General features: G+C 61.1%; 34 protein-coding genes and 1 pseudogene. 19 read left to right on the forward strand and 16 right to left on the reverse strand.

What is annotated here, in order from left to right; all coding sequences use genetic code 11:
• Positions 1–1578, reverse strand: a 1578-nt coding sequence (locus AB7C87_RS23610) for an ABC transporter substrate-binding protein (RefSeq protein ID WP_369731990.1), incomplete at its 3' end; no start/stop codon positions are given.
• Between the two features lie 1172 nt (positions 1579–2750).
• Here AB7C87_RS23610 and AB7C87_RS23615 point away from each other — a divergent pair.
• The 5 genes from AB7C87_RS23615 (at position 2751) to AB7C87_RS23635 (ending at position 8610) form a co-directional block, all read left to right on the forward strand.
• Positions 2751–3974 carry an aminotransferase class V-fold PLP-dependent enzyme gene (locus tag AB7C87_RS23615; protein WP_369731991.1) on the forward strand — a complete coding sequence of 408 codons (1224 nt, stop codon included), beginning with the start codon at positions 2751–2753 and terminating at the stop codon, positions 3972–3974.
• A gap of 91 nt (positions 3975–4065) precedes the next feature.
• Positions 4066–4446, forward strand: coding sequence for a Rid family detoxifying hydrolase (locus AB7C87_RS23620; RefSeq protein WP_369731992.1), 381 nt, complete (start codon positions 4066–4068; stop codon positions 4444–4446).
• Positions 4443–5504, forward strand: a complete 1062-nt coding sequence (locus AB7C87_RS23625) for a glucose 1-dehydrogenase (RefSeq protein WP_369731993.1) — start codon at positions 4443–4445, stop codon at positions 5502–5504. The genes AB7C87_RS23620 and AB7C87_RS23625 overlap by 4 nt, the downstream gene beginning before the upstream one ends.
• A 217-nt stretch (positions 5505–5721) precedes the next feature.
• Positions 5722–6723: a hypothetical protein gene (locus AB7C87_RS23630; RefSeq protein ID WP_369731994.1), complete on the forward strand. Its 1002-nt coding sequence runs from the start codon at positions 5722–5724 to the stop codon at positions 6721–6723.
• 9 nt (positions 6724–6732) lie between these two features.
• On the forward strand, positions 6733–8610 hold the full coding sequence (locus AB7C87_RS23635; protein WP_369731995.1) for a glycoside hydrolase family 9 protein: 1878 nt from the start codon (positions 6733–6735) through the stop codon (positions 8608–8610).
• A 66-nt stretch (positions 8611–8676) separates the two neighbouring features.
• Here the strand turns inward: AB7C87_RS23635 and AB7C87_RS23640 are convergent, their stop codons facing one another.
• A complete protein-coding gene (locus tag AB7C87_RS23640) occupies positions 8677–9417 on the reverse strand; it encodes a glutamine amidotransferase (protein ID WP_369731996.1) in 741 nt (246 codons plus the stop codon).
• Between the two features lie 171 nt (positions 9418–9588).
• Here AB7C87_RS23640 and nagZ point away from each other — a divergent pair, with 171 nt between their 5' ends.
• Entirely contained in the window at positions 9589–11175 is a 1587-nt protein-coding gene (gene nagZ, locus AB7C87_RS23645) for a beta-N-acetylhexosaminidase (RefSeq protein WP_369731997.1), read from the forward strand.
• Positions 11176–11351: 176 nt separating this feature from the next.
• On the opposite strand, the gene AB7C87_RS23650 is transcribed toward nagZ, so the two are convergent.
• From AB7C87_RS23650 to AB7C87_RS23685, 8 genes are all read right to left on the reverse strand, one after another.
• Positions 11352–12722, reverse strand: coding sequence for a PKD domain-containing protein (locus AB7C87_RS23650; protein WP_369731998.1), 1371 nt, complete (start codon positions 12720–12722; stop codon positions 11352–11354).
• A gap of 325 nt (positions 12723–13047) precedes the next feature.
• Positions 13048–14679 carry a PKD domain-containing protein gene (locus AB7C87_RS23655; protein ID WP_369731999.1) on the reverse strand — a complete coding sequence of 544 codons (1632 nt, stop codon included), beginning with the start codon at positions 14677–14679 and terminating at the stop codon, positions 13048–13050.
• A gap of 362 nt (positions 14680–15041) precedes the next feature.
• Complete coding sequence (locus tag AB7C87_RS23660) at positions 15042–16787, reverse strand: glycosyl hydrolase family 18 protein (protein WP_369732000.1); 1746 nt, start codon at positions 16785–16787, stop codon at positions 15042–15044.
• A 9-nt stretch (positions 16788–16796) separates the two neighbouring features.
• Complete coding sequence (locus AB7C87_RS23665; RefSeq protein ID WP_369732001.1) at positions 16797–18605, reverse strand: glycosyl hydrolase family 18 protein; 1809 nt, start codon at positions 18603–18605, stop codon at positions 16797–16799.
• A 555-nt stretch (positions 18606–19160) separates the two neighbouring features.
• A complete protein-coding gene (locus AB7C87_RS23670) occupies positions 19161–20327 on the reverse strand; it encodes an ABC transporter ATP-binding protein (RefSeq protein ID WP_369732002.1) in 1167 nt (388 codons plus the stop codon).
• An 89-nt stretch (positions 20328–20416) separates the two neighbouring features.
• On the reverse strand, positions 20417–21343 hold the full coding sequence (locus AB7C87_RS23675) for a carbohydrate ABC transporter permease (protein ID WP_369732003.1): 927 nt from the start codon (positions 21341–21343) through the stop codon (positions 20417–20419).
• The gene (locus AB7C87_RS23680) at positions 21340–22326 is read right to left on the reverse strand and encodes a carbohydrate ABC transporter permease (protein WP_369732004.1); all 987 of its coding nucleotides are present in this window, start codon (positions 22324–22326) and stop codon (positions 21340–21342) included. The genes AB7C87_RS23675 and AB7C87_RS23680 overlap by 4 nt, the downstream gene beginning before the upstream one ends.
• A gap of 182 nt (positions 22327–22508) precedes the next feature.
• Positions 22509–23669 carry an extracellular solute-binding protein gene (locus tag AB7C87_RS23685; RefSeq protein ID WP_369732005.1) on the reverse strand — a complete coding sequence of 387 codons (1161 nt, stop codon included), beginning with the start codon at positions 23667–23669 and terminating at the stop codon, positions 22509–22511.
• Positions 23670–23925: 256 nt separating this feature from the next.
• Between AB7C87_RS23685 and dgoD the strand changes: the two genes are divergently transcribed.
• Positions 23926–25077: a galactonate dehydratase gene (dgoD, locus tag AB7C87_RS23690; protein ID WP_369732006.1), complete on the forward strand. Its 1152-nt coding sequence runs from the start codon at positions 23926–23928 to the stop codon at positions 25075–25077.
• A 1000-nt stretch (positions 25078–26077) separates the two neighbouring features.
• On the opposite strand, the gene AB7C87_RS23695 is transcribed toward dgoD, so the two are convergent.
• Together AB7C87_RS23695 and AB7C87_RS23700 are read right to left on the reverse strand one after the other, a co-directional pair.
• Positions 26078–26779: a PIG-L deacetylase family protein gene (locus AB7C87_RS23695; protein ID WP_369732007.1), complete on the reverse strand. Its 702-nt coding sequence runs from the start codon at positions 26777–26779 to the stop codon at positions 26078–26080.
• 54 nt (positions 26780–26833) lie between these two features.
• Positions 26834–27580 carry an IclR family transcriptional regulator gene (locus AB7C87_RS23700; protein ID WP_369732008.1) on the reverse strand — a complete coding sequence of 249 codons (747 nt, stop codon included), beginning with the start codon at positions 27578–27580 and terminating at the stop codon, positions 26834–26836.
• A gap of 1028 nt (positions 27581–28608) precedes the next feature.
• On the opposite strand from AB7C87_RS23700, the gene AB7C87_RS23705 reads away from it, so the two are divergent.
• The 11 genes from AB7C87_RS23705 (at position 28609) to AB7C87_RS23755 (ending at position 38190) form a co-directional block, all read left to right on the forward strand.
• Positions 28609–30144: an ABC transporter substrate-binding protein gene (locus AB7C87_RS23705; RefSeq protein WP_369732009.1), complete on the forward strand. Its 1536-nt coding sequence runs from the start codon at positions 28609–28611 to the stop codon at positions 30142–30144.
• A 2-nt stretch (positions 30145–30146) separates the two neighbouring features.
• A complete protein-coding gene (locus AB7C87_RS23710) occupies positions 30147–30410 on the forward strand; it encodes a hypothetical protein (protein ID WP_369732010.1) in 264 nt (87 codons plus the stop codon).
• 3 nt (positions 30411–30413) lie between these two features.
• Positions 30414–31355, forward strand: coding sequence for a nickel ABC transporter permease (gene nikB / locus AB7C87_RS23715; protein ID WP_369732011.1), 942 nt, complete (start codon positions 30414–30416; stop codon positions 31353–31355).
• A gap of 62 nt (positions 31356–31417) precedes the next feature.
• Complete coding sequence (gene nikC, locus AB7C87_RS23720) at positions 31418–32269, forward strand: nickel transporter permease (protein WP_369732023.1); 852 nt, start codon at positions 31418–31420, stop codon at positions 32267–32269.
• Positions 32262–34265 (forward strand): dipeptide ABC transporter ATP-binding protein, encoded by a 2004-nt coding sequence (locus AB7C87_RS23725; RefSeq protein WP_369732012.1) that lies wholly within the window; start codon positions 32262–32264, stop codon positions 34263–34265. The genes nikC and AB7C87_RS23725 overlap by 8 nt, the downstream gene beginning before the upstream one ends.
• Positions 34262–35053: an NAD(P)/FAD-dependent oxidoreductase gene (locus AB7C87_RS23730; protein ID WP_369732013.1), complete on the forward strand. Its 792-nt coding sequence runs from the start codon at positions 34262–34264 to the stop codon at positions 35051–35053. The genes AB7C87_RS23725 and AB7C87_RS23730 overlap by 4 nt, the downstream gene beginning before the upstream one ends.
• 107 nt (positions 35054–35160) lie before the next feature.
• The gene (locus AB7C87_RS23735) at positions 35161–35505 is read left to right on the forward strand and encodes an ArsR/SmtB family transcription factor (protein ID WP_369732014.1); all 345 of its coding nucleotides are present in this window, start codon (positions 35161–35163) and stop codon (positions 35503–35505) included.
• Positions 35498–36850 (forward strand): SRPBCC domain-containing protein, encoded by a 1353-nt coding sequence (locus tag AB7C87_RS23740; RefSeq protein WP_369732015.1) that lies wholly within the window; start codon positions 35498–35500, stop codon positions 36848–36850. The genes AB7C87_RS23735 and AB7C87_RS23740 overlap by 8 nt, the downstream gene beginning before the upstream one ends.
• Complete coding sequence (locus AB7C87_RS23745) at positions 36847–36972, forward strand: hypothetical protein (RefSeq protein ID WP_369732016.1); 126 nt, start codon at positions 36847–36849, stop codon at positions 36970–36972. Before AB7C87_RS23740 ends, AB7C87_RS23745 begins: the two co-directional genes overlap by 4 nt.
• Before the next feature lie 31 nt (positions 36973–37003).
• Entirely contained in the window at positions 37004–37498 is a 495-nt protein-coding gene (locus AB7C87_RS23750) for an SRPBCC family protein (RefSeq protein ID WP_369732017.1), read from the forward strand.
• The gene (locus AB7C87_RS23755) at positions 37495–38190 is read left to right on the forward strand and encodes a GyrI-like domain-containing protein (RefSeq protein WP_369732018.1); all 696 of its coding nucleotides are present in this window, start codon (positions 37495–37497) and stop codon (positions 38188–38190) included. The genes AB7C87_RS23750 and AB7C87_RS23755 overlap by 4 nt, the downstream gene beginning before the upstream one ends.
• Positions 38191–38383: 193 nt before the next feature.
• On the opposite strand, the pseudogene AB7C87_RS23760 reads toward AB7C87_RS23755, so the two are convergent.
• A pseudogene (locus tag AB7C87_RS23760) lies at positions 38384–39211 on the reverse strand (IS630 family transposase); the annotation flags it as partial.
• A gap of 216 nt (positions 39212–39427) precedes the next feature.
• Here AB7C87_RS23760 and AB7C87_RS23765 point away from each other — a divergent pair.
• Complete coding sequence (locus AB7C87_RS23765) at positions 39428–39835, forward strand: acyl-CoA thioesterase (protein ID WP_369732019.1); 408 nt, start codon at positions 39428–39430, stop codon at positions 39833–39835.
• A gap of 8 nt (positions 39836–39843) precedes the next feature.
• On the opposite strand, the gene AB7C87_RS23770 is transcribed toward AB7C87_RS23765, so the two are convergent.
• From AB7C87_RS23770 to AB7C87_RS23780, 3 genes are all read right to left on the reverse strand, one after another.
• Entirely contained in the window at positions 39844–40707 is an 864-nt protein-coding gene (locus tag AB7C87_RS23770) for a UbiA family prenyltransferase (protein WP_369732020.1), read from the reverse strand.
• Between the two features lie 32 nt (positions 40708–40739).
• The gene (locus AB7C87_RS23775) at positions 40740–41618 is read right to left on the reverse strand and encodes a fumarylacetoacetate hydrolase family protein (protein ID WP_369732021.1); all 879 of its coding nucleotides are present in this window, start codon (positions 41616–41618) and stop codon (positions 40740–40742) included.
• Between the two features lie 72 nt (positions 41619–41690).
• A partial coding sequence (locus AB7C87_RS23780) for a (Fe-S)-binding protein (protein ID WP_369732022.1) occupies positions 41691–42701 on the reverse strand: 1011 nt, incomplete at its 5' end.

Consider the following 42701-nt stretch of genomic DNA (forward strand, 5'->3'; position numbering starts at 1 on the left):
ATCGTCGTTGGTGTTTGCGATCGTCGACAGTTCCTCGCGCGGGTTGACGCTGATCTCGCCGCCGTTGCCGTCCGGAATCGTGATCACCTCGTCTTCGGGGTAATTGAAGAAGTTCGGTCGACCGTGTTCGTCGTTCTCGAACTTCCAACTGAACGAGTAGTACGGGTGATTCACCGCGGCGTCGCCACCGCCGATGTGGTTGTATGCCGCGACGCTGAAGTCGCCACTCGAGAGGGCCTGTTCCCAGACACCCTGGTCTTCGGACGCCAACTCGGCGTCGAAGCCGGCTTGCGAAAGCTGGTCGACCATCGTGCTGACAGGGGTGACCCAGTCGCTCCAGCCCGCGGGAACGACGATCGACGTGTCGATAGTGGAGCCATCACGTTCCCAGAGGTCGTCGTCGTTTCGTTCGTAGCCGGCGTCCTGAAGGAGCGCTTCGACCCGTTGGTGATCCTGATCGTAGCTCTTGTACTCCCCAGGATTGACCCAGTCGCTGGTCGACGGCACCGTCAGCCCGGCTTGTACGGGGAACTCCATTTTCGTGTCCGCCCCGGCCGCGGCGATTGCGGATTCGGTATCGACGGCGTAGCAGAACGCTTGCCGGACCGAACGCTCGCCGAAGTGGTCGTCGTCGTGATTGAACACGATTCCGAGCCCGAAGCCGCCGGGGATCTGGATTTGCTCGAGGGTGTCGGGGAACTGCTGGAGGGCGCCGGGCCCAGCGAACAGGCTGTGGACGCCGTCGAGTTCCCCGGCCGCGAACGACTGGTGGTAGGCTTCGTTCCCGGTTCGGTACTCCATCTGGTAGCCGTTCCAGTTGTAGTTATCTGCCAAATGGTGGTCGTCACGGATATCGAACCGGGCCCGCTGTTCGTCCGTTTCCGTCAGTTCGACCGGCCCGGACGGCGTCGGCTCTTGGACGTCGTGTCCGAAGATGTCTCCTTGAACGTCTTCGCCGTCGAGATACGCTTCGTGGACCTCCCCCCAGTCTGCGGGGGGATGGTCGAGGGAGCGGTCCAAGACGACGTGTCGGACGAGGTCCTGGTTGGTGTCTTCGTCGAAGTACAGTTCGATCGTGTGGTCGTCGACGGCTTCGAACTCGTCGACGAAGTCGTACAGTTTGTCCTCGAGCGGGTCCCCGAGCTCGAGTTGCATTATGAAGTCGTCGGCAGTGATGTCGTCTCCGTTCCCCCACGTGAACTCGTCGCTGAGGTGAAGCGTCATTTGACCAGGCTCTAACTCCCAGTCTTCGACGGCATGTGGATGGTACTCGTCTTGATCGAAGATGTACTGTGCCCACTCCGCGAACAGTCCGAACGAAATGTGGGTGTAACCGGCCCACTGGTTCGGGTTGTACTGGAAGTCCGAAATCTGGCTTATGGAGTTCGCTGTCAGAAAGTAGGTGTCGGCGTGATCTACCACCTCGTCGTCCGGGTCTGGCACAGACCCGTCGTCACCACCGTTTCCGTCACCGTTACTAGCGTCACCATCGATGCACCCTGCGAGGGCCGTTGCACCTGCCATCCCTGCGACGGCGAGCATATTCCGCCGAGATACGACGCTGTCATACCTTGACATACACACAACAGTGTCTGTTCAACCCATATAACTGTTGTGTCTTTTGTCGGCCACGACGCGGCGTCGGTACGAGCTGTGGGTTTTCATCGAGCGATGATGAGCTGTTGGCGCTACGTCTGCCGACGGAGTCACCCGGCACTCGGCTCTGTCGAGTTCTTGATCGTGGAAAAGCGGGAGGCCTGTCGCGTGATCGTTAGTAGATCGGTTCACGCGAGCCCCATCGTAAACGACGTGTCCACACGTGTTGTTTCTCAATCGCTCTCGAAACGGTGTACAAACAACCGCTTCTTCGACGTCGCTCTCCACGTATCGTCCAACTGGAACCGTTTGCACACCCGATCGCACTCTGGAGGCCGGTACTGATCGTGCTGGCCGCTTTGAGGGAAAGCATATCGAATTTCAACGACTAAAATACAAGCGACCCGTTCTGATTTCGGTAGGCGAAACACGTCCCGTTCCAACGGGAGGCGACTCCGCTCTTACCGCGTGTCGTGGTAAAAACTCGCAGTGAGTTGGCGATTTTATATGACGTACCGGACACTTTCGCCCTTCGATGTGTATCGGTGTACTGTCTCTGTGCTCCGTGGAAGTGTGACCAAATCACCATCATTTCTCTCTCCGAAACACATGCTTGCTCGCTCCCGAACTCGCTTCCCGTACCGTTTACAACTGTACTGGTGTAACACCGGGGCGCAGTTATCGTCCCTCTGTGGAGTCTCGCCTAGTTGTGGAAAAATGCCGGAGAATACGGTGGGGGATCGTGGCTACGGTCCGTGTATTTTCTCTCTCCGAAACACTCGGAATATCTGAGCGAACCGTGAGAACCGAACGTCGGGGATCGAGCGTGTGTTCCCGGTCGAAACGCCGGAATCAGCTTCATGGGAGGACGGATCGAGCCGGTTCGACCGCGGTCGGCTCGAGTGGGTGTACGATGACGTTCTGGTGTGAGATCGAGTTCGGTCCTCTCGCGTCGGCGGAGTCGGCGAGCACACGTCGTGTTGTCTGGTCCGCTGTTCCGATTTCCGGTACAATCGCGGACGGACCGTGGGTTTGCCGATGTGGATGTCCGGGAGAATTCCTCTCTCGTCACCGACGGTATTTCTCACAGAGAAACAGCGGCGAGGGCCGTGTTGGAACCTAACTTTTTTATTCATTATCTGCTGACTAGGCCCATGGGAAAGGTACTCGGAAGCGACTCCATCTATGACGAGCTAGACATTCCAACGGTTATCAACGCGACAGGGACCAAGACCCGAATCGGCGGAAGCCGAATCCGACCCGAAGCGGTCGAAGCGATGAACCGGGCCGCGGACTCGTTCGTTAGTATCTCCGATCTCCAGGCCACAGCAAGTGAGCATATTACAGAAATAACCGGTTCAGAGGCCGGATACGTCGCAAGCGGTGCTTCGGCGTGTCTCGTTCTCGGCGCGGCAGCTGCCCTCGCAGGCGACGACGTCTCTCGAATGAATTCACTCCCGAACACGGACGGGTTCCCGGACGAAATCATTATGCCTCGGACCCACCGCACCGGATACGATCACGCATTTCGAACGGCCGGGGCGACCATCGTTGACGTCGGGACCAACGATAAACATCTGGGGACCGGTTCGACGAACACCGAGCCCTGGGAAATCGAATCGGCGATCACCGAGGAGACGGCCGCGATCGGGTACGTCGAAAAGTCCTACACTGAGCCGCCCCTCGAGGTCGTCACCGAGATTGCCCACGAACACGACGTCCCAGTCATCGTCGACGCGGCGGCCGAACTACCGCCGAAGGAAAATTTCTCGAGGTTCGTCGATGCAGGGGCTGATCTCGTCGTGTTCAGCGGTGGTAAGGCGATTCGTGGTCCCCAGACGACGGGAATTTTGGCGGGGCGCCAGGATCTGATCGAGTCCGTTGCCCTCCAACATCTGGATATGCACGCCGCCAGCGAGGTCTGGGATCCGCCATCGAATCTCATCGATCCCAACCGTGTCAATCGCGTTCCGCGACAGGGGATCGGACGATCGATGAAAGTCGGAAAGGAGGAACTCGTCGGGCTCCTCGTTGCGCTGGATGAGTTCATCGCGGAGGATTATACGGAAAAGCGCCGGGAATGGCGTCAAACGGCCGAGTACATCGCCGACACGCTCGAGAACCTGGACGGTTTCGTGTCCGAGATCACACCCGGAAACGACGTCTCGGTCTCACCGGAGGTTACCGTTCGGATCGATCCGGCCGCCGCGGCGTTATCGGCGACCGAACTCACGGGCGCGCTCCGGTCGGAAACTCCACGCGTTTTCGTCGGAGCGGACAGGCTCGACGAAGACACTATCACGATCAACCCGATGTGTCTCGAGGGCGACGAGGTCGAGTACTTCCTCGATCGAATCCGGGCCCACGCGACGAGCTAAGAGCGGCGAATCCCCACTTACAGTCTCTCGAGAGCGGTTTTACGGTGAATCGAAACGTACTTGGCGGGTGCGTGAGATGAAATAACTGATTATGAAGGAGATATCTACGGATGATGCGCCGCCGAGCATCGGCCCGTTCTCGCAGGGAATCATCGATGGAGAGACCGTCTACGTCTCGGGACAGGGGCCTGTCGACCCCGATACGGGCGATCTCGTCGGGGACGATATTCGCGAGGAAACCCGCTATACGATGGAAAACGTCGGGGCCGTTCTTGAGGCGGCTGGAAGTTCCTACGACGATATCGTCAAGACTACCGTATATATTCAGAATATGTCGAATTACGACGCGATAAACGACGAGTATCAGGAGTTTCTGAGTGAGCCGTATCCAGCACGGAGCGCCGTTCAGGTCGAGGATCTTCCGGTCGACATCGGCGTCGAGATCGAGGTTATCGCACGGAGTACCCAATGAAGGCAATAGCCGTCACAGACGGAGACACTCGGCCTCAAATCATCGAAAAACCTGCGCCCGAGCCGGACGAGGGAGAAGCACTCGTCCGAACGCTTCGGGTCGGTATCGACGGAACCGACTTCGAAGTGATCGAGGGGAACCACGGCGGATTCCCCGACGGCGACGATCACCAGGTACTCGGCCACGAGACGGTCGGTGTCGTAGAGGACGCCAACGGGACCGAACTCGAGGACGGACAGCTCGTCGTACCGACGATCAGGCGGCCGGTCGGGGAATCGAACGCGTTTTTCGACCGCGACGAGCCCGATATGGCGCCGTCGGGAACGTACGTCGAACGCGGAATCGACGGTGCACACGGATTCATGGCGGAGTACTTCACCAGTCCGCCACGGTATCTGGTCCCGATCCAGGCGGAGTTCGCCGACGTCGGCGTGCTCGTCGAACCGATGAGCAATACCGCGAAGGCGCTCGATCACGCGTTCGCGTCCCGATCAGCGTTCGAGTGGGAGCCCGAGACGGCGCTCGTCCTCGGCAACGGCCCGCTCGGACTGTTGACGCTCGCGATGCTCGATTCGACCGTCGATCGAACCTACTGTCTCGGACGACGGGACCGTCCCGATCCGACGATCGATATTATCGAAAAACTCGACGCGACGTACGTCGATTCGAGAACGACGCCCGTGGCGGAGATTCAGGAGCAGTACGAACCGGTCGATCTCGCCTACGAGGCGACGGGGTACGCGAAACACGCCTACGAGACGGTCGACGTACTGGCACCCAACGGCGTCGGCGTCTTGCTGGGGATTCCCGGCGACTGGTCGTTCGAAATCGATGGCGGCCGACTCCACCGCGAGATCGTCCTCTCGAACAAGGCACTTCTCGGCAGCGTCAACTCGCACGTGACACACTTCGAAATGGCGAAAGAATCGCTGGCGAAACTACCCGAGTGGTTCCTCGAGGACGTCATCACCGACGTTTTCACCCCCGAGGAAGTCGACGACGCGTTCGAACGCGGTGACGACCGTATTAAAACCGTGATCGAGTTCGACACCCTGTAACGTCGCTCGCAAAACGGTCGTCGTGGTCGCTCAGTTTCACCCCGGTGACTTGGCTCGGATTGTGGATCGGTGAGACCGACGTTGTGGATGGCACACGCCTTCCCCGTTCCCGGACACGAATAGACGGACCAGCAAAGCCAGTACGTATTCTTCAGTTCCGGCGACGATAGTTCGCTGGCCCAAAGAATATAATAGATGGAATACCGTGTAGACGGTAATGCTCGAGAAAGGAACGAGTTACTTTAGTGTCAGAGATGTAAAACACGCCGAATCGGATCTGGACCGGTTTCGTGAGAGCGGGTTGAACGCCGTCTTGCATACCTTCAGCGAGCGAGACCGCCAGTACTACACCGACACGATGTCGGAGATCGTCGATGCGAGCCACGACCGGGATTTCACCGTCTACATGAACCCGTGGTCGGTCGGACAGGTTTTCGGCGGCGAGGCGCTCTCGGAGTTTATCGGCCACAACCCCGAGAGCTGTCAGGTGCTTTCAACCGGCGACAGGGTCCCCGCGGCGTGTTTTAACGACCCGGTTTTCAGGGAGTACATGTTCGAGTGGATCGACGACGCAACGGCGGTCGGTCCCGACGTCCTGTTCTGGGACGAACCCCACTGGTACATCCCTGAGTGGTTCGACCACGAGGTACCCGACGGTTCCTGGACCTGCCGGTGTGAGAGTTGCAAGCGCCGGTACGAGGCGGAGTACGGTGAACAGATGCCGGCGACTCGAACCGAGGAGATCGACGAGTTCCGGGAGGACTCGTTGCTCTCGTTTCTCGATGCCATGATGGAACGCACCGCCGAGAACGGCCTCGAAAACGCCGTTTGCCTGCTTCCGAGCGAGGACGCCGACCACGGCCTTTGTGACTGGGAGCAACTCGCGGCCAACGAACACCTCGACGTTCTCGTCACCGACCCCTACTGGGACGTCTTCGACGAGGAGAGCCCGGAGTTCATCGCGTACTTCACCGATACCGTCGTCTCGCTGGCCGAGCAATACGACCTCGAGAGTCAGATCTGGATTCAAGGGTTCCGTCTCGACGACGACCCCGAGACGGTAGCGGAGGTTCGACAGGCGACGCGGGCGGCAATCGACGGCGGCGTCGACAGCGTCTTCATGTGGGGATACGACGCGTGTCGATCGCTCTCCGACATCGCCTGTGCGGACCCCGACGCGGTGTGGGACGCCTACCTCGACGAACTACCCGCGGAGTAGCGATCCGCGATGAACGTGCTCGTCAACCACGCCGGTTACGGCCGCGACGACCGGAAACGGGCGATACTTCGGGGAACGTCCGGCGAAACGCCCGGTCGAGTCAGGGTGATCGACGCCGACACGGACGAGGTCACATTCGAGACCGAACCGAGTCGCGAGGGCCCCGTCGCCAACTGGGGCGACTGGGTGTTCTGGTCGGCCGAGTTCACGTCACTCGAGCGAGCGGGGGAGTACTACGTGACCGTCGGCGTGAGCGCCGACGCGACTAGAACGGACGCGAACGATGGCAGTGAAGCCACGAACGCCAGCGACGTCGGAACCGCTCCAGCCGAGGATCCGAACCGGTACGCGCGATCGCAGGTCTTTCGCATCGGTGACGACGTCGTCCTCGAAGAGGTGTTCTCGGACGTTCTCTACTACTTCAAGACCCAGCGCGCGTCCGGTCGGTTCGACCGGGCCGATCGAAGCGTTCCGTTCGTCGGCGATCGGGCTGACACCGTCGACGTCAGCGGCGGTTGGTACGACGCGTCGGGCGATACGAGCAAGTATCTGAGCCATCTCAGCTACGCCAACTACGTCAATCCCCAACAGACTCCGATCGTCGTCTGGGGCCTGCTCGACGCGGTCGATCAGCTGTCCGAAAGCGAGGAATCGCTCGGTTGGCGTTTCGAGGAGCGCCTGCTCGAGGAGAGCATCCACGGTGGTGACTTCCTCGTTCGAATGTGCGACGACGAGGGGTACTTCTATCACACCGTCTTCGACCAGTGGTCGAAAGCGACCGATCGGCGGGAAATCTGCGCCTACGAGGGCCAAGACGGGACGAAAACGACGGACTACGAGGCCGGTTACCGGCAGGGCGGCGGCGTCTCGATCGCGGCGCTCGCTCGTGCGAGCGGCATCGATTCGTCGTCGGAGATCGCCGAGGCGTCGGCGTTCGATCCCGATACGTACCGCTCGACTGCGGTCCGCGCGTTCGACCACCTCGAGGAACACAACGAGGCGTACCTCGACGACGGGGCCGAGAACGTCATCGACGACTACTGTGCGTTGCTCGCGGCGACGGAACTGTACGGTGTGACGAACGAGAAACGGTTTTCCGACGCCGCGATCGACCGCGTCCGGTCGCTACTCGAGCGACAGACCGCCGACGAGCGACACTCGGGCTGGTGGCGGGCCGACGACGGCGACCGGCCGTTCTTCCACGCCGCCGAGGAGGGACTCCCTGCGCTCGCGCTCTGTCGGTTTCTCGAAGTCGTCGACACAACGGCCTCGTCATCTCTCCGGAACGAGATTGCGGACGCGCTGGCGGCCTACTGGGCGTTCGAACTCGAGATCACGGATGCGGTGACCAACCCGTTTGGCTACGCTCGGGCGTACGTGAAGGCCGTCGACGAATCCGAACCACGATCGGCGTTTTTCTTCCCACACGAGAACGAGACGGGCTACTGGTGGCAAGGCGAGAACGCCCGCCTCGCCTCGCTCGCGGCGGCCGCCGTCCGATCGCTTTCCGTTCTCGAACGTGCGGAGTTCGTCGAATCCGGTGGCTCGCTCGGCTCACTCGAGTCGACAACGGACACGAACGATCGACTCCGAAGGTTCACACGGGCACAACTGGACTGGATCCTCGGGCTGAATCCATTCGACGTGTCGATGGTCGAGGGGACCGGGCGGAACCCTCCTCATTATCACGAGCAGTTCCGCAACGTTCCCGGCGGCGTCTGTAACGGGATCACCGCCGGCGTGACCGACGAAACGGAGATCGCCTTCCTCCCCGAGGGCATCGGCGACGACCACGCCCACCGGTGGCGCTGGGCGGAACAGTGGCTCCCACACGCCGCCTGGTTCGTCGTCGCCGTCGCCTCCTGGGCCTCGAGGCCGGGGGCGTGATTCCTGACGATCGGGTCGTGGCGGCGGATGTCGTCACCGGCGTGTCCCGACCACTCACCCGATGCGTTAGGCACTCGTGGCGTAGTCGAGGATCGCCGCCCAGAGTGTGGGGAGTCCCTCCCACTCGAGGAATTCCGGCGGTGCCCAGTGGGGTGCGCAGTCGGTGGTGAACGCGACCGTCCGACCGGCGCCGTACGTTCCGGCCACGAGGAGGGGATCGCCGTCGACAGTCGCCCAGACGTCGGCGTCGTCGTCGGCGACGACGCGGTTGTAGCCGAGTACCGGTGGCCATTCGTCCGGGAGATCTGCGTCCGGGCCTGGGACGCCCTGGTTCGTGGGTCGAACGCCTGCGGGTACCTCGATCCGATCGTCGCCGGGTCCGATCGACACCGGGAGGACGTCGGCGAGTGCGGTTCGGTCGTACCGTGCCTGCCCGTTGGCGCCAGCGAAGCTCATGTATCCGCCGATCATTCCGAGCGCGCCGCCCGCTTCGACGTAGGACGCGAGGAGTTCACACCGGTCGACGTCGGTCCTGCCCTGGCGTACCGCCGGCGTGAGTTGCAACGTATCCGCACCAATGTCACTCAATAGAACGAGGTCGTACCCCTCGAGTTCGTCTCGCGTCCGGGGAAACGTTCGGGTTGCCGCGTGACACGGCATGTACGTTACCGATCCGCCTGCGACCTCGAGCGCCGCGACGAGGTGGTCTGCCATCTCCTCGTACGTGCTATCGGTGAGGACGTCTTGGCCTTTGATTTCGAACGAGAGGGTCTGCCACGATTCGCCGGCAAGGAGTATCTCCGTCATATTGCGTTCGTGATTCACGTTGCAGATAGTATTGCGTATCGTTTCGGGCGAAGCACTGACGGATGGGCCGTCGTGACGGTGGGAGACAGTTCGGTCGCCGTTTCTCACGCTGGATGTGTGATTCGAGTGAACGCATAAAGTGATACTCCTGCAGACGTGAGGATACGCACGATGAGTGCGACACCATCGGTCGAATCACTGTCACTCGAGGAAAAGGTCGGTCAGCTCTTTCACGTCGGATTCGACGGGACCGAGCCGACGGCGGCCGTCGAGGAACTGATCCGGGAGTACCACGTCGGCGGCGTAATTTACTTTTCGCGGAACATCGCGTCGCCGGAACAGACGCGGACGCTTTCGCAGTCGATCCAGCGGATGGCCGCCGACAGCGGTTCCGGACTCCCGCTTTTCGTTTCGGTCGACCAGGAAGGCGGCACGGTCAGGCGACTCCCCTTTCATACGCCGGTCCCCGGACAGATGGCGATCGGTGCCACCGACGATCCGAACGCGGCGGCGACCGTGGGGGGCGTCACGGCACGACAGCTCCGAAGCGTCGGTATCAATTGGAACCTCGCGCCGGTGCTCGACGTCAACAACAATCCCGACAATCCCGTCGTCGGCGTCCGCTCGTACGGGGAGGAGGCCGAACGCGTCGGCGAGTTCGGTGCCCGGTACGTCGACGCGCTTCAATCCGTCGGGGTCCTCGCCTGCGGGAAGCACTTCCCGGGACACGGCGACACGACGACCGACTCTCACGCCGATATGCCGGTCGTCGACGCCGACGAGGAGCGAGTCCGTCGGGTCGAACTGACGCCGTTCGAGCGGGCGATCGACGCCGGAATCGACGCGATCATGACCGCTCACGTCGCGTTCCCGGCGCTTACGGGCTCCGACACGACGCCCGCCACGATCTCTCGAGACGTGCTGACGGGCTGTCTCCGCGACCAACTCGGGTTCGAGGGGCTGATCGTCACCGACTGCATGGAGATGAACGCGATCAGCGACTCGGTCGGCACCCCAGGAGGTGCCGTCGAAGCGGTACGTGCCGGCGCCGACGCCGTCCTCGTCTCCCACACGCCGGAAACACAACGGGCGGCGATCGACGCCGTCGTCGAGGCCGCCGAAGACGGCGATCTTCCCGATTCGCGGATCGACGACGCCGTCGAGCGAATTCTGTCACTCAAACGCTCTCGGACGCTCAGCTCCCTCGAGGTCGACGAGCCGACCGATTCAGACGCGCTCGAGCCGGATACGAGCGCGAATCGTGACGCGATCCGCGAGATTGCCACCGACGCGGTCACGCTGGTTACCGACGACGCGGGTCTTCTTCCGTTGGCGACCGACGAACCGCTGTCGGTCGTCGCCGCGTCGTCTTCTGTCGGATCGCCGGCCGAAGACAACCGACCGTACACCGACGCGCTGTTCGAGGCCCTCGAAACGCAGGGGTACGCGACGGAGCTGACCCAGTTTACCGACGCCTCGTCGCTGGACCCCTCGTCGATCGTTCACGAGCGCGTGTTGTGTTGTACCGCGGGCGCCGCTCGCGATCCGGAGCAGGCGGCCGCCGTCGAGTCGCTCGTCGACGCCGGCCTCGAGCCGGTCGTCGTGGCAGTCCGCGATCCGTACGACTACCACGCGTTGCCCTTCGTCGAGACGTTCCTGACGACGTACGATCCGACGCTCCCGAATTTCGAAGCGCTGGCGGCAGTGCTGGCTGGGGATCGGACACCACGAGGCCGCGTGTTGCCCAGCCTCCGGTAGCTGCCCGGCTGTCAGCAGGGACGACTTCGATGCTTCCAGATTTCTCGGGGGCGTCTCGGTCGGAGATGTCTCTGCCCGCCCGGCGCCGACCAGACAGATTATCGCTGGGATAATTCGAGGTTGGGGCGACCGCGCGGCCGTCGACCGGTTCGAAGCGAGAGAGAGCGCCCCGGCGTTCACTGACTCTCGCTCGCCTCGAACTCGTAGAAGATCTCCGAGAACTCTCCACCGTCGTCCTCACCGAGTACCCACGGGGCGATACTGTACATCCCCTTCTCGGCGGCGTAATCGACGAGGTCGCTCGCGACGTCGGTGTCGATCTCGCCCAGGTACGGCGTCACGCCGACCATCCCCCACAGCTCGTCTTCGGATCTGTCGGGGTAGACCTCGCTCAGGAAGTCGACGGTTCCCTCGAGCGAGGAGGTGATCGTCTCGAAGTTCTCGGGTGTGCCGTCGAAGTGCATCGTCATCGGCTGGACGTAGTCGAGTTCGAGGCCCTTTTCGACGGCGTCCGCGATGAAGACCTTTCCGGGAGAGTGACCGGAATCGACGATTCCGTCGGGGGTTGCCGCCACGGTAAAGCCGACGGTAACCTCCGGGCGTTCGTCTTTCAACATCGCCAGCGCCTCGTTGCGAATCTCGTGGAGGTCGTCGCGACGCCCGGCGTCGTCCGCGTTTTCGTCGTCGATGTCGATGTGCGTCGCGTCGAACTGATCGAGGAGGTCCGCATAGGCGTCTTTGAGCTCCTCGGGATCGTCGGCGTCTCGAGCGATGACGGGGCTGTCCCAGCCGCCGATAGAGAGGCCGACCTCGATGCCCTCGTCCTGTAGCGTCTGGATCTCGTCGGCGTAGGTGTCGAGTGGCTCCTGTTCGCACGATCCGTCGTTACAGTTCGCCAGCCAGCCGGGGGATATCTCGTCGTCACGGGTGGCGTCGCCGATGAACGACATGATGACGCGGTCGGTGTCGCGTTCCAGGGCGTGTTCGACGATGTCGTACCAGGTTCCCTGATACGGCGAATAGATTCCCTCGGGCGCCGGCGGTTCGATGTCGCCGACGTAGACGGTTCGCTCCGCGTCGTCTTCTTCCCCGTCGACGTCCGTGACGGTGAGCGAGACGTCGTACTCTCCGTCGACGTCGTAGGTGTGTTCGACGACGGTCCCGCTCGCGGTCGTCCCGTCGCCGAACGCCCACTCGACGCTCTCGAGGTCGCCCTCCGAACTCGAGGCGTCGAACGTCACTTCCTGGCCCGGATCCGGAGACGCGGGGTCGACGTCGATCTCCGCGCTCGGTCCGGGGTCGTACACCTCGAGTTGCTCCCAAGGGCCCCACTCGTTGGTTCCGGGTTCGTCGCCCTGGGTCCACCACTGGGTCTCCCAGACGGAGCCCTCGTGGACCACCCGATCGCCGTCGGTGTATACGGTATCGGCGTCCCACGCCGGGTACTCCTGTGCCGTGGCGCTTCCAGCAGTGGCGATGCCGACGCCAGCCAGAAGTACTGAGAGTGTCGATGCGTCACGTAGTACGTCTCGTCGTGTTCGTTTCATGGTTTTCGTGTTTCGAATCGACGAACTCCGCGATTGGCGTAACTCCCCCGGGCAAATCGCACTCGGAGTTCCGTCGGTTGGCTGTCCCTGGGAGTGATAACCAGTAACATTCGAAGAGTTATAATATTTCCTGAAATAGTCAAATAATTAAAATGATAGGGATGCCGGTACACTGATCGAAGATACCTCGACTACTGCCGTCGTCGGACCATCGGCCGGGTTCAGTGGTCATAGTCTGTGGGTCCGGCACCCATTACCGCCGTTCTCTGCCGACGAAAGCAACTCTCGAGCGCCTCTCCGATAGCACGCGTTCGCCCGTGGAATGCTAGTTTCCGAAGCGGTTTTTCATATCGAGCGTTTCGACCAGCTCCACGTTCGACTCGATGTCGGACATCTCCTCGCGGAACTCGACGTGACAGGTATCGAGCATCACCTCGAGCAGGTGGTCGTACGGCCAGTCGTACTGGCTGGGACCCGTGACGTTCCCGTAGGTACACGAGAACTGCTGGTTGGGATAGAGCGTCCGGTAGAGGTACGGGTTGTTGTGCATCGCCAGCCGGATGCCGTAGGCCGACAGCGGGGCGTCAGTTCCCTCGAAGACACCCGGTTTGTCGTCGTCCGGCAGTGCGACCTCGATAACGTCGCGTTGTGGATGGCCCACGGAGTAGTTCTTGCGCTGGGCGTTGTCGTAGGAGAACTGATCCAGTCCGGTCGCGCCTTTCGACGGGCCGACCCACCAGATGATCGTCCCACAGAGCAACAGCGGCACGTCCGTGGTGTTTTCGAAGATCAGCGACGTGTCGAACTGCCATCCCTCGCCGTGGAGCTCCGCGGTCGCCGAAAGCGGTGCGTTCGCGGTGAAGCCGTCACCGAGGAACTCGCCCGTGAGCGGGTGGATCTTGTCGACGGTGGCGTCGACGATCGGATTGTCGGTGTTGGTGTGCTGGCCGTCGCTGACGCTGTCGCTCCAGTCCGAGCGCTCGTGGCCCTGGTCGTGGACGAGATCGAACTCCTCGCCTCTCGCCCACTCGCCCTGGACGAACACCGACGGATCGTTCGTCGCCGAGACCGGACCCGACTGGGCTGTGAGGCCACCGTCCCGTCCGCTCCCGTCGTTGAACGGGATCTCTTCTGTTTCCTCGGCCAGTCCAGCCAGCCACGCCATGATTCGTGCGGTGTTCTCTCGGGACACCCCATCGTCGTCGAACCGCTGGACCAATTCGAGTCCCCGATCACCGAGCGCGCCGAGTTTCATCGAGCCGTCACCGGCGTTGTTCTCGATCTCGTCGACGTCGGCGCCGAACTCGGTGGCATCCGGGTGCAGTTCGTTCTCGAGCAACCCAGGAACGCCGCCTTCTGACTCTCTCGGGAAGAAGACCCGGTCGTACTCCGGGTAGAACTCCTCGAGAGTCGTGTCGGCGGTGACGTCGCCATCGGACTCGTCCTCCTCGAGGACGGTAACGGCCATCGAATCGATGTCGGTCTCGCCGTCGGCGTCGCTGACGATGAGTTCGACTTCGTACTCTCCTTCGTCCGTGTAGGAGTGGACAACGACCTCGCCGGAGGCTTCGGTGCCATCGCCGAGATCCCACTCGTAGGCGTCGATCCTTCCTTCGGAGACCGAGGCGTCGAACTCGACGTCGTCGCCGGGGGCCGGACTGACGTTGCTGACGTCGAAGGCCGCGGTCGGTCCGTCGGGTGGCTCCGGATCGGGCTCGGTCTCTTCGACCTCCTCCCAGGGTCCCCAGTCGCTGTCGCCTGGTTCGTCGCCCTGGGTCCACCAGTTGGCTTCCCAGACGGAGCCGTCGTAAACGACCCGATCGCCCGAGTCGTACACGTCGTCGGGATCCCAGTCGGGGTACTCCTGTGCAGTAACGATCCCGGCGACGCCGAGGCCAGCCAGGCAGACGGACAGCTTCGATGCATCCTGCAGTACCGTTCGTCGTGTTCGTTTCATGGTTGTCGTGTCTCGCTTTCGGTGGTGTTCTCCTCCGGTATGTCGATCGCGTGCTCGAATACGACACCGCTTGACTGACGGTGCCGTTTTACCCGAATCGCGGCCGAGGATTTGGTACCGTCGGCTTGAACGGAAGCCGGGTTCGGACGGAACCCGACGGGAGACCGATTGGAACTCCCGCCCGAGCACAACTATATTTTATACACCATATTATAAAATAATTATGAACGGCGAGTGTTACGAACGGCGAGCGCAGTGATCGGGACGCTTTGCCGGTAGTCTCGGACGGTCTGCTGTCAATCATTACCGGAGAACCCTCGATCCAACTGCGATTCTCCGGTAGACCGTTACAGCAGTCCGTCTCAGACGTTCTGGAGGATCGTATCCAACAGCGTCTCGTTCCAGTCCTGGGCGAGCTCCCAGAACATCACGCCCTGCATGCCACGCTCTTTGGCGAACTCGACTTTCGCCTCGATTGCGGCCTCGTCGTCGTAGCTGATGAAGATCCCTTCGTCCTCGTTGACGAGGTAAGGTACCTCGCCCATCTCGTGGCGGTCGACCTCCCAGGCGTCGTCGTCGCGCAGATTCTCCTCGATGTCGCCGAAATCGAACGCGCCTGTCGCGTCCTCTCCGTCCTCGAGGAGGTCGTGCCAGGTCCCTTCCGGCAGGCCGCTGTAGTTCCCGCCGAGTTGGGGTGGGCTCTGCCACTCGCCGACGGCGAAGCCGCGACCGTAAAACGGCATCCCGAGGACGAGTTCGTCGTACTCCGCCGGGTCGGCCGCCGGATACTCCCACTGTCCGGGCCAGTAGCCGTCGTCGCCGTGATCGCCGGCCCACAGCTCGTCGACGGCGTACTCGACCCAGTACTGTTCGCCGTCCGGGTAAACGTCGCGGTCGTCCGTCGGATGCGTATCGGGACCGTAAAGCGGCGCGTTCAGCCCGATCGTGTCCATCCACTCGCCGGTGAAGTCGTAGGCCATGACGTACACCGAGTCACAGACCTCGCCGACCTGATCGTGGCGAATCCCGCCGGCGTTCCAGTCGGAGCCGCCGTTTGCCACCGACAGGTAGTAGTACTGACCGTCCTCGGCGGCCGCGTCGTCGAGCGCCTCGCGGAGTTCCTCGAGCAAGAGGACGTGGGTCTCGTAATCGTCGTCGTTACCACACTGACACTCTCCTTGCTCGGGTCCGGGGTGTTCCCAGTCGATGTCGACGCCGTCGAAGTTGTATTCGCGCATCAACTCGACGCAGTTCTCCGCGAACGTCTCGCGCAGATCCGGGTCGGAAGCGATGATGTGGAAGTTCTCCGATAGCGTCCAGCCGCCGACCGAGAGGTGGAACCGACAGTCGACGTCGTCGGCCAGTTGGGCGAACTCCTCTAGGTTTTCCTCGTGGCTCTGGCGGTCGATGTCGAACTCCGTCTCGTCGTCTTCGGGTGGGAAGACGTTCCCCTGCTCGTCGAGGGCGATGAACGCGTACAGGACGTCGGTTACCTTCTCGAAGGGAATGTCACTCGGGTAGTAGTCTTGCTCCTCGTTGGCCTTCCAGCCGGGGTAGTAGCCGACGACTTTGAAGTCGTCGCCCGGTCCCTCGATCTCGTCGAGGACTTCCAGAACCACCGACGCCGTGTCGGTTTCGCCGTCGGCGTCGGTGACGGTCAACTCGACCGTGTACTCGCCGGTATCCTCGTAACTGTGGGTGACAACTTCGCCGCTCGCTTCGGTGCCGTCGCCGAGTTCCCATTCGTAGGACTCGATCTCGCCGTCGGAGCCCGAGCCGTCTAATTCGACTTCCTCACCAACTTCGACGCGGGTTGCACTCGAGTCGACGTTCGCTTCCAGCGTCGGTGGCTCGGGGTCCGGATCGTCGTCTTCTTCGATCTCCTCCCAGGGACCCCACTCGCTGGTTCCGGGCTCGTCGCCCTGGGTCCACCAGTTGGCCTCCCAGACGGAGCCGTCGTGGACGACCCGGTCGCCCGAGTCGTACACCTCGTCGGGATCCCAGTCGGGATACTCCTGTGCGGTTGCCACCGAGCTTGCGGCGAGCCAGCCGAGCAGGATCGGTGCCTTCGATGCGTCACTCAGTATGTCGCGTCGTGATCGTTTCATTGGTTTTGCTCACTCGTTGAGGTTGTTCCAGAGCGTTCCGATGAGATCGCCCTCGTAGGTGTCTCCGCCGATCGCCCACAGCATCGTCCCACCGTAGGGTGACTGCTGGAGCCACTGCATCTTCGCGGCCATCGACTCCTCGGATTCGTAGCTGATCATCTCACCGCTGCTTTCGTTCCAGGCCCAGGCGGCGACCGCGTCCTCGTCGAAGTGGACCGCCCAGTCGGAGCTATCCAGGTCGACGGAGTTGCTTCCGTCGCGGCCGTCGCCCTCGAGGTCGTACCACTCGAAGACACCGCCAAGCTGGGAGCCGGGACTGCCGGGAGCTGACGGGTAGGAGCCGTCCATGCTGGCGTCGGCTCCTTCACCCTCGTACTCCTGGAAGAGGCCGTCGTTTTCACCGGTTCCGAACTCTCCCTCTGGCGGCTGAACGTCGTCCCAGCTCCGGCCGTAGAACGGGACGGCCATGTTGAGCTGGTCGGGGTCCCAGCCCTGTTCTTCCCAGTACTCGAGTGCGTACTCGGCGTTCCAGCTGTCGGCTTCGTCGAACGGATCGTCCGGGCTCGACCGCAGCGGGGCGTGATGACGGGTCGTCTCGGACCACACTCCGGCGTAATCGAACGTCATCACCAGAATGAAATCCAGCAGGTCCGAGAGCTTCTCGTGCTCGAGTCCGTCGTTGCCGTCCTCGACGCCTTCGACGACGTCTGGATTGGCCGAGACGGCCGCGGTAAGCTCGTAGGGCTCGTCGCGACCGATCTCCTGGGCGTGGTCGTCCAGGCGCTCGCGCACCGTCTCGCAAAGCAGGGTAAAGCGCTCCTGGTCTCCCTCCCGGACATTGTTGCCACCGCTCGGGCAGACGCTGGCGGGTTCATCGGCGTCGTCAGCGGTACAGCCGCCACCGCCGGGGAACTCCCAGTCGATGTCGATACCGTCTAAGTTGCCTCGCTCGATCCACTCGATACAGTCCTCGGCGAAGCGCTCTCTGTTCTCCTGGGTCAGTGCCGCATCGGAGAAGTACCGCGAGTCGCCCCAGCCGCCGATCGACAGGACGAACTTGGTGTCGTCGCGTTCGGCGGCGAATTCGGCGAAGGTGCCGCCCTCGACACCTTGCCAGTCTTCCTCGGCCCAGAACGCCTGTTGGCCGTGGGAGTCGCCAACGAGGTTGACCGACCCGTCGGATTCGGGACGGGCGAACGCGTACTGGACGTGGGTGACCTGGTCGTACGGGATGTCCGCCGGCACGAAGTCGCGGTCGTACTGCGCCCACTGGCGGTAGTACGCGACGACGCGCTTTTCGTCCGACGACGGGCGACCCGCCGTAATCCTGATCGAATCGGTATCGGTCTCACCGTCAGCGTTTTCGACGGTCAGCGTCACGTCGTATTGGCCCTCCTCGAACGTGTGCGTGACGACCTCGCCGCTCGCTTCGGTGCCATCGCCAAACTCCCACTCGTAGGATTCGATCTCGCCATCGGAGTCGGCGGCGTCGAACTCGATTTCGTCGCCGGGATCCGGGAACTGGTCGCTGACCGTAAACCGGGCGGTCGGTCCGTCTTCGTCCTCGTCATCGTCGTCGTGCTCTTCGATCTCTTCCCAGGGGCCCCACTCGCTGGCTCCGGGCTCGTCGCCTTGGGTCCACCACTGGGCTTCCCAGACGTAGCCGTCGTGGACGACGCGATCACCGTCGGTGTAGACGGCGTCGGGGTCCCACGCTGGATACTCCTGTGCCGCGGCTACTCCGCTTGCCCCAACCGCGGCCAGCAGTGCGGACAGTCTCGTTGCGTTACTCAAAACGTTTCGACGTGTTCGTTTCATGGTTGTCAACCCTCAATTCCAGTTTTTCGAACCGGAAAGTCACGATCGATCGTGACTGTAATCATCTCTATACTCTCTATATAAAATACTAACGGATATTTTAGGTGGATTTATTCAGACGCTGTATAGTGATTGGACCGCAAACAGTCTGTCGAGGGTCGATTTGTCGCGAAGAGAACTCACCGAGTACTCTCGCTCATCGGTACGATCCGCTCGATCCACCTCTCAGACGGCTTGCTGTAACGTTTTACCGGTGATTGCTCGAACAGGGCTAGCGATCATCGGTACCAAAGCACAACGTTCTGTCTCGTACGGACTGCAGTACGTCAGTCCCGTCGAAACCACGATCCACAAGGGGTTTCGCCGATACACAGGTACAGCAATCCGCATCTGACCAGAACCGGCGGTCGGCCGTCCGGCGAGTCCACAACTCGAGAGATCGATAAATCCGCAACTCGAGAAGTCGTCTGCAGTGAAGCCGTCTCGGGGCCCCACCGCTATCGGGTTGTCTACGGCGTCGGCTCGACGAACGCACCTCGTGGCGGTGTCGAGAACTTACGCCATTTCGGCGTGGCCGCTGGGTCCAGGGATCCGTGCCGGATCGATCGGTTCGTCGCTGTGTTTGATCGCCTCCCCGGTTTCGGCATCGAACAGGTGCATCTTTGCCGCCGGGACGTGGACGTGCATCCTGTCGCCGCCGCTAACGCCGAGGCGCTCGTTGGAGGTAAGCGTTAGTGACTCCCCGCCTACGTCGAGATAGACGTTCGTTACGTCACCCATCGGCTCGGTGACGGTAACTTCAGCCTCGATCAGGTGATCGGGTTCGGCGTGGGTCTCCGGGGAGCCGACGAGCGAGACGTGTTCCGGTCGAATGCCAAGCGTCAGCTTCGATCCGCCGACGTCGTCGACGGCTGATTCCGGAATTGGGAGCGAAAACGCCGAGTTCGAAAGGACCTCCTTCTCCAGGTCGACGTCGACCTCGAGGAAATTCATGGGCGGCGATCCCAGGAATCCCGCGACGAACCTGTTGGCGGGCCGGTGGTAACACTCGAGGGGGGTTCCGACCTGCTGTAACTGACCACCGTTGAGGACGACGATCCGATCGCCCATCGTCATCGCTTCGGTCTGGTCGTGTGTGACGTACACCGTCGTCACGTCCAGTTCGCTCTGTAACTGTTGGAGTTCGGTCCGCATCTGTGCTCGAAGTTTGGCGTCGAGGTTCGACAGCGGCTCGTCCATCAGGAAGACCTCCGGATCTCGGACGATCGCTCGACCGAGCGCGACCCGCTGTTGTTGTCCGCCCGAGAGCGCCTTCGGTTTGTCCGCCAGCAACGCTTCGATGCCCATCATCTCCGCGGTTTCTTCGACCCGTTCCTCGATCTCGTCTGTCGGGAGATCCGTCGACATCTTCAAACCAAACGACATGTTCTCCCGGGCGGTCATGTGCGGGTACAGCGCGTAGTTCTGAAACACCATCGCGATGTCCCGCTCTTTCGGTTTCTGATCCGTTACGTCCTCGTCGTCGAAGCGAAGCGCACCGTCGGTCACCGTCTCGAGGCCGGCGATACACCGGAGCGTCGTCGACTTTCCACACCCCGACGGACCGACGAAGACGACGAATTCCCCATCTTCGATCTCGAGGTTGAGTTCGTCGACCGCCAGGATCGAACCGCCTGGAGAGTCGTACTCCTTCGTCAAAGCGTCTATGACAACACGTGCCATTTGCCGTCATCTGGTCTTTGCAGGTATTTATAACTATCTAATGTGGGCCATACGATCGAGGCGAACCGGAAGAAAACGTCGAGTCGAAACTACTGTTTGACGCTCCCCTCGGTCAGCCCTTCGACGATCGGTTTCTGGAAGAGGACGAACAGGAGGAGAATCGGTGCCGTCGCCACGGTCGACGCCGCCATCATCTCGCCCCAGTACGCCGTCGTCTGGGTCTCGAAGCTCTGGATGCCGATCGCGAACGGGGTCACGGCACGGTCCGCGAGAATCGATGCGAACAGCACCTCGTTGAACGCGACGAGGAAGACGAACATCCCGGTCGCCGCGATCCCCGGTGCGGCCATTGGAAGAATAATTCGGACGAGCGCCTGAATGCGCGAACAGCCGTCTACCCTCGCCGCCTCCTCGACCGAATCGGGAATCGTGTCGAAAAAGCCCCTGAGCATCCAGATGGCGACCGGAACGGTGAACGTCGTGTAGACGAAGATGATTCCGTGGTAGGTGTGGACCATCGGGAGTCCGACGTTGGTCTGGACCCAGATGAAAAGCAGGTACATCGGGAGCAAAATGAGGATTCCCGGTATCATCTGGGTCCCGAGCAGGGCACCGCCGATGGCACCCTTTCCGGGGAACCGGTACTTCGAGAAGGCGTATCCGCCCAGACAGCCGACGACGAGAGCGAATACGGTCGTCGTCGTGGCGATGACGAGGCTGTTGATGAAGTAATCCAATACCGGGAACCGACCCCACATCGTGACGTAGTTCTCGTAGTGAAGAACATCCAACAGGAGTGTCGGATCCCGAACGATAGCTGGAATCTCCGCGAGTTCGACCGGAAGCAGTTGGGGGTCCGCGGCCGTGATCTCCGTTCGGGTTCGGAAACTCGAGATGACCATCCAGTAGATGGGGAACAGGGCGTACAACAACAGACTACCGAGTACACCCTTCACGAGCAGTCCAAACAGCCGATCTTTCGCCGCCGCCGAGAGTCGTAGTTCTTCGGGAATCATCCGTCGTCCTCCGTGAAGTCGTCGTCAAACAGATACTTGTAGTAGATCATCGCCATCGTCATCGCGATGAGAAAGAGAATCACGCTCATCGCGGCCCCCCGTCCGAACTGGTAGTTCGAGAAGGCGAAATCGTAGATGAACAGGATCCCAACCTGGCCAGCCTGTGGCGGCTGTGCACCCAACAGGACGAACGGTGCGGTGAAGTTGATCATCGTCCACAACATTACGAGCAACACGACGACCGCTGAAACCGGCTTCAGCTGTGGAAAGGTGACGTATCGGAACTTCTGCCATCGGCTGGCCCCGTCGATCGCCGCCGCTTCGTACAACTGTTGGGGAATGCTCTGGAGGCCGGCGTACAACATGATCATGACCAGTGGAAACTGCGTCCAGGAGTGAGTGAGTATCAGCGTCCAAATGGTGTTGTCACCGATTAGCCAGTAGATTGGCTCGTTGATGAGTCCAATCGAGAGCAGAATGTTGTTGATAATTCCGCTTTGCTGTTGGAACATCATCCGCCAGATGAGCAACGTGACGACGACCGGCGCGACCCACGGGAGCAACAACAGGGTACGAGCCACGAACCGTCCTTTGAATTGCTGATTGAGTATCAGCGCCGCCGTCAACCCGAGGACGTACGTCACCACGAGCGATCCGACCGCGAAGATGACCGTCTGACGGATCGAGAACCAGAACCGCCCACCGATGACGGTCCGCGGATCGAGCACGTAGAGGTAGTTCTCGAGCCCGACGAACGGCGCCGTGTGCCACTGCTGGGCGTGACTCGAGTCGACGCCCATCACACTGATCAGCGTTCCCCAGATAATCGGGAGAAAGTGGATAATACACATCATCGCAAGCCCCGGTGCGAGGAGCTTGTATGCGAAGCGTTGCTCGTCGGATAGCCGATTGTAAAACGGGAGATAGTCCCCGAGTTGTAACTCGGCTAGGTGTCTTCGGAATTGTCTCGTCGTGCTCGCCATAACAGTTATCTTGGTTGAGTTGGACTAATGCTTTTCGCTCTCGGGAAAGCGATCGAGATGTGAGTGCGCGTAACTGCTGTCGTCCGGGAAATGGCGTCGTCGGCTGATCGTCGGCGACCCGAATTCAGCCCGCCCTCACACCCTCACAGTTCGATCCCGTCGGGATGATACGTTCGTTTCGATTACAACGTCTGATGTGCGACCTCGGCGGCGTCGTTGAGCGCGTCTTCGACGTCGCCGTCCTCGAGGTCGCCGGTAACGGCGTTTTGGATTACCTCCGCGACGACACTGTTGAGTTCGCCTTCGATCTCTCCCCAGCCGAGCACCTGCGGGTACGTCTGTGCGACTGGGAAGACTTCGTCGTTGAACGCCTGGTAGAGGTCGTGATCGAAGTATTCGGTATCGAACCCGTCGGGATTGGTCGGGAGGAACCCGACCGTACTCGCGATCTCGGCGTTGGGCCCGGCTCCCAACAGGTAATCGATCCACTGTGCGGCCGCTTCGGGTTCGTCGGTCCACGGGTGGATGCCGAGGAGTTCCATGCCAAAGAACGTGCCGCCGTCGCCGTCTGGGCCGACTGGCGGGGCGGAGATCGAGAGATCGTCGAGCGAGTGTCCGTCTTCTTCTTCGTACGCGCCGACCGTTCCGAGAGCGTCGACCGTACTGGCCATCTGTCCACCCGCAAACGCGCCGTTGATATCGGCCGCGCCCCACTCGACGGTCTCCGATGGAAGCACGTCGTACTCTCGATACAGATCGGCGTAGAACTCGAGTGCCTGGATCCCCTCCTCGTTGTGGAACGCGGGTTCGGAGAGGTCGTCGCTGAGCAACTGTCCGCCGCTTTGCCAGAGGAACATCGCGAAGTTCCGCATGGGCTCGAAGTCAGACCCCATCAGCGCGAAGAAGTTGTTGTCGTCGTCGTACGTTTGCGCCTGATCGACGAGGTCGTCCCAGTCGTCGGGGTGTCCGGCGACGTCACCGTTATCGACTGCTTCGTCGATCTGTTGCCACGCACGCGGGCCCCAAAACCACGGGATACCAACGAGATCCCCCTGGAACGTTGCAACGTCCATCGCCCCCTCCTCGAACATGCTGGTGTCCGGAACGTGATCGACGACCTCGTCGGACTCGAGGTCCATCCATCCGCCCGCATCAGCTTGCTCCGGAATCCACGTCGACGCGATCTCTTGGACGTCCGGGCCCGTCTGGCTCGTTATATTGCTCAACAGCCGCTCCTGGGCCTCACCCCACCCGACGAACTCGAACTCGACGTGAATTCCCGTTTCCTCTTCGAAGATCTCGGCGTGTTCTTCGAAGTATTCTTCGGCACCGGGAGCGTCCATATACTGCGTTTGGATCGTGGTCCCGTCACCGTTCCCATCACTGATACACCCTGCAAGACTGAACGCGCTTACCGCACCAGTCGTTGTAAGCACTTTCCGGCGAGTATGCTCTCTCATAGCGAAACCTCGACCACGTATTGTGACACATTATACATAACTGTTTCCAAAAACTCTTCCACGGTTCGATGGTATCAACACGATCGATCGCCGTCACCACCGGGTGAATATATACCAACCGATCACGAACAGATCTGTTATGCAAATCACCGATTACGAACTGTTCGAAGTCCCGCCGCGCTGGCTGTTTCTGAAGATCGAGACCGATGCTGGCATCGCTGGGTGGGGTGAGCCGATCGTCGAAGGCCGGGCCCAAACCGTTCGAACGGCAGTCGAAGAGGTAATGAATGGATATCTCGTCGGAAAAGATCCGCACAACATCGAAGATCACTGGCAGGCGATGTACCGGGGCTGTTTCTACAGGGGAGGGCCGGTCTTGATGAGTGCGATCGCTGGCATCGACCAGGCCCTCTGGGACATTAAAGGAAAAAGCTTCGACGTCCCGATTTACACGCTACTCGGCGGACAGACCCGGGAGCGGATTCGCGTCTATCAGTGGATCGGCGGCGACCGAATTTCGGAGATCGGAACGGAAGCGAAGCAACTCTCGGACGCGGGGTACACCGCACTCAAAATGGATGCATCGAATCAGATGCGTCACCTCGAACCGCCAGGTGCCGTCGACGAGATCACCGAGCGCGTCGCACACGTTCGCGACGTCATCGGCGACCAAATGGATATCGTCGTCGACTTTCGCGGACGAATTTCGAAGTCGCTTGCAAAACGAGTCATCGCTTCCCTCGAGGAGTTCGATCCGTTGTTCGTCGAAGAGCCGCTTCTCCCGGAGAACCTGGAGTATCTCCCGGATCTCGAATCGCGAACTAACGTTCCGTTAGCGACAGGTGAGCGGCTTTACTCCAGGTGGGATTTCAAACCGCTGTTCCAGCGGGGAGGCGTCGACGTGATTCAACCGGACGTCTCCCACGCGGGTGGTATTTCCGAGCTCGTTAGGCTTGCCGCGATGGCAGAGGCCCACGACGTTGCCGTTGCGCCAAACTGTCCGCTTGGACCGATCGCACTCGCCGCGTCGTTGCAGGTGAGTACGTACATCCCGAATCTGTTGGTCCAAGACCACGGATTCGACATCTACCCAGCGCCGAAAAGTGCAGCAAATCACTACTTGCACGACTCCTCTGTCTTCGAGTTCGTCGACGGCTATCTCACTCCCCTAAACGGTCCGGGTCTGGGTCTCGAGATCGACGAATCAGCGGTGCGTGAACGATCGCGCCAAGACCTCGATTGGTCGAATCCGATCTGGCGCCACGAGGACGGAAGCATCGCCGAATGGTAGCTTCTGCCGACGGCTCTCTGCTCGCTGGAGAACGCTCCCCTCATTCGATCCGTCGGGGACCGCGGTGTACGCTCGATCGTCGTCACTCCCCGTCACAACACCCTCGCTCGTAGCTCAGCGGCCGGCACGACACCTGTTGTCGACTCGAGTGCAAGCGGGGTGTATCGTTTCAACGACTGCGATAGCGGAACCGACTGCGCGACCGGTCCCGGCGCGTGCCGAGTAGTGTACCGGCTAGCGCTCACCAATTGTTTCGCTTACAGAAACACGATCACTGTTTCTCACGGCCAGTGTCTCGCACCAGTAACCCGTCTCGAACTGTTCGAGTGTGGCACGTCTTCGTTCGCCCTGTCCGCTCTCTCCCGGTCGACGTCTGGTTTCGGACAGCGAAACATTCCGACATCTGAGCCGACTTCCGCAATACTCATCAGGGAATGTTTACGACCATACTATTGTAAATATCTGCTCTTTCTGTACTGGATTTCCCACACCGAAACGATGTCGGCCGTTCCAAGATTCCTCGCCATCCACCGAGTCAGACGACGCCTGACACCGCGCGAATACTTCGAGTATCGAAACGAGGGGGTCAGCAGACGGCCCCGTAGCCGCTGGCGGTCACCGACCACCAGGCTGTGTCGCGCAAGCGTGGATCGGAACGGAGTACGCACAAGCGATCGCGGACCGAAACGACGTGGCTCGTGAGCGGAGCGTGCGTACGACGTACAATCAGTTTCATACGATCTGTTGTCCGTCAGTTCCGATGCAACCGCGACCCAGAGTGGTTGCGCTATAGTAACAACTGCAACGATGTACACACTGATCGCCGAACTGTCTGGCGATCAGGTGTGCAATGACTTGCAGTGGCTAGTATCGTAAATCCGTACTGCAACCCGGATCAGTTGTTCTATCGGTCCGGATGTGTCTACAATATCTGGATGTGGGAAACTCGTGGAAATTTGGCTCGAGTTGTGCGCGGAGTGGATCGATTACGGAACCCTGCCTACTCGAGATAGTCGCATGCCTGGTCGTGAAGCGGGACGAATCCTTCGGCGCTCGCCACACCGGTTCGTTTTCCGAGAGTCGCGTCCTCCGCGGCGACGCCGTCGATCAGGTTGTCAAACTCCGCGTCGATCCCGCCGTGTTCTTGGAGAAACTCCACCTGTGATTCGTGGTGGTCGATTGCAGCGGCTTTTCGATCTTCGTAGCCCGAAATATCGACGAACGTCGTCGGTTCGAACGACGACGTCGGCTTCCCGAAGAAGTACACGTTATCCGGGTCGCACGGATCGTGTTCGGTATCGACGAGCGGGAGCGACGCCATGTAGTACGCATCCGTGACGAGCCGTGACGTTGCCCTGTGGTCCGGATGCATGTCGTCGCGGAAGTGAGTCAGGATTACGTCCGGGTCGTGTGCACGAATCGTTTCGACGATTTCGAGACGGTCCTCGAGAGAATATTCGATCCGTCCGTCCTCGAACCCGAGAAATGTGACGTCGGTCGCGCCGAGTTCGTTCCCGGATCGTCGTGTCTCTTTTTCTCGCGTTTCCGCGACGGTCGCTTCGTCGGTGTCGAACCCGCCGTACTCCCCTCTGGTCATGTGGGCGATCGTCACGGTGTCGCCGCGGTCGGCGTGTTTTGCAAGTGTGCCACCACAGAAGATGTCAGCGTCATCTGGATGTGCAACGATTGCTAACAATTCCATTGTGCGTTGAGTACAATGTAATCATTAGCTTTTAACTATTTCCTTCGTATTCGATCACTCGAGTGTCGAAACGAGAGCGCGCTCAACACTAAGCAAAAGACCGGGAATGTTCTCTTCAAACCGTTTTCCTGACAGTTCGTTGGCTTGGCCGGAGACGTAGACAGATCCAACGAACGAACGAGTTTGTACGCTGACAGCAACGCTGTTCACGTTCGAAAATTGCTCTTGACGGTCGAGTGAGAATCCTCGCTCCCGAATGCGGTCGAGCTCCACCTGAAGGGTATCGCGATCGGAGATCGTGTGCTCGGTCAACGACGGCGTTTCATCAACTATCGAACTAATTCGTTCTTCAGATAGCTCGGCAAGAATTGCCTTTCCTGCGGCACTACAGTGTAAGTGTCTGGTGTTGTATGCGGGGAAGGTACCGCTGTAGTACCGGTCTGCACAGTAAATATCGATGGCGACACCGCTCCTTTCGATTACGAACCCGGCGAGTTCGTTTGCCATCTCGGCGAGTTCATCGACAGGTTCCCGGACGGCCTGAATGAGGTTGTCGTTCCACTGGACTCGTCTCGCACAGTCCAGAAACCGGATCGAGGGTTTGTACTGGCTGTTGACCTTCTCGACGTATCCAAGCACAACGAGTGTATTCAGATGTTTGTACACCGTACTTTTCGTCATCTCCGTTTGCGCTGCGATTTCGGTGACTCCGACGGGCTGTGGACTGTCGATCAATACGTTCAATACCGAAAACGAGCGAACCGTTGCTTCGATCGTCTCCGTTTTTGCCCCTGTCGTCATAGCCAAGATGTTTGTTACAGCTATCCCTTAACGTTTCCGAGAACGAAACTAGCGTGTATCACGTAGTGAGTTTTACCGGACGGTGAAGGTTTGCAACCACGTTATAGTGGTCGCTAGACCGTCGTGTTTGAAGATGACGGAATGTGATGGCATAGGTGATATTGAAATTAAATTTATGTGTTGGTCCCACGCTACTCTCCACGCCGAATGGAACGAAGCCGAAGTTCTCACTCACTCCATTGGCTCACGGGTCGCGTTGCTTCCCGTTCGCCGTTCCGCGGTTCTCGCTCATGGTTCGAAAATCGAAGATTTTCGTCATCACGAACGACCGTCGGTCGTTCGAACGACTTCGTTCGCTCCGAACCGCGCACGCTCCAAACCGCGCTTCTCATGAAATTTCCTCAGAATCTGTCGATTGATTCCGTTGCAGTCGGAGCCACCCGCGATATTGAATGTTGTTGATTTCGGGATCGACAGCGGTGTACGGCCAGAACTGCTGGCTGTTGATCTCGATTTTGTCTCGCCGATCACAACGTGGTTCGGATCGTACCGTCGGCCGGCTGTAGTTCGTCCGTCTCCACCCAATCGTAGACAGCTTTCCCGACTGATTAGTGCGGAAGTAACGACTTCATATACTGTGTATTCAAGTGATGGTTTGGAAATATTAGCACGCATTTTCGAACGATTCGAGGTTCGGGCCACAGCGAAACGTCTGTCAGTCGATACTATTGGTGGTCGACTGCAAACCGTCCTTGAGTCGATCGGCTATCGTCCTGCGGGCGGATCACCAGAAGGTCCATCCTTCCTATTTTCCGAATTCGGTGGCCGATACTGTAACCGCCACCATAAACAAGTGAGATTGTGATTATACAAGTTTATTTGTCCTCAGTCAGTAGGTCGACGAGACGATGGTTGAAAGCGACGCTCGATGGCTGAATAGGTGGAGACATCCGTCTCTGAGGACCGACAAAATACTACACGACCTTAAGTTAGCAAAATTTATTAAGTTGATATAGGTTTATAATAATATGGTGCAACACTCGACGCGACGGACGGTTCTTGGCGGTATCGGTGTGGGTATTGCGTCCCTAGCGGGCTGTCTCAGTGACGATTCCCCGTTGGACGATGGGATCGAGACGATCACGGTCGCCCGATCCGAGGCGACTCAGGACGGGGAGTGGCAACCCTACGGTGGCGTCATCCCCTACTACACGAACGTTTTCGAACCGCTCGTGGGGACGACCCGAGAAATGGAGCCGGCGCCGATGCTGGCGACCGATTGGGAACGGGAAGACGAGTCGACGTGGCGATTCGACCTGCGCGAGGGCGTCACCTTCCACGACGGATCGGCCTTTACGGCTGACGCAGTGGTCTCTTCGTTCGATGCGCTGATCGACCACTGGGATGCCACCGGCTGGATCAACGTCGCCACTGGCGGGGTGACAGCGGTCGACGATCACGCAGTCGAGATCGAGACGACCGAGCCGTTTCCGGCGCTTCCGGGGACGATCTCTCACAATTACTTCGGCATCATCCACCCGGACACCGACCAAGACGCGGGTATCGCCCTGGGAACGGGTCCGTTCCAACTCGCCGACCGCGACGGCAACGACGTTACGCTCGAGCCGTACGAGGACCACTGGGACGACACCCCGGCCACGGAACGTCTCGCGTTCGATATCGTCGACGACGGAACGACGCGGACGACGGCCCTGGAAAGCGGCGAAGTCGATCTGGCGATCGATCCACCCCGAAGCGACGTCGGCCGCCTCGAGGACAGCACCGAAACGGCAGTCGATACCCAGCGAACGCCGCGGACCTGCTTCGGCGGCGTCAACATCTACAAGGAACCGACGAACGACGAGGTGCTTCGACGGGCGCTGTGTTACGCCGTCGACCAGGAGCAACTCGTCGAGACGGTCCTGGAAGGCGTCGGTGATCCCGCCCGCGGCCCCATCTCGCCGGAGATTCCGTGGGCGGCCCACGACGACCTTCCGGAGATGGGGCCAGACCGCGACCGCGCTCGCGAACTCGTCGCCGAATCGAGTTACGACGGCGAGACGCTGACGATCCTGATCGACGGGAGCGAGCCGGACGACCGTGCCGTCGCGGAGGTTCTCCAGAACTGGTTTGCGGAAATCGACGTCGAGAGCGAGATCCGAAGCGTCGAATCCGCCGCGTTCTACGAGACGTTCACCGACGGCGAGGCTCACGTCTCGATCGTCGCCTTCGGCTCGAACTCCGCGGCTTCGGACTACCTCATCCGCGCCGTCTTCCACTCCGAAGGGAGCGACAACCAACAGCTCTACGAGTCGGAGGGAACCGGCATCATGAACCTCGGCGGCGAGGTCGACGACCTCATCGAGGAAGGGTACTTCGCCGAATCGGCGGATCGGAAGGCCGATCTCTACGGCGAGGTTCAAGAGCGCGTCGTCGAGAAGGGCGTCGTGATCCCGCTTTACTACCTCGAGTACGTCCTGGCGCGGCGGGCCTCGCTTCCCGCGCCGGAGCTCCATCCGATCGACAAACTCACTGACTTCACCGAACTCGAACGGGGAGAGTAAGTATGGTCGCGTCGGACCACGTGATCTCGTGGACGCAGGACATCGGGCACAGTGTACTCTCTCGGTGGTCACTCGAGGGCACCACACCGTCCGTCTCGTTGGTCGGTGGTCGACTCGACGACCGCCTCGACCCGACCGTCGAGGGCGTTCACTCTCTCTGTGGGATTTTCGCCGGCGCGTTCGCCTGGGATCGAGCCGACGGGACGCCGAGAAAACTCTTTCCGGCCGACGGTCGATTGGACGGCGGCCGAAACCGGTGGTCTTGATCGATGCAATACCTCCTCCGTCGCTTCGGGAGTTCCGTCGTCGTGCTCTTTGGCGTCACGGTCATCACCTACAGCCTGGTTCACCTCACACCCGGCGACCCGGCTCGGACCGTCCTTGCCGAGCGCCAGGGCCAACAGCCTTCCGAGACAGCCGTCCAGGAATTCCGTGCCGAGGCGGGACTCGACGATCCGATTCCGCTACAGTATCTCCACTGGATGGCCGACGTCCTTCAGGGTGACCTCGGCCGGTCGTACTACGGCGACGGCCCGGTGCTCGACCTCCTCGTCGCGTCCCTGCCGAACACGATCGAACTCGCTGGTGCGTCGATTCTGGTGGCCGTCGCCGTCTCGATCCCGGCGGGCGTGGTGAGTGCCGTCTACCGCGGAACGTGGCTCGACTACACGAGTCAGGTAATCGCACTGCTTGGCGTCTCGATGCCGAACTTCTGGCTCGGCTACCTGCTCATCATCGGCGGTGCACTCCATCTGGGTGTCTTTCCCGTCTACGGGGCGGGCACCATGGGTCACCTCGTCTTGCCCGCGGTCACGCTCGGGACCGGAATGGCCGCCGTGCTCACGCGCCTCGTCCGTTCGTCGCTGCTGGAAACCCTGGAGGAGCCCTACGTCGATGCGGCCAGGGCTCGCGGTTTGCCCGAGCGTGCGGTCGTCGTCGCCCACGCCCTGCGGACTGCACTGCTTCCGGTCGTCACGATGATCGGCCTGCAACTCGGCTACGTCCTCGGCGGTGCGGTCGTCGTCGAGATCGTCTTCCAGCGACCCGGTCTCGGAATGCTACTCGTCGACGCCGTTTTCGCACGGGATTTCCCGGTCATTCAGGGCGTGACGTTGCTAATTGGGATCTGCTTCGTCGTCGTCAATCTGGGGACGGACCTCGCGTACCAACACCTCGATCCGCGCGTTTCACTGGGGGGTGGTGGCGCGTGAGCGTCACGCGACTCCGATCGGCCCACCGCGTTGTCCGCCGGGAGTATTTCGCACACCCGACGGTGCTCGCCCTCCGCCGAAACCCCTCGGCGGTCGCAGGGGGGATCGTCGTGACAGCTCTCGCCGTCCTCGCGATCGTCGGGCCGTTCCTGACGCCGTACGATCCAACCACTCAGAACCTCGAGAGCCAGTTGCAAGCACCCTCACTCGCCCATCCGCTCGGAACCGATCAGCTGGGCCGGGACGTCGCAACCAGAGTGGTCTACGGCGCCCGTCTCACTCTCGGCATCGCCGTTCTCGTCACCGTCGTCCGGCTGACGATCGGGGTGGTCGTCGGCCTCGTCGCCGGCTACGTCGGCGGCTGGGTCGACGAGGCGCTGATGCGGGTAGTCGACGTCCTGCTCGCTTTTCCCGGCATCGTCCTCGCGCTCGTCGTCGCGGGGATCTTGGGACCGAGTCTGACCAACCTCGTGCTCGCGCTCGCCGTCGTCGGCTGGACGCGGTACGCGAGGGTCGTCCGCTCGAGCGTCCTCGAACTGCGCGAACGGCCGTTCGTCGCCGCCTCACGACTGACGGGCGCGCCCCGACGACGGGTGATTCGCCGGCACGTGCTCCCGAACGTTGCCGGACCCGTGGTCGTCCTCGCGACGCTCGACCTCGGCGGCGTGATCCTCGCCGCGGCCGGCCTCTCCTTTCTGGGGCTTGGCGCCCAGCCACCGGCGCCGGAGTGGGGGACGATGCTCTCGACCGGTCGCCATCACCTGCGCGAGGCCTCGTGGCTGGTGAACGCACCCGGCCTGGCGATCGTCCTCGCAGTGTTGGGCTCGAACCTGCTGGGTGATGGCCTGCGAGACGCGCTTGACCCGACCGACCGAACCGACGACGCCCGAGCCGGGGTGGCCCGCCGTGACTGAGCCGCTCCTCGACGTCCAGCATCTCCGGGTGCAGTTCGAGGGGGCAGACGAGCCGGTTCGGGCCGTCGACGGCCTCTCGCTGTCGGTCCAGTCTGGGGAGGTCGTCGGTCTCGTCGGCGAGAGCGGCTGTGGCAAGTCCGCCGCCGTTCGCGCGGTCGCTGGCCTCCACGGCGACGACGTGCGGGTCGAGGGAACCATCGCGTTCGACGGCACCGACCTGCGGACGGCACCGGCCGACTTCCTGCGACGCCTGCGCGCGACCAGGATCTCGACGGTGTTCCAGGACCCGGCGGCGACACTTACTCCCACTCGAACCGTGGGTTCGCATCTGCGAGAGACGCTCCGCCTCGTCGACCGGCCCGCCGACCGGTCGCTCCGATCGGTCGCCGGCTTCGATCTCGGCCTGGGACGAGTCGTGAGCCGCGACGCCGATTCCGGTCGGCGGGATCGCGCCGTGGCGCTCCTCGAGGACGTCGGTCTCACAGGGTCCGACTTTCTGGATCGCTACCCGCACGAACTGAGCGGCGGTGAAGCCCAGCGCGTCTCGCTGGCGCTGGCGCTGGCGTCGGACCCCGACCTGTTGCTGGCCGACGAGCCGACGACGGCCCTCGACGCGACGACACGGGTGGAGGTCCTCGACCTGCTCGACGGCCTGGTCTCGGAACGTGGCCTCGCGACGCTACTCGTCAGTCACGACCTTGGGATCGTCGGCGAGCGCTGTGATCGCGTCGTGGTCGCCTACGCCGGCCGAACGATGGAAGCCGGCCCCGCCGAGCGCGTACTGTCGACCCCGCATCACCCTTACACCGGGGCTCTGCTCGCGTGCCAACTCGAGGGCGCCGTCCCTGGTGAGCCCCTGCCAACGGTCGACGGCTCGGTGCCCGATCCCACGACCGAGACGGCGGGCTGTCCCTTCGAACCGCGCTGTCGCCACGCGACCGACGCATGTCGGTCGGCGGCGCCTCCTACTGTTGATCTCGGCGACGACGGATGCGTCAGTTGCGGTGAACTCGACGCGATCGCAACGCCGGGACCTGTATCGGCACCCACTGACGGAGACACTGCAACCGGTGGTACTGGAGGGATGGAACCTGAGGGCGCCACGTCGGATGGTTCCCAGTCTCCCGCTGTCTCCGTCGACGGCGGGGCGGTGACCGACTCGGGAGAATCGATACTCGAACTCGAGGGCGTCTCGAAGCGCTATCCCGTCGACGATTCCTGGCTCGCCCGTCTCCGAGGGACCGATCGCTACACGGACGCTGTCGACGACGTCTCGCTGTCGGTCGTGGCGGGTGAAACCCTCGGAATCGTTGGTGAGAGCGGTGCCGGCAAGTCGACCGTAATCGACCTCGTCACCGGACTCGACGCGCCGACCGGCGGGAGCGTTAGGCTGGATGACGAGCCAGTCGAGGCTCTCGCCGATCGCTCTCGCGAACAGGTCGTCTCGATCGGTCGGCTCTTCCAGCATCCGCGCTCGAGTCTCGACCCGCGCCAGCGGGTGGGCATCGCGATCGAGGAACCGCTCGTCGAGGCGGGCTGGGAGCCGACTCGCCGCGAGGAACGGATCCGGGAACTTCTCACCCTCGTCGGCCTCGATAGCCGCCACGCTGACCGCCGTCCCGACCAGCTCTCCGGCGGTCAGTGCCAGCGAATCGCCCTCGCCAGAGCGATCGCCCTCGAACCCGCACTGGTCGTTCTCGACGAGCCCACTGCCGCGCTCGACGTCTCCGTTCGCGCCCGAGTCTGTAACCTATTGATGGAACTACAGGATCGGTTAGCGTGTGCGTTCGTTCTCGTGAGCCACGATCTCGGCGTCGTGAGCCACCTCGCCGACCGTATCGTCGTCATGCGCGACGGCCGTATCGTCGAGACCGGTTCCACTGCGGCGGTCTGTACCGCCCCCGAGACGGCTTACACGAGACAGTTGCTGACCGCCGCGAGCGGAGTTCCAGATCCATCATCGCCCACAGACCACCTCACAGTTGATCACAAATGACGACTCTCAACTCGACTACGCGACCCGCAGACGCGTCGTTTCCTGACTATCCAGCGTACGACGTCGCCGTCATCGGCGGCGGCCCCGCCGGCTGTTCGGCGGCCGTCTTTACCGCCCGCGCAGACCTGGAGACGGTTCTGTTCGAACACGACCGGTCGTCCCTGCTGAAATCGGCTCACCTCGAGAATTACCTCGGCTTTCCCTTCGGGATCCAGCCGTCTCAGTTTCTCGAGTTGGCCCGCGAGCACGCACGCGAAGTCGGCTGCGACGTCAACCGGGAGGGTGTAACCGCCCTCCGGGCGTTCGACCCTGAGAACGGGCAGATCGAGTCCGATACAGACGATACGACCTCTAGCGACGCCGATCGCGCGTTCGTCCTCGAGACCGAGGAACGAACCGTCGTCGCCGACCGCGTCGTCGTCGCCTCCTGGGCGCGAACCGAGTTCCTCGAGTCTCTGCCCGTGACCCGCGAACCCGAAGAGCCCGGCCCGGTGATGGTCGTTCCGACCGACACGGACGGCCGGACCGACTGCGACGGCGTCTACGCCGCTGGTCGGATCACGAGTACCAACCACCAGGCGATCGTCAACGCTGGCAACGGCGCCGACGTCGCCCTGACGCTGATTCGGGACGCCCGTCCCGACTACTACAACGATTGGGTCGTCCCGGAGGGCTACTACGACAGCTACGACCGCGAGGTTCCCGAGGGTGTCGAAGAAATTTCGGTGGCTGAACGCCGACGGCGGAAGAAGCGTGCTGAAGCGGCGATGACGGAGTTCCTCGAGTAGCGAGTGGGCGGTCGCGTTTTGACCAGCACGACTGACAGTACCCCGCTCGAGAGCGACCTATTATTAAACTAAAAGGTTAAATAATAGCCCGGCATACGTTCAACTGGATGGTTGAACGAGAGCCGAACGACCTCGATCTCGACGCGATCTTCGGAGCGCTGGCGCACCCGACTCGGCGGGAACTCATCGAGCAGTTAGCCGGCGGACCGGAGCGCGTTGGCGACCTGGCCGAGCCACACGATATCTCCCTGGCGGCAGTTTCGAAGCACCTGCAGGTTCTAGAGGAGGCGGGACTCATCGACGTCGAGAAGGATGGACGCGTCCGTCGGTGTCATCTGGACGCCGCCCCGTTGAGTGACGCCTTCGGCTGGCTCACCCGGTACCGCGTCTTCTGGGAGGACCGATTCGACGCACTCGAGGACCATCTGGAGGACCAGGCCGATGATGGATGATACGACAAACCACGACGCTGTTACCGAATCACGCGACGACCGACTGATCGTTCGACGAACGTTCGACGCGCCACGCGAGCGCGTGTGGCGAACGTTTACCGACCCCGACGAACTCGAGCAGTGGTTCGTTCCCGAGGGGATGACCGCCGAGGTTCGGGTAAACGAGCGAGAACCTGGCGGCGAAATGAGTGTCATCTGGACGAATAACGACCAGCGTATCGTCAACGAAGGGTACTACATCGAGGTGGTCGAGTACGAGCGACTCGTCTCGGGCGAGGAGACCGAGGCAGGTGAACTTCGGCTCACCTACGAGTTCCGCGAGGTCGACGGTGGAACAGCGGTCGTCATTACCCAGGAATTCCCCGGCCCGGTACCCGACGGCGCGGCCGAGGGCTGGACGGGGATGCTCGATCAGCTAGCGGAGGTGCTCGCGGATGGGTCGACGATGGACGCTCCGTCGAACGACGCTCGAACCGTAACCGTGAGCCGCTTTCTCGAGGCGCCGCCCGAGCGGGTTTACGACGCGTTTCTCGACCCAGCGGAACTCGCCGCGTGGTACCCGCCAACTGGCTACACTGGCGAGGTCCACCACTTGGAGCCGGAGGGAGGCGGCACGTACCGCATGACATTCTACGGCGACACCGAGGAACGAGCCGACTTCGAACAGACCTTCGGCGGGACCTACCGCGAACTCTCTCGGGGCGAGCGGATCGTCTACACCGACGAGTTCGAGAGCGACGACCCCGAGATGGCCGGCGAGATGACGGTGACCGTCACCTTCGAGGCCGTCGACGGGGGCACCGAGATCACCGTTCGCCAGGAGAACATTCCCGAGGCGATCCCGCCCGCCGACGCGAACGCAGGCTGGAACGACTCCCTCGAGAGCCTGGCCGATCTCGTAACGGCGGGTTCCGTACTCGACGCGACGGACACGTCACTGACGATCCGACGCACGTTCGATGCGCCGCGCGAGGCAGTGTGGGCGGCCTGGACCGACCCGGACGAGATGAAGCGATGGTACGGCGCGAACCTGATGGACGTAGAGATTCACGCACTCGAAGCTGAACCCGGAGGTTCGTTCTCGATCACCATGCGAGACGACGACGACTCCTACGACGTCGACGGCGAGTTCCTCGAGGTGGTCGAGCCCGAACGCCTCGTCCACACGTGGTACGTCGGCCGGGTCACAGTCGACCTCGAATCCGTCGAGGGCGCTACCGAGCTCGTGTTCACCCACGAGAAGCTCCCGGATCGCGAGACCACCGATCTGCACGCCGAGGGGTGGCTCGCGGCGGTCGAATCGCTGGCGACAACGCTGGCGAGCGACGAGGGTCACGAACGATGACTCGACATTCGACGGTCCGCCCGTCCGATACGAACGAGACGATCCAGTGCACGTTCGATGCACACCTCGAGACGGGTGGCGCGGTCGACCGCGGTTGTCCGTACGGAAACGCGGACGAATAGTCCGGAAAAGACGACAATACACACGAAAATTATGACCGAAGACACAACGTTCGACCCGAGCCAGTACGACACGACGATCACGCGGACGTTCGACGCGCCGCGGGAGACGGTCTGGGCGGCCTGGACCGATCCCGAACAGGTGGCCGAGTGGTGGGGGCCCGAGGGCTTTACCGTTCCCCACTGTGAACTGGACGTCCGACCGGGCGGTACCTTCCACATCGACATGGAAGCGCCCGACGGCACCATCTACCCCGACGCCGGCGAGATCCTCGAGGTGGAAGAACCCGACCGACTCGTATTGCTCAGTCGCGCCTTCGAGGACGAGGACGGAAAAGCACAACTCGAGGTACGAAACACCGTCTCCTTCGAGGACGAGGGAGGCCGAACCCACCTCACGCTCCAGGCGGAGGTACTCTCGGCGACGCCGGCCGTCGAGGAGGCCCTGGGCGGGATGGAACTCGGCTGGACCGGAAGCTTCGAGAAGCTCGAGGAGTACCTCGACGAATCGGGAGTGACCGGGACGTGACGGGTGCGGACCCGTTCCTCGAGCACCGCGGCGAACGCCCGTGTGTCGAGATCCCGATCGAGGCCACGTTGGCCGAGTGGGGGGAGGTGAACGCCCTCGTCGGCGAACTCCTCGAGTGGCTCGGTCGGCGTGAGGTGCCTCTCGCCGGTGCACCGTTCTACCGGTACCACGTGATCGGCGACGAGACGACCCCGTTCGAACTGGTGGTCGGCGTTCCGACCGAGGGCCGACTCGCCGGCGACGACCGCGTCCGACCTGGAACGATCCCCGATGGCACGTACGCGGTCCTGATACACGAGGGACACCCCGACCAACTCGAGGCCCAGCACGCGGCGCTCGAGGCGTGGGCCGAGGCGGACGGACACGAACTCGCCCGTCGCACCGAAAACGGCAAGACCGTCTGGACGGGGCGTTACGAACACTACCGGACGGACCCGACCGAAGAGCCGGACCCAGCCGAGTGGACCACCGAAATCGCCACCCTCGTTCGGGACGACTTCCCGGAAGGCGTAAGCGCCCCGACGCGTCGGGCCCTGGCGGGAGCGGGTTACTCTCGTCTCGAGCAGCTGGACGGGGCGGACCCAGCCGAGATCGAGGCGTTACACGGCATCGGGCCCTCGGTGCTCGAGACGCTCCGAGAGAGCCTCGAATCGGCGGGATTCAATTTCAGTGGCAGTGGAGACGGAGACTGACTCTCGACACCGACGAGGTCGGACGACCACCGCGGGGCGTTCGTCCAGTCGCTCCGTCTCGAGAGTGTATCGATTCACGTCTAAGCTCTCTCTGAGCAGGGTAGCGAGTTGCACGAGCACTTCTCGCCATCACCTGCTCGTTCCTCAAACACTCATCTAGACAGTGTAGATTGATGTGGTAAGTAAACACTGCCTATAGTTGATAGTAAAAATAATCGATCATATTCGGTACGGTGATTCAATAGCAGTGTCAACCGCTGTTGTAAGCTCGTTGCGTGAGTCAAAGAAGCGATTTCTGAGTGCTGCCTGGAGTCATCTCCAGTGCTCTCCGACCGGACTTCGCTTTGGCGAGTACGCTGGCAATGTCACGAAGGCGAGGTGGTCGCGGGTCGCTAGACCCGTGACGGACGGCGTCCGAAAATACGGCGCTTTATCCAATACAATAATCAGATCATCTTCGAACCCTTTTCATAATGTGTAAGAGACATGTTTGCGTGATTGGCGGTAACGTACTCTTCAAATCGAGAGAAAAAGCGATCACCGTCCTCGGTGATCGCGCCTAAGAGACCGTCCAGTAGCATTGTTCAGATACTAAGAGATACGTTCAGTCGCGTTGTCCGAATAATAGACAGATGGCCGCGTGGTTCGGGGACACCACCGGTACACAGGTCGACTTGGACAGATTTCTTGGTTTGATCGACACAGACTGTCGTGGCATCCATCTTCGGCCGCTTTTTGTAATTCACACAGAACAGTTCTTGCTTATCAGCGACAGACTCAGCGACTGTACGGCGAGGTTTTTGATACCTCGACCCCGATTCTTTGAGTACTCTCCGACCGCTCAGGATCGAGTATTCGACATCGTACGTCTCACCGAGATGCTGTTGGACAAGCGCCGGCATCCACGCCGGCCTGTCAACGCCAACGTTTTCGGGATATCCGTGGACTGTTCCCTCGATTCAATATTATTACAATCTGAAACTTTTCTCCTTCTCCCAGTCTTATGACTATTAGAAATAGCCAGCTATCGTTTGTTCGTCGCTGAACGTCCTCCCATTCGGCTCTATAGTAACAACTGAAACGATTCATCCACCGAGGGCCGATCCATCTGGCGATCAGGTGTGCAAGGACGTTCAGTGGCAACTATCGTTCAGTCTGCGTGAGGCCATTTTCGTACGCTACCTGTGCGGAGACGTTCGGGGGTACATTTATTCCGACCGATCCCGATTTTGGGAGTATGACTTTCGAACGAACGTGGAAAGTTGGGTTTTCAGACACGGATCTCTTCGGAATCGCTCACTATCCCCGGATGATCGATGCCATTCACGATACATCCGATCTGTTCATGGAGTCAATCGGGTGGCCATACTGGGAGCTGATCGATGAACACGAGCTTGGCCTCCCGGTCGTCTCCATGGACTTCGATTTCGAACAGCAACTTCAAAGCGGTGACGAGGTCACGATCGAGCTGACAACCGACGTCGGCGACTCGAGCGTTCGACTGGATTATCAGGCATTCCACGACGAGAACGTAGCATTCAGGGGGACGGAATTTCGGGTCTGTGTCCCCGTCGGCGCCGACCACGCGACACCGGTTCCCAACGACCTTCGAACGGCGCTTGAGAGCGCGGGCGAATCGGAATAGGCGTCCGTTTATTGGAATACGATCACGGTAGGCGCTTCTGATGGACGAACCAGAAAAAACAATACAGCTGCGAAGAGGTACATTGTTCCGATTGATAGAACGACGGCGTGGGTCCGATCGATACGGCGGCTAGCACGGATCGCTACGGCGGAAATGGGAATGAGGGCCGCGTATTGGGACGATTGTGGAACGATTTCGACGACACTCGAAAGGAGAAGCAATCCGCTTCCCGCAAGGACAAACATCCAGGCGGCTACTTCTGCCCGTTCGTCGCCGACTACGACAGGAACTGTTCGCTTTCCACGTCGTCGGTCGTCGTGATAGTCGAGGCGATCGAGCAGGATACCAATTCCCGCCAGATGAACAAAGAAGACGCCGGCGAGGACGATTACGACCGTCGTCAGCGTTCCAGTCTGGGTGGCGTAGCCGCCCGCCATCGCGAGTGCAATTCCTAGTGGATAACTCACGGTCGTCGTTACTGGGTTCGTATCCAGGTACGGCGCATGAAGCAATCCCAAAGCGAGAATCGGAGTGGACAGAACGACTGAAAGGGTGCCCGAAACGAGCCATAGGTACGCGAGACAGCCACCGAACGCCGCCGTCGAGAGAACAATCGCGACGTGAATCTCAGTCGGTGTGAGTCGGTTCTGATCATCTTCATTTCTTACGTAGTAGTCGACATATCCGTCCCTAAGATGGGCGACGTACACGGCAAGACAAACCGCGAAACAGTGGGCGATTGCCGTCCCGACCGACACGTAATCGGCAAGTACCGCACCGAACACCGCTATCGCTCCCGCCGGGAGCAAAAAAACAGGCTGTACGTGCGCCAAGAGGCCGCTCCCGATCCGTTTGGCGTCGTGTCGTTTCACGTCCACCCTGTGTGGGCGCTCGGTAAATAGTGTTATCGTCCTTGCTGACTCTTTTGAACGTCGATATCCTCGAACGTGAGGTCGCGATCGCTAACGTCGACGATCATCGAACCAATCCCCTCGATTTCGGCATCGATCGTATCCCCACCAGAGATCTCGCTTACCCCTTCCGGCGTTCCGGTCGTCACGACGTCGCCCGCCTCGATCGTCGCTCCGATCGAAGCGTACTCAACGATGTCGGCACAACTGTATATCATGTCGCTCGTGTTCTCTCGTTGGCGGGTTTCCCCGTTGAGTTTGAGCTCCATCTCGAGATCGTGGGGATCGTCGATCTCGTCCCGCGTCACAACACACGGTCCAATGATCGTAAACGTGTCGTAGGACTTCCGGTTCGACCGATCTTGTTCCCCACGGACGGAGACGTCGAGGAGGATCGTATATCCGAGGATCGCATCCCAGACGTCGTCACGTTCGATGTCTTTGACGTCCTCACCCATAACGAACGCAAGCTCGATTTCGTGATCAACCCGTCGGTCGGTAAACGGAAGTTCGATCCCGTCTTCAGGACCGGCAACGCTCGATGCAGCTTTCAGGAAGTACCCCTTGTCCTCGATCGTGAACCACTCGTCGGTGACGATGTCCGTGTCGGCCAGCGCCTCCTCAATGTGGTTCTCGTAATTCAGCGGCGCGGCGATGACTTTTCCCGGGCGCCGAATGGGTGATTCGATGCGGACGTCGCCACGGTCGTATTCTGGATCGTTGTTCTCGTACTCGCTCGCGTCGAGTCCCTTCTGTGCGTACTCCTTTAGTGGATCGTTCGTCTCGAGTCCGAGGCGGTCAGTGACGTCGACGATTCCGTCGTCGTCCGTCAACAGACCGAGTCGGTCGTCGTCGAATCTAACGAATCGCATTGTAGGTACACAGTGGTACGCCAATATAAATCATCCTTTCTGCTCGTCAGTTGTAGGCTTGGAATCCGCTCATCATCGGTTACGACGTTCTTCATTCACGTCGACGGTGCCGTCGGTTTCGAGTGCCTCGACGATCAGTTCGGCGACGTCGACGATCTCGAGGTCGTCCTCGAAGTCGCCGGTCTTGCGGCCGTCTTCGTACATCGTCATGCACATCGGGCAGGCGACGACGAACTTCTCGACTGCCGACCCAGCGTCGGTCTCCTCGAGTGCCTCCCGGAGTCGCTCTTCGCTGGGTTTGGGCTCTTCGTCGAACTCCATCCAGAGGCCGCCGCCACCGCCGCCACAACAGAAGGAATCGGCGCGGTTGCGCGGCATCTCGAAGAGGTCACAGCCGGTGGCCTCGATGAGGTCGCGTGGGGCCTCGTACTCGTCGTTGTACCGCCCAAGGTGACAGGGGTCGTGGTAGGTGACGGTGTACTCGAGTTCTGTTCCCTCGAGGCCAAGCCGGCCGTCCTGCACTAATTCTTCGACCGCCTGGGTCCAGTGGAGCACGTCGATTTCGCCGTCCGCGTTCCACTGATCGGTGTAGTCGAAGGGCATCATCGGGTCGTCGGCGAACTCCGCGAAGTCGACCTCCGGATACTCGTTTGCGAACGTATTGTAGGAGTGAGGGTCGGTACAGACGATCGTGTCGAACTCACACTCCTCCCAGGTCTCGACGTGGTGGCCCGCGAGTTCGACGTAGAGGAACTCCTCGCCCACCCGGCGAACGTCGTTGCCGTCGTACTTCTCGTCCTCGAAAAGGATGCCGAAGCTAACGTCGGCTTCCTGCAAGATGGTCGCCAGCGAGCGGGCGACTCGCTTGTTCCGGTCGTCGTAGCTGGGGTAGTCGCCGACGTACCAGAGGTAGTCGACCGTCTCTTCGCGGGCGTCGGTGAGGTCGAACTCGAGGTCCTCAGCCCAGTCGGCGCGATTCCGTGGGGAGTCGCCGAACGTGTTGCCCTGTTGCATGACGTTCTGGAAGACGTCCTGCATGTTCGAGGAGACGTCGCCCTGGTCGGTGAGCTGGCGGTTGAGCCG

Source organism: Natrarchaeobius versutus, assembly GCF_041205745.1.
Taxonomy (GTDB): domain Archaea; phylum Halobacteriota; class Halobacteria; order Halobacteriales; family Natrialbaceae; genus Natrarchaeobius; species Natrarchaeobius versutus.

Coding starts and splice junctions, on each gene's coding strand:
- AB7C87_RS23615 (WP_369731991.1), top strand. CDS start 2,751: ATGGGAAAGGTACTCGGAAGCGACTCCATCTATGACGAGCTAGACATT.
- AB7C87_RS23620 (WP_369731992.1), top strand. CDS start 4,066: ATGAAGGAGATATCTACGGATGATGCGCCGCCGAGCATCGGCCCGTTC.
- AB7C87_RS23625 (WP_369731993.1), top strand. CDS start 4,443: ATGAAGGCAATAGCCGTCACAGACGGAGACACTCGGCCTCAAATCATC.
- AB7C87_RS23630 (WP_369731994.1), top strand. CDS start 5,722: ATGCTCGAGAAAGGAACGAGTTACTTTAGTGTCAGAGATGTAAAACAC.
- AB7C87_RS23635 (WP_369731995.1), top strand. CDS start 6,733: ATGAACGTGCTCGTCAACCACGCCGGTTACGGCCGCGACGACCGGAAA.
- AB7C87_RS23640 (WP_369731996.1), bottom strand. CDS start 9,417: ATGACGGAGATACTCCTTGCCGGCGAATCGTGGCAGACCCTCTCGTTC.
- nagZ (WP_369731997.1), top strand. CDS start 9,589: ATGAGTGCGACACCATCGGTCGAATCACTGTCACTCGAGGAAAAGGTC.
- AB7C87_RS23650 (WP_369731998.1), bottom strand. CDS start 12,722: ATGAAACGAACACGACGAGACGTACTACGTGACGCATCGACACTCTCA.
- AB7C87_RS23655 (WP_369731999.1), bottom strand. CDS start 14,679: ATGAAACGAACACGACGAACGGTACTGCAGGATGCATCGAAGCTGTCC.
- AB7C87_RS23660 (WP_369732000.1), bottom strand. CDS start 16,787: ATGAAACGATCACGACGCGACATACTGAGTGACGCATCGAAGGCACCG.
- AB7C87_RS23665 (WP_369732001.1), bottom strand. CDS start 18,605: ATGAAACGAACACGTCGAAACGTTTTGAGTAACGCAACGAGACTGTCC.
- AB7C87_RS23670 (WP_369732002.1), bottom strand. CDS start 20,327: ATGGCACGTGTTGTCATAGACGCTTTGACGAAGGAGTACGACTCTCCA.
- AB7C87_RS23675 (WP_369732003.1), bottom strand. CDS start 21,343: ATGATTCCCGAAGAACTACGACTCTCGGCGGCGGCGAAAGATCGGCTG.
- AB7C87_RS23680 (WP_369732004.1), bottom strand. CDS start 22,326: ATGGCGAGCACGACGAGACAATTCCGAAGACACCTAGCCGAGTTACAA.
- AB7C87_RS23685 (WP_369732005.1), bottom strand. CDS start 23,669: ATGGACGCTCCCGGTGCCGAAGAATACTTCGAAGAACACGCCGAGATC.
- dgoD (WP_369732006.1), top strand. CDS start 23,926: ATGCAAATCACCGATTACGAACTGTTCGAAGTCCCGCCGCGCTGGCTG.
- AB7C87_RS23695 (WP_369732007.1), bottom strand. CDS start 26,779: ATGGAATTGTTAGCAATCGTTGCACATCCAGATGACGCTGACATCTTC.
- AB7C87_RS23700 (WP_369732008.1), bottom strand. CDS start 27,580: ATGACGACAGGGGCAAAAACGGAGACGATCGAAGCAACGGTTCGCTCG.
- AB7C87_RS23705 (WP_369732009.1), top strand. CDS start 28,609: ATGGTGCAACACTCGACGCGACGGACGGTTCTTGGCGGTATCGGTGTG.
- AB7C87_RS23710 (WP_369732010.1), top strand. CDS start 30,147: ATGGTCGCGTCGGACCACGTGATCTCGTGGACGCAGGACATCGGGCAC.
- nikB (WP_369732011.1), top strand. CDS start 30,414: ATGCAATACCTCCTCCGTCGCTTCGGGAGTTCCGTCGTCGTGCTCTTT.
- AB7C87_RS23730 (WP_369732013.1), top strand. CDS start 34,262: ATGACGACTCTCAACTCGACTACGCGACCCGCAGACGCGTCGTTTCCT.
- AB7C87_RS23735 (WP_369732014.1), top strand. CDS start 35,161: ATGGTTGAACGAGAGCCGAACGACCTCGATCTCGACGCGATCTTCGGA.
- AB7C87_RS23740 (WP_369732015.1), top strand. CDS start 35,498: ATGGATGATACGACAAACCACGACGCTGTTACCGAATCACGCGACGAC.
- AB7C87_RS23745 (WP_369732016.1), top strand. CDS start 36,847: ATGACTCGACATTCGACGGTCCGCCCGTCCGATACGAACGAGACGATC.
- AB7C87_RS23750 (WP_369732017.1), top strand. CDS start 37,004: ATGACCGAAGACACAACGTTCGACCCGAGCCAGTACGACACGACGATC.
- AB7C87_RS23765 (WP_369732019.1), top strand. CDS start 39,428: ATGACTTTCGAACGAACGTGGAAAGTTGGGTTTTCAGACACGGATCTC.
- AB7C87_RS23775 (WP_369732021.1), bottom strand. CDS start 41,618: ATGCGATTCGTTAGATTCGACGACGACCGACTCGGTCTGTTGACGGAC.